The following is a 40,860-nucleotide window of genomic DNA, read 5'->3' on the forward strand; positions in this document are numbered from 1 at the left end:
GTATAGCTCACAGCCTGACCGGGAGCTTTGTCATAATGAAACACAGCTAACAAAGAATCGACACCAGCCGATACAAAGTCAAGTGAAACAACAACTGTTAATGAGGCTTCTTCTAACGCGGCAGAGACAGAAACTGATACCGCTGCTACAATGTCATGACATGCTGTATCGTAAGCAAGTAAGGCATACCCGTGACCATTTTTAATTGATCATTTTGTAATAAAAGTGCACTCTATCTGTTACAGTTTTCACTCGATACGCACCCCCAAAAAATGTGAAAGGTGCACAAAATGTTGCGGAGGTCAGATTCTTCTGCACCCAAATGTGCCTTTGTAAAGTGTTACTTATGAGACCGCCAAAAACACATATCATGATCGGAGGAAGCACATATGCCAGACACAAAGATTTTTAAGAATTTTGAAAAGAATAATGACTACAACGGGATGATAGATCATATGATCACCCAGAGCGTCAAATTTGGTATCATAGAGTCAGACCCAACTCATACCAGCCTTGACGCTGACAAGGTCAAAGATGAGCTCCTTGCTTTTCAGGAATATATCCGTGAGCTTTCCACTATGCCGGTGTCTGATGAGCACAAGCAGGTGCTCGATCGGATCTGCAGCGCCTATGTGGAGCGTAACACCCGGACTGTTGTAGCAGTCGAGAAGAAGAGCAGAGAGGTGACTGAGAAGATCCTGAACGGTGAGATCCCTGAGCTGTCCCACCTGAGGGGAAATAAGAAGGAGAGCGTGAAGTATGCCAGGCATCTTGTTGCTGAGCAGGAGACCGCCGGTATAGAGCTTAGCGCTCTGGATGTTATCTCTGAGAATATCTTCACCGCGGTCACAAGTCACGGATGTGATTCCAGCTATCTCAATAGGATAAGAACGGACAGGGATAATAGCGTTCACCAGGCCTTCCAGACCGAGTTTCCCGACATTGCTCTGGAAAAGCGCAATGACAAGGAGTACTGGGCAGATCTGTCAAGAGGCAGCGGCAGACCGGAAGGCGAGATCAAGGTCTCATCCATCGTTGTATTCGACAGCAGGAAGCTGATGGCACAAACGGATCCCTTCTGCACCCAGATACACAACTGCTCTGATGAGGAGCTGGATGCAGTCGCCAGGGCGACTGAGCAGAAGAAGAGCCTTCTGAACGAGGGCAAGGAGAAGCTCCTTACTCTCAGGGATGATTCAAAGCAGCTTAAAGAGGCGCTGCTGAGTATTGAGGGCATCGACCTCGAAAACGAGTCGGTCAAGGAAGTTACAGATGAGCTGGATAACCTGCAAAAGTTCGGCACGCCCACCTTTATGCTTGCCGGCCCTAATGGAAAACGCCAGCCTGTTGAAAAATTCAATGCCGTGGCCTATCATTATGCCATTAGGGGCCTTGAAAAGTGTGCAGATACGCTGGATAAGGCGTACGGCGACGGCGCAGGAGCCAAGGCCGGTAAGCAGGCCGTTGGCATGATCAGGGACTTTATCAAGGCCAAAAAGGGATTTCTCGCAGAAGTCAAGAAGGATCATTTCAAATACGACGAAAAGGATGTCGACAGGGAGATCAGTCTCATCGGGAACGAAAGGCTTCTGCGTGCCGAAAGCAACGACAAGACACGCCAGCTTGAGTCTGAGATCGGCCAGCGTGACCAGGAAGTACGGTATATGGCTAATTTTGCCGAGAGCGCCCAGCGCGGCATCAACGCGCTCAAAGGCATATCCGCCTTCCTGAATAATGATAAAGAAGGACGCACCAAGACCTCAGATAGCTATGACAATCTCGCAAGGGAGCTCGATAAGCTCACAAAGATGCGTGCAGAGAATGTCACTCCCGCTCAGCTCATTGGCCAGATGGAGTTCACGCTGGGCGCTGCCATGACCTATTCCAAAGCCCATACAGGCTGGAGACACCCTTTCTCTGCCCAGAAGGATGCCGGCATTGCAAGACTGGAGAGCGCACAGCTTGTCGAGAAGGTCATTGAGGATAAGCTCGCAGAGCTTCGCCCCCTCTTCAAAAGCCTTAAGGGAAAAAGAATAAACGGCATGGTCGCACAGGAAACCAAACCGTCAGATTGCCGAAGGATGAACGAGGAGAAGAATGCTGCTGCCAGAACAAAGCTGGCCCAGGAGCGTATTGCCCATACCACTTTTGAAAAGAAAAAGGAAGACTTCAAAGACCTTGCGGCTGAGGCTTGCCTGAAGGCAAAGTATGATGCCTCTCTCGAGGAGCATTTTTCACAGCACCCCGAATATACCGAAGAGCAGCGCGAGAAGGTAAGAAGGTCCACGATCAGCTTAGAGGATTATGTCAGGAACGAAAAGCCTGCCCTTATGCGGAACAGCTACTTCAATCAGTTCATTTCTGACATAAAGGACGCAGAGACACTGGAACAGATGAGGACTATGGCAAGCACCGACCCTTCAGGCTTTTATAGCAGGGTCAACGCTGCAGCTGGAATGAGCAGACAGGATGCCCGGCAGCAGGCAATGAAGGCCGAGGCAGAGGAAAAGCGTTCTGCATATGACGATAAGATTAGGGAGATACAGAAAAAGCTCAAGGACAGCTTTGAAAAAAAAGGGAGGCACCCCGACAAGTCAGGCGCAAAGCTGGACTACGCAACTATCGTGGCAGCGACCATTCTGAAGGTCGGTCAGAAAAAACAGGATGGCTCCGGTGCGGTCGGGGTCGATGATAAGGCTCTTCATGATCTTTCCGTGGAGATCGCCGGCAGCAAGGCCTTTGATGCAGTTGTCAAAAAGTTCAACGACAAGCAGATGTATGAAAAGGCCTACACTGATAAGGGTACAGGTCTTTTTACAACATATCAGAGAGCTGATGCTCAGTTCCAAAAATATGAGCAGATCAAGAAGGATGAGCAGAGCAAGAAGCTAAAGACTACTCCGATCCAGTCGCTTGACAGGACGTCCAAGCTCAATTGAGCTCCATAAGGCTCAAATGCAAACGGCGGCAAAGCTCCGGTAACGACAGCAGAAGCGCTCGCAGCGAAAGGGTGCGCTAATATAGAAGTTTTCAAAAACTACTATACGCAAAGACTTTTACTGCAGGCTATGATACCGAACAGGCAGATACTTCGTAACGAGGTATCTGCCTGTTTTATAGCGTTGTAGTTCTTCATTTTCAAACATATAGGCAACACCGCACAACCAACGGCTTACGCCTTTGTATGCCATATGCTTGATAATTTTCCGTCATATCGCCCAAATCCACCTTGTCTTACGCCAGTAAAACTGCGGTGGATATAGGCAATCTGACGAAAAATTTGTCAGCGCATCTGACATACAATGGTCGTGCGGTATTGCCTATATTGTAGCTGTTCAGTCCTCCTGAGGTATCCAAAAAGTTGAGATCAAACAGTTCATACTATTTCCGTAACTATTCAGTCCCACAATGCCCTCTCGGTGAAAAATCCCGATATAAAGGTGAAAAATGACCGTGTGGCGCTTGTCGCACCGCTGTATTTTGTGGCTTCCACAAAGACGGTGCTGAACCTGCTATACGGCACGCACAGGCTGTATATCCTGCCCTATTCGACAGCGAAAAACCCCGTGAAGCTGAAAAAATACTACCGTGACAACAGGATAACAGGAACGTTTTTCTCCCCCTCGATGATAAGGGCGTTGGGCGGTGACATAAGCCCCTATCTGAATGTAATTCACACAGGCAGTGAGCCTGCAAACGGCATATCCGTCCCGGGCGTTTAACGATGTGCTGAGAGCGCACCCTGTCTATGCAACGGTTTTCGAGATAGATGACAATGAGGGCATGATAGAAAGATATGTCCCCGAAAAGCTCCCTGTTATCGGTATAACGGATATGTCCGAAACGGAGTTTAATGCTGAAAAGGACGGGCTTGTGACCTATTTCAAGATACTTGGGTCACCGCTTGTAAGGGGCGGCATCTATCAGACAGAATCGGCTGTGCATTTGTTTGTGGATATGCACCATGCGATAACTGATGGCTCATCATTGCAGATGTTCTTCGGCGAGATCGTGAAGGCATATAACGGCGAACAGCTCCCCCTCGACACCTATTATACCTATCTTGCACGGGACGAGCGTATCCGAAGCTCGGAAAAATATACCGAAGCAAAGAAATACTATCACGATACCTACGGCTCGGAAAAGTTGTGCAGCAATTTCAGCTCCGATACAGGCGCAAAGGCTGACAAATACACTCCCGTCATGCTCTCGGCGATCGTTACGCAGGAGCAGATGACGGACTTTGAAAAGAGGACGGGCATTTCAAGAAACAATTTCTTTGCGGCAGTATGCCTGATGACCATTGCAAAGGTCGAGGGGCAGGAGAATGTCATGCTCAACTGGGTGTTCCATGACCGCACCGATAAGGTAAAGCAGGGCGCTCACGGCTGCCTGTTCCGCAATATCCCCATAGGGGTAAAGATAAGGGAAAACGAAAGCACGAAAGAACTTATGGACGAGATCGTGACACGTTCCAATGAGAGCATAGCTAACAGCTGCTATGAGTGGAGCATACTTAGCGACAGAGTTTTCAAGAACGATATGCTGCTGATGATCTATGAGACTGCCGACATTATGAGCAGCGGAAAGCTGACCGCTCTCGGTGCAGTAAATGAACAGGTGAACGACCACAGAGATGCTCCTATGCGAAGCGTAGCGGTACAGATACTCGACCTGCCGCAGGGCATCATGGTGAATTTGGAATTAGCTTCAAGCCTGTTCTCGGCGGAGAAAGCCAAACATATCAAGCAGACAATGGAAGGCATCATACAGAATATGATTGATACAGACCTTACATCATAATCAAACATTTTTATTTGTTCCTATTGAAATAATTGCTCTGATATGATATAATTGAGTCAATGCCGCACGGTCATTGTGCGGTGTTGCCTTAATAAATATGCGCAGGACATTCCGGAGGTTACACACAGTTCACTGCAAGAGGAGGCTGGACAAATGATGACGGCACATTGGGTCATGAAAATACACTTGTCTATATGATCTACGATATTTCTGAATCTGATCTCCAGGCAATGCTCGATGAGTTTCTCAAGGAGTTCAACCAAAGCTCCGTACTGGTCGAAAAGAACGAATCGTCGCATATTTATATTCGGGAAAGTAACCTTCGGAGTAAAAACAGGAGAGAATATGGCTGAATTTTATGTACTGATAGCAGGGATGTTGGTAGCTTTTGCTGCCTGCGCAATAGTGATGCGCTGCCGTATTTCTGAAACACAGAAATGGTTCATGGGCTCTGTCATCGGAGCGCTCGGATATATGGTCTCTGAAATATTCATGTGTCATGCCGATACCGCAAGGATATATATGTAAACGAAGGAATTCAAATACGTTTCCCTTATGTGGATGAATATCTCACTGCTGTTGGGTCTGTATGGGATATACGGTGTAATGATAGGCAATAAAATGCGCAATGTGATATACGCGCTTGGGCATATTTACTGTCTTGCCTGTCTGACTATCAGCTCGCATGATTGGTTTTATTCCTCCGTTGAGGTCATACCAATAAATGTGAAAAAAGGGCTGTACTCCCATGAAACAGAAAAAGGGTGGATGTACTATGCTCTTAGCGTATATCAAACATTGCTGATCGCGCTTATCATTCTTCACCTGCTTTTTAAGATCGTGCATAAAAAGGGTCGGAAAATAGAGATAATACGACTGATAATCTTTATCCCTGCAATACATCTGACTACGCAGATACTGCATATACTTGACCTGTTCGACGGTTCGATACTCAATCATTCGGCATACATATTACAGTGCATACTCGTCATTGTGCTTATGATACGATACGATGTGACTGTAACAACACCGCAGATCAAGGAGCAGGCAGTGGAATACGCTGAAAACGGGATCATCATTCTTGACAGAGGCTATCACTTCACTTATGCAAATGACAGTGCCAAGAAGCTGCTGCCGGAGCTTTGCGATGATAATCCTGATAATGTCACAGAGTATGTAAAGAATAACCTTTTTGAGTCCGGTGAGGGGTATATGACTATCGGAGAAGAAAGGTATGCAGTACATATCGAAGAAGAAAAGGACAGATCGGGTCACAGGAGAGGCTATCTGATAACTCTCGGCAATATTACCCTTATTGCAAAGGCAAAGGAACGCATTGATTCGGAGCTGGAGCTTGCACGCAGGATACAAGCCGATTCTCTGCCTGCGATCTTCCCACCCTTCCCCGACAGGACTGAATTTGAGATATATGCCACTATGGAGCCTGCAAAGAAGGTCGGCGGAGATTTCTATGATTTCTTCTTGATCGACAACGATCATTTAGGTATTGTCATGGCGGATGTCAGCGGCAAGGGTGTGCCTGCGGCATTGTTTATGATGATGTCTAAAAATCTGATAAATAACTACGCCATGCAGGGCGGCTCACCCGCATGGGTACTGGAGCAGGCAAACGAAGCTATTTGCCGGCATAACGAGGTCGAGATGTTCGTAACTGTGTGGTTAGGGGTGCTGGAGATTTCTACAGGAAGGATCACAGCCGCCAACGCAGGGCATGAATACCCGGTCATCAAAAAGGCAAACGGAGAGTTTGAACTGTTAAAGGGCAAGCACGGCTTTGTGATAGGAGGCATGGAGGGCATGAAGTATAAGGATCACGAGTTTTACCTTGAAAAAGGCGGAGCGATCTTCCTCTACACCGACGGTATTCCCGAAGCGACAAATCCGGACAATGTGCTTTTTGGTACAGACAGGCTTCTATCTGAACTGAACAAAGACAAAAATGCCGAACCGAAAGCTATGCTTCAAAATGTCAAAGGTGCTGACGATAAGTTTGTGGGCAATGCGGAGCAATTCGATGATATGACTATGCTCGGACTGCTCTACAAGGGCTGACCCCCCATTGCTGCTGCATAATAGAAAGAAAAAGGAAAGAGATCTGTTATGGAAGAAAAAAGTGCATTAAGGAGATTTACGGATAAACTGTACGGCGGCATTGACCTTACATGGTTAAAGGTCATCCTGTTTGCAGTGGGAACTGCGGTCATAACTGCCGTTTTCCTAATTGTCCCGATCTTTAAGGACACATCGTTCATGAGGATCGGTGAGACCTTAGAGGCTTGGGTGCTTTTTGCTGTCATTATTATCGCAAACTGCAAGAAGCCCCTTGAATCGGCACTAAAGACCTTTGTGTTCTTTTTGATAAGCCAACCGATGATCTATCTGCTGCAAGTGCCGTTTTCATGGCAGGGCTGGGGACTGTTTCAATACTACAAGTATTGGTTTATCCTGACTCTATGCACGTTCCCCGCCGCATTTATAGGCTGGTACATAAAGAAAAAGAACTGGTTAAGTCTGCTCATACTGTCACCGATGCTTGTTCTGCTGGCGCTGATATGTGAGGACGCGTCAAGGCATCTGATACATGAATTCCCGCATCTGCTGATAACGGTCATCTTCTGTATAGCACAGGTGCTTATATACCTTTATACATTTACGGATAAGCTGTCACAGAAGCTGATCGGAGTCCTTGTGCCGGTCATAACTGCTGCTGTTGTGCTGCTGTTCCCAAAGACCGTAGATTTTACGGTCAGCGAGTTCCTTCCCGACGAGGCAGTATTGACAGAAAATGCAGTTGTTTCGGTAGAGGATACCGATATAGCCGAGATAACCATATCAAACACAGGAGAGGACAGCTCGGTACTGATACACGCTCATGCATACGGCACTACCTCATTCACCATAAAAGACGGTGATGATGAATTCAAGTACAGTATCCATATTTACGAGGACGATTTGGGGAGCAGCAAGGTGGATATTACTGCCGGGTAGCTGCTCTGAATAAAACGAGGAGAATGTAAAATGATCTCATTTATATCGGCGCTTGCCGTGCTGGTGCTGGGGTATACTCTTTACGGCAGACTGGCGGAAAAGGTATTTGCCCCCGATGACCGTCAGACCCCTGCGATCACAGATAACGACGGCGTGGACTTTATGCCGGTGAAAACACACAAAGCTGTCTTGATACAGCTTCTGAACATTGCAGGAACAGGACCTATCTTCGGTGCGCTTATGGGCGCCTGCTTCGGACCTGTGGTATTTCTGTGGATCGTGTTCGGCTCGATACTCGGCGGTGCGGTACACGATTATATGAGCGGTATGATCTCGGAAAGAAACAAGGGCGCATCTATAGCGGAGCTTTCGGGCAAATATCTCGGCAAGCCCGCACTGTATATCATGCGCATCTTTTCGGTATTGCTTCTGCTGCTGACAGGCACGGTATTTGTTACAAGTCCTGCGGAGCTTATCGCCGGTCTTACACCCGATGTGCTTTCAAAGGGCTTCTGGATAATCGTTATACTGATCTACTATCTGCTTGCCACACTTATGCCGATAGATAAGATAATCGGCAGACTCTACCCGGTGTTTGGCATTGTGCTGATCGTAATGGCGGTCAGCATTGCAGGCGGGCTGTTCTTCCTGCCCGATTACACGATACCCGAGATAACCTTTGCCGACCTGCACCCCGATGATCTCCCGATATGGCCTTTTATGTTTGTGACTGTTGCCTGCGGAGCTATTTCGGGCTTTCACGCAACACAGTCTCCCATGATGGCAAAATGCATCACATCGGAAAAGGAAGGCAGAAAGGTCTTTTACGGCGCTATGATAATCGAATCTGTCATAGCTCTGGTATGGGCAGCGGCAGGCGTTGCTTTCTACGGCGGCACTGAGCTTCTGAACGAGGCTCTGAGTACCAACGGTCAGTCATCTACAGTCTATGAGATATGCAAGACCATGCTGGGCAGTGTCGGCGGCATACTTGCCATCATCGGCGTGGTGATCTGCCCGATCACATCAGGCGACACCGCATTCAGAAGCGCAAGGCTGATATTAGCCGAATGGACAGGCTTGGAGCAGAAGAAATTCAAAGGCAGACTGCTGCTTACTATTCCCCTGCTCGGTGCGGGAGCTATCCTCACACAGCTTGATTTCAATGTTCTGTGGAGATATTTCTCGTGGAGCAATCAGACCCTTGCAATGATCTCCCTTTGGGTAGCGACCTCATATCTCCTTAAACACGCAAAGAAGAATTATTACTCCCTGATAACTGCACTGCCTGCCACATTTATGTCTGCGGTCAGCCTGACATATATACTTATGGCAAAGGAAGGCTTTTCCCTTCCGGCAAGCGTCTCCTACGTTGCCGGGGCTTTATTTGCTGGTCTGCTATTCTGTTTGTATATCTATTTTGAAATCAGGAACACGAAATCGAAAGGCGAGCAGTAATGATAGATTCTTTAAGAGAACACCAGCTTGATCTTATGCTTGTGCTTGCAGGAATCTGCTTTGCAGTCACTATCTGCGGACTTGTATCGAAAACAACGAGGATCAAAAAAGTGTCGCTGCTTATTATGGGCATATTTGCTACTCTGCTAATGATAGCAGAACCGATATGCCTACATATACAGGGGCGATGAAAGCGACCTCGGATATCATATGGTCAGGATATGCAATTTTGTGACCTTCCTCTGTCCGCTGATGATAATCCTCTCGTTCAACTGGTATCTTACCGACTTTGTCAAAACCAAGACAGACAGCGAGTGCCGTGACATTTACCTTGCAGGGCTTCTGCACGATGTCGGCAAAATAGGCATTCCGGACAATATAATAAATAAGGACGGCGGGCTAACCGATGAGGAGTTTGCGGTAATAAAAACTCACCCTGCTATCGGTGCGGGTATACTTAAAAAGATAAATATTGCACCTTTTATAGAGGTATCGTCGATATAGGGTGGAAGATTTTGTTTTCAAAACCTCGAAGGATAATAAAGAATAATTTATAGCTTTCTTTTTTTCTTCGTATCCTTCTCCCTCCGCCGCTTTTCTTCTTCCACCAAATTAGAGATATAGTCACCTCTGGATATCTCCCCATAAGTCTTAAAAATATCCGAGTAAACATCATACCTTTTCCTACAGCCTTCAAGGTTTTCCTTGAGGGCTGATATTTTTATGCCCAAATGCCGAGCCTTTTCACGCATACTGTCCACATCAGCAGGGGAGTGAATATCATTCTGATTCAAAGTCTGCCTGCAAACTGTGTGCTGTAGCTGCTCAGCGTCCGATAGCTTGCCCTTAGCTGATAAATCCTTAAAAAGCTGTGCCTGTTCAAGCAGGCTCACCATTCGGTTGTATTCCTCAATATGCTCATTTATGTCCTGTCGCTGCTTTTCGTATTCGATTCGCAACTTTGTGATCCTGCCCTCCAAGTCACCGATAGAACGGATATTATCTTTGTTGATAACAGATAGCTGTGCAGACAGCCTGTAAACATCAAGATCATTTTCGACGGAGTATTCCGCTGTGATAATTTGCTTGCGAGGCACTTTCTTCTGCTGGACGGCAAGTATTCGGACATCAGAGAGTATCGCAGCATAGTCAGCCCTTAGCTGTGATTTGTTGTCAATCTCGGGCGTAGTTCCGGCACCCACTTCCCGATAGATAATACGAGTTTTAAGACTATCCTCGGTGTATTCCTCACCGAGAGTTTTAGTTCTGACAAATCTCTGTTGTCCAGGGGCTTTCACGGATATGTACTTCCCACGCTTGACCTCATATCCACGTTCTTCAAGCACCTGCAATAACTCATCAAGCGAGTTGACCGAGGGTATCAGCTTGTCGATCTCCTGCCTAATTTGTTCTTTCCACGAAGTGCCTTTCTTGTTCTGATTCCATTCATAGTAGCTGACCGAGCGCCCTTTATTTTCAAAATTGAGTGCGGGAGTAACTCCAAAAGCTCGGCATACTCCGTTGGTGGTTTCCCTCGCTTGGCGTAAAGAGCTGCGGTTGGCATAATACTTTTGTCCCGAAAGCGAGTAAGAATTTATTATCATATGATTATGGACGTGCGAAGCGTCAACGTGCGTAGCTATGACCGCTTGAACTTCATCACCAAAGTTTTTTCTCACAAAAGCTTTTGCTATCTTATGAGAGAGATCGATCTTCCGATAAAAAATATCGCCACATTTTTTTCGGTACGCCATTAAGATCACTCTGTCAAATCAAATTATAGTCAGGAGGCTGATATGACATCAAATATTTTTCAGGACATTAAGGATAGGGTGAATCTAAAAGAGCTTGTAAGGTATTATGGCTTGGAGATGGATAGGGGCGGTTTCGCCTGCTGCCCGTTCCACAATGAGAGGCACCCTTCTTTCAAAGTCTATGAAGATCATTACCACTGCTTCGGCTGTGGTGAGCACGGAGATCACGTTGACTTCGTTCAGAAGCTTTACGGGCTTTCAAACATTGAAGCTGCCAAGCAGATAAACAAGGATTTCGGACTTGGACTTGAAACAGGGGAAATCGCCAAACCCGTTATGCCAAGACCAAGAAAGAATGATGAGTTCAAGCAGTGGATTAATGAATCAGTGCATACGCTTATTGAATACAAAAAGCTTTTAGCGTATTGGGAGAGAATATACGATCCACGCAGCCCGATAGATAAGGTCAATGACCGCTATCTTGAAAGCATACACAATAAGGCATATGTCGAGCATTGTGTTGAAACTTTGCTCTTTGGCTCTGAACAAGATAAACGGAATTTCTATGAAACAGACAGGGAGTATCCCAAAAGAATAAAAAAGAGGCTGGACGAGCTTGATGCCGTCAGCCGGAAAGCACCTAAACGTGCTGTATAATAATGGAGGACTAATAAAAATGATAAAGTTTATGATTGGAATAATGGTCGGTGGGACAATCGGTTTCTTTACCGCAGCGATACTTGCTGTCGGCAAGTGGGGTGACGAGTATGAGGTTTGAGAACAGAGATACTGAGGTTTTTATGTATCTGCTCAAGGACTTTGTTGCTGACAAGAATACCTATCTGCTGCCGGTAGGTGAGTTCTACAAGAATGATCCGACAAAAACGCTGCTCGGCTATTATGATGATAATTACATCTACATCATACCGTCGGTGATAGTCGGTTTGTTTGATGACTTCCTCACAAGGCTCGAAAAGCCCCGCATCAATATCCGTACTGTGCTGAATACTCTGTTCAGAGCTAACCTCATCAAGGTCGGCTGGGTAATGAGAAAGGATGTTAGATACCGTCCCGAGAAACGGATAGGCGGTAAGCGGAGAAGATACATAACCTTCATCAGAAGGGAACTGACAAGGGAAAGGGGAGAATGATAATGGATACAAAAGAATTTACAAGAGAACTGGCAGAACGCAAGGGTATCTCCGAGCAGACAGCTTATCGCTACATAAATACGGTTATGGACACCATAAGGCAGCTCCTTGCCGAAGGCGTAGAAGTAAAGATAGGTAGCTTCGGGAAGTTTACGGTCGTCACCGATCTGGAGGGCAACAAGACTGCTATGCTTTGCTCCGCCAAGTCGCTGAAGCAGGCTATAACTGCGGGGGAGGGGATAGTCTGAGTATAATGATGAAGGGAGAACACTTAATGGCAGACAGAAGAAAAAGAGAAATAGTTGATGCTATTACAGAACTGCTCAAGGAGCTTATTGAGCAGGACGAGAATACAGCAGGGGCTGCGGAAGAAAAGAAAGAAACCGAGCCCCTTGAAATGCTGACCGTCAAGGAATGTGCCGAGCAGATCAAGGGGCTGACCGAGAACACCGTTAGACAGCTTGTTAAACAGGATAAGCTACCGCACATAAGAAGCGGCAGGGGAGAACGAGGCAAGATTCTTATCAAAAAGTCCGATCTCTATGAGTGTATCAATAAAATGACTGAGTAAAAAGTCACCAATTATCAAACCGCACCTTTGTTCGATTCGTAGAAATTGAGTGACTTTCAAAAAGACCTCTTGACTTGCGGTCCGATATAATATATAATGAATATAGTGAATTTAGCACGTTAAATCGTGAAAGTAAATTTGCTAAAATAAAGCTGCTCCGAGTGCAGAGTGCTGCGAACACTCTGAACACCCGGAGCAGATAGCCCGAACCTTTCCCGAATGGAGAAAGTGATACGAACTGTAGCAAGATAATTGTATCATATTTCTTCATTCGGGTCAAGAGGTATTTGACAATTTCATTAGAATGGAGGAATTTTGATGGCTAACGTCAGAAAAAGAGGCAACAGTTATCAGATAACTGTCAGCAGCGGTTATGACGCAAACGGTAAGAAAATTGCACATACTATGACTTGGAAGCCCGACCCCGATATGGGAGTAAGAGCGATAAACAAGGAACTGAGCATAGTCGCTGCGGATTTTGAAAAGAAATTCAAGAACGGGCAGAGCCTTGACAGCAAGATGAGGCTTTCCGAATACGTTGAGAACTATTGGTTAAAGCGTAAGGAGAAGGAGGTCGAGCCTACCACATACACACGGTATAAGGGTATGCTAAAAAGGATACTGCCTGCTCTTGGACACTACCGGCTGGAGAATATTCAGCCCGGTGCTATCTATGCTTTCTATGATGATCTCTATGAGGAAAAGAGGGAGGATATAAAGTATAAGCCAACTGAACTGTGCAGAGAGATTTGCAGAAAAGACTATACCCGACCGGAATTTGCAGAGAAATGCGGCATAGGAGTGACAGCTACGGATTCGATCAGAGCAGGCAGAAATCTCAATGAGAAAAACGCTAAGGCTGTTTCAAAGGCACTAAGGTTTCCTTTGGAAGATCTGTTCATACCGCTTGAAAAGCAGCTTTCGGCAAGGACAATACTTCATCATCATAGAGTGCTTTCGGATATATTACATAACGCAGTCTATGACGGGCTGATAATAGTAAACCCTTGTTCAAGGGTGAGAGCACCGAGAGTTCAGCAGAAGGAAGCAAGATACCTTGATGAAGAACAGGCTATGCAGCTTCTTGTCAAGGTCAACCAAAAGGCAGACAAGCCCTTTGATGTGCTTATACCTTTATTATTGCTGACCGGTATGCGCCGTGGAGAGGCTTGCGGTCTTGAATGGCAGGACATAGATTTTGACAAGAACCTGATACACATTATGCGGAGCAGCCTTTATCTTCCCGAAAAGGGAGTGTTCGAGAGCACACCCAAGACAATATCATCAAAGCGAGTTATTCACATTGACAGCGACTTGGCTATGCTGCTTCAGTACCATAAGCGGTGGCAGGAGGAAAAGGCGGCAGAGCTGGGCTCACAGTGGCATAACAGCGGCAGAGTGATAACAACAGACTGCGGCAAGCCGATCAATCCGGGGACTGTTACCAAGTGGTTTTATAAGTTTGTGGCGGAGAACGATCTGCCGGACATTTGCCTGCATTCCCTGCGTCACACCTGTGCGACACTTTTGCTTGCGGCACATACACCGATCTCGGCGGTCGCACAGCGGTTAGGACATTCAACGTCGGCAACAACGAGCAGGATATACATTCATGCGATACAAAGTGCCGAGGCTCAGGCTGCGGAAACTTTGCACAATATTCTGCCCCTGCCGAGTGCGGACAGCTTGAAAAAGGAAGCATAAAAATAACAGCCTGCAAGCAAAGGAGAAATGCTTGCAGGCTGTTCATTATCAGTTGAAAAACTTTGAGGAGTGTGGTATAATATATGCGTAAATAATACGAAATGATTAGAACAGGAGATCACTTATGGCAGCAGAAAAAGGCTTTGAACTATCCAGAAATCTCTACAAAGAGTTCAAGAATATGAATCGTGAGAAAATGCAGACTGTTCTCACCAATATATACAAGCAAGGTGCTGAGAGTGTAGAAACTGCAAGTGTTGACCTTGATGAACTGCGTAAGGCTATCGGTAGTATAAATGGTATAGGTGAGAAGCGGCTTGATGAGATAATGCAGGTCATAGAAAGATTCGTGAACAATGCAGAATAAGAAAGACTTAATCAGAGGCTATGCTCTGTTTCTGATAGGGTTGTTCATAGCTTCTATGGGCGTTGCGTTTTCAACAAAAGCAGGGCTTGGTACATCACCTGTTGCATCAGTACCGTATTCGGTCTCGCTGGTTAGCAAGCTGCTGACCTTCGGGGGCTGGCTCAACCTGTTAAGCGTTATACAGATAATAACACAAGTCGCTGTGCTCAAAGGCAAGTGCAATTATGCGGAGATCGCTGTGCAAACAGTTCTTGCGTTTGTGTATGGTTATCTGACAAACCTTTCCGTCTGGCTGATAAGAGGAATAACTGTCAGCGGCTATCCTATGCAGTTTGTTTTTATGCTGCTGGGCTGTGTGATACTTGCCCTCGGTATATGGGTACAGTTCAAAGGCGGTGTGGCTATGCTGCCGGGCGAGGCTATGAACAGAGCGATAAGCAAGGTGACAGGCAGGCGGTATGAGAATATAAAGATACTTTTTGACATTTTGTATATTGCTCTTTCTGCTGTCATTTGCCTTGTATTTCTCGGAAAGCTGCAAGGCGTTCGTGAGGGCAGTATTATTGCAGCTTTTGCAGTGGGGAGCATTATAAAGGTATATAACAAGCTGTTTGACAAGTTGACTGAGAGAAAAGGTGAGCGTTAAATGGATTGGATAAAAATAAACGATACAACATACAGATACGAGGACAAGGGCGTGCGGTTCTTCCTGCTGATCGGGGCGGACTACGCACTCATGCTTGACAGCGGTATGCAGGTACGAAATGCAAAGGAACTTGCAGCACAGGTGACAACGCTGCCCGTAAAGCTTTTTAACACCCACACCGACCCTGACCATATCGGCAGCAATGAGGAATTCATTGAAGTGATGATGAACCCCGCCGAGCTTGTCAACTACCGTAAGTCCCATACCTCGCAAAGCATTATCCCGGTGTACGACGGTGACATTATCGACATAGGCGGCAGACCTCTCAAAGCGATACATCTGCCCGGTCATACTCCCGGTAGTACTGCTCTGCTTGATATGAACAGCGGTATGCTTTTCAGCGGTGATCCCGTGCAGGACGGAAAAATCTTTATGTTCGGACCTATGCGTGAGCTTTCGGCATATATTCTCAGTCTGAAACGGCTGATGACGTTCAATAATGAGATCACCGAGATATACCCATGTCACGGCACCTGCCCCGTCAGCAAAGAAATAATCCCCAAGCTGATAGAGGGTGCCGAGCGTGTCGAGAGGGGAGAGGTGACAGCGGAACCTCTTGAGATGTTCGGTCACAAAGTGGCAGCTTACAATATCGGTGAAGCGGTGCTGTTGTGCGATGAATAGAATATGCAAAAATATGAATTTGCGTTTTGACAACCGGACAACTGCTTGATCTAATAATTGTAGAGGTAAATCATCTTTGGACTGTATATGAGGACCGGTTTAAGATTTTATATACTATAAGTTGTTATAACTTGGGCTGCGGTTGGATTTTTGACAACTATTTGACAACCAAAATCGCAAAAAGAGACAAAAACATACATCAAGCTATAACAAGTTGGTTCGCAAAACCCCCGTAAAATCGGCATTTTCAAGAGGCTAAGAAAAGATAATCGAACAGATGTTCTCAACACCAAAACCGCGTGCCGAGGGTTCGATCCCTTCTGCCCCTGCCAGATCATGATCTCGCAAATCACGTAAATACGTGGTTTGCGAGATTTTGCTTTTACGCATTTTCTGTGTTGTCCTTTACTTGTCCTTTATTTGTTGTGACTTTGATCTGAAAACGTTGTTTTACGCAGTTTGCGTCGCTCTGTTCTGACTGAATATTTGTCGGATTGATTTTCCCGTAGATGCTGTTCGCAACACTGTCCATAGCATGAGCCTGAGCTTCCTGGAATGAATGAGCATATATAGAAAGCGTTGTGTTCGCATCATTGTGGCCCAAACACGTTTGCACGGTCTTGACATCTATGCCGTTTAGGATCATAGCCGTAGCATTGAAATGCCGGAAAGAATGAATGTTAACGAACCGCATCCCTGTGCGCTTGCAGAACTTTTCATAGTATTTGTATGGCGAGCGCATACCCATAGGCTCACCATTCCACTTGGTGAATAGTCTGTCATTTTCTACCCACTTATTCCCTATGCTTGCTTTGTAGTTGTCCTGCCATTGCTTGTATTCTTTCAGCTTTGTACAGAGATCAGACGGCAGTTTCAGGACTCTTCGACTTGATTTTGTTTTAGGGGTATCTGTATAAATGCCCTTTTCCTTTGTCCATTCCGATGTCCTGACTACTTTCATAAGGCGGGTGTCCCAGTCAAAATCTTTCCATTCAAGTCCGAGAAGCTCGCCTCGCCTGAGTCCGGTGAATGCTGCAAGAGTAAAGAATATAGTGTATTTATAATTCGCCTCGCTCTCCTTTTCAAAAAGGGAGAGCATTTTTTGCACCTCTTCGAGAGTATAAATGTCACGTTCTTTGTCCTCCTGCGTCGGGAGCGTTATGTTCCGGCAGGGGTTGTCTTTTACAAGCTGCATTCTGACGGCATAATCGAAAACGCTTGAAACGAAGTAAATATAATGCTTGACTGTTTTGGGTGACAGCGTTCCGGTTTCTTCTCCTTTGGAATTGTATTTCTTGGTTCTGCAAAGGTCGCTGACAAACTTCTGTATCGTCCGGGGCGTGATCTTGTCCATGCGCAGGTGGCCTATTGCCTCATAAGTACGCTTTTCAAGATTATGATAATTGCGCAGCGTCTGAGTTTTCAGTTTGATCTCCGCATACTCCTTGAACCATTCCTCGGCAAAGGTCTGAAACTTTTTGGTCATGGTCACCTGTCCGCCCATGACATCTTCCTCAAACATCACCGCTTGACGGTTCAGTTCTTTTTCGATCTGCTTTTTTGACATCCCCTCATCGGGCTTCCATGTCATAGTCTCAATGACCTGATCTCCGTTAACATCATAGCCGCAGGAAACGCGGATCTGGTATGTATTACCCCTTTTTCTTATGGTAGCCATTTTATCTCCTCCTTTGAGATGTGTATTTGGCATACCCTTGTACACTTAAATCATAACAGATAGCACACTTTAAAGCAAGCGAAAGTTGCGTTAAATCTGTTAGGATTTTATGTACAAGGGTTGCCGACACAAATTGTTCTACGATTTATCTTTTTAGTTTCTTCTTTGTCTGTTCTCTGCGCTTGCATTCTTCCTCCACAAGGTTGCTAAGGTAATCACCCTTTGAGATTTTATAATATGTATCTCTTATGTCGGAGTACACCTCATACTGTTGACGACATTTTCCAAGACTCTCCTTCATACCGCTTATTCTCTTGGATAAACTGTTCAAGTTCCTGCGCAGGGTGTCAACATCTGCTGAGTTCAGAATATCATTTCTTTCCATTGCCTGTTTGCAAACAGCCTTTCGCAGCTTATCGGTATCGGACAACTCATCCTTCTTTGACAGCTCATAAAACTCCTGAACCTGTTCCCATAGGGACACAAGGCGGTTGTGTTCTTCGATAAGGTCGTTTATTTCGCCCCTTTGCTTATCATAGAAATCTTTACGGCGAGAGACTTGTCCCTCCAGCTCACCGATAGAACTGATATTGTTTTTGTTGATAACTGATAGCTGCGCCGAGAGCTTATACACATCAAGATCATTATCGGCGGAGTATTCCGCAGTAATGATCCGCTTGCGAGGCACCTTTTTTCGCTGCTCTGCAAGTATGCGAATATCACCGATAACAGCAACATAAGCAGCCCTTAACTGCGACGGCTCGTCCTGCATAGGTGTTGACCCAGCCCCTATATCTTTATATAATATGCGAGTATTAAGGCTTTCTTCGGTGTACTCCTCTCCGAGCGTTTTAGTGCGGACGAACCGTTCCTGTCCCGGTGCTTTTATCGAGATGTACTTCCCACGCTTGACTTCATAGTCACGTTCTTCAAGAGCCTGCAATAGTTCATCAAGTGAATTCACTGACCCTATCAGCTCCTTGATTATCTGCCTAATCTGCTCTTTCCACGAGGTGCCTTTCTTGCGCTGTTCCCATTCATAATGATCAACAGACCTCCCCTTGCCTTCGAGGTTCGGGTGAATTTCAATACCAAACGCCTTGCACACTCCGTCCGAGTTTTGTCGGAACTGTCGCAGGGATTCCTTATTAGCATAATATTTCTGACCTGACAGCGAATAGGAACAGATTATAATATGCGAATGCAAGTGATCTTTATCAACGTGAGTTGCGATGACCGCCTGAGCATCATCACCAAAGTTTTTGCGGACCATCGTCATTGCGATCTTATGGGCAAGCTCCGGCGTGACGTTGTCATCCGGCGAAAATGACTGTATGTAATGTATCGCCTTCACCGAGCCCTTACCCTCCAAAGGCGGAGGGCTATCGAAGTGGTCACGAGCGGATTGGTTGTAAACGAGCCCCATCTGATCGCAGGCCGATTCAGCATCCGTTATACAGTTTATGGAGGTCGTGTAGAGCAGCGATTCGGTTTTGTCGGGGTCAAGTATGTACCTCAGACTTTTCTCGACAGTAGTGTGGATAGCGATACATTTACAGTACGGGATAGCTCGCTCACCTCCTTTCGTAAGATCTCAACATCCTCTGCGTAGATGTTATTCGTTTCATTCGCTTTCTTTGCAAGCTGATTGATATTACGGGAGATAATGCGCATTCCGTTTATAAGAGGTGCGATCTCTTTCATATCGTAAAAGACTGGCTGCTTTTCCAATATCATCGTGCGGAGATACTTCGTCGTATCGGTATGGCACGCCTCAGCCCTGAGTTCGATTTTCTTCCAATCCGGCAGGTCGAATGTCAGCTCCTTGCGCTTTACTCGTTTGTATTTTCTTGCTATAATTATCCATCCTTTCTTTTTGTTGCTTCATTAGTTATCCCTTGAATAAGGGGCTTTCGGTTTAGGGTGACGGGTTCCCTAAACAGCGATTTTGCGGGGGTGTCGCAAAATCGGAATACGGATTTTTTCGGTGTACGGAAAAATCTATGCTTGCTAAATGCGAGTTAAAAATTCGGTGATAAAAATGATATTTTGATCGTTTTCACCGTTGCCCGATAGGGCTGCAAAATGATTATTGCATTTAGACATTTCTTTTAAGCGACCATTGGAAACACCTCCTGAATTATTGATAAGCCCGTATGGGCTGTTGTCTGATCTGACTTTTTCGCTGCGTATGCAGCTGACATTAAACTGCCTTTCAAAAGTACCGACACTATGAGCCGATTTTATAAGCGGTCTCGGAGTAATTGTAATAATTATCTCTGTATTAAACAAATCTGCCCTGCGAAAAATGTATGGTTTGCATATAGCTGCGGTGACATACTCCCTTTGATTAAATGCACTTGTCCTGTATCGTGACATAGTGAAACTACCCTTCATAAGACACTACATAATGCAGCATATTTTTAAGTAATATTTCGCTATCACCATACAAATTCTCTGTATTCAACAAAACAGCATAGCAGAAAATGTGTGACTTGTACAGCATTTTGATTAAAGAGGGCTCTGGCGGTTTGATAAAGATATATTTTCATTGAGAATAATAGCCTTTCACTTATACCTAGGATTTTGGGCAAAAAGTTAAGGCAAAACATGGCGTGTTCACAGAATATTTAGAATTGCAATAAATAACACCTTGATAAAACAGAAACAGGACGCTGGAACCTTCCAATGCTTCAGCGTCCTGTTTTCATGGTATTTATTGTTCGTCAGATATGTTAATTATCTTCTTGCCCTGTTTCTCGGCATACTTTAGAGTAAGATATGCCCCTCCGCTATTATGCTGCACGCAGCACACAACAAGGTCTGAACGGTCTATCATATAGCGGTTTCGGATCTGTATAGCCGCCTTTGGGTGTGCTTGTGAAGATCTATAGTATACCTCAACTTCATCATAATAATTAAGGTACTCCTTTTCGTTGTCACGGTATTCCGCTTTCATATATGGAAAGACAAGAGTAAAATGCGTATTGCCGTAAGCATAATTATTGATAGCTCTCTTAATTGCTGCGGAAGCAAGAATGTCAAATTCTCCGTCCCGTCCGATCAGGAAGTCAACATACTCTTTCTGCGTTATCAAGTTATGCAGGAGCTTGTCAAGGCGGTTTTCTATCTCAATTCCACGCTCTATGTATCTATGGCCGAAAAAACTGACGGTGTAAATATTCATAGCAGCCCTCCTATTCACCTTTGTTACCATATATTATATACCTAAATGTCCATATATTCAAGCCCAAACGGATATTATTTTATTGTCCGATAAGGTATATAATAATAGTAACCAAAACGAAAGGGGCGGTTTTATGGAAGTCGGCAAGAAACTACGAGGGCTCAGGGAAGATAAGAAAATGTCTATGTACCGCCTTACACAGCTTACGGGAGTGTCGGGACACCATATCAAAGGCATTGAAGAAGGTACAAGGCAGCCTACAATTGAAACGCTAAGCCGTCTGGCAGTCGCACTTGGTTCTTCACTTGCCGAGTTGTTTAATGATAATATGGAATGTACTTATCTTTCGCATAACGAAAGGCTTTTGATCGAGAATTTCCGCAGGCTGTCTGATGAAAAAGCAGATGCTCTGCTGAAAATGAGCGATGTTTTGAATAAATGATAAAAGGCTATTGCATTTAATATGCAGTAGCCTTATTTTTATGTACTTATTAGACCTATAGGTTTTCGGTGAAATATAAATAAATAGTCAACTGCGAGCAATTGACTATTTGTGCAAAATGTGGTAAAATATATAGGGGTTAATGCCTTATCAACAGGGGGAATATCTTAATGATAAATATACGCAAACTTGAAACTGAACTATGGGAATCTGCCGATCTTCTTCGATCCGGATCTAAACTTACATCGAATCAATACTGTATGCCTGTGCTGGGACTGATTTTTCTTCGCTATGCCTACAGCCGTTTTAAGATGGTTGAAGCCGAGATACTGAAAAATCGCCCCTCTCGCGGCGGGCGGGTCATGCCTGTTGAGGCCAGCGACTTTGCTGCCAAAAGTGCCTTGTTCTTGCCGAGAGAGGCACAATATGAGTATCTTGTAAATCTGCCTGAAAATATAGCCTCTGCAGGTCTATTGAACAAGGACGGACACACGATGAACAGCCTCGGCGAGGTTGTCAATAATGCTATGCAGCTTATCGAGGAACAGAGCGAACAGCTTACAGGTGTTTTGCCAAAGAGCTATACCGACTTTTCAGATGAACTGCTGGCGGAGCTTCTGCGCATATTCAACAACAGCGCACTCGATGAGGTCGGCGGGGATATTATCGGACGTATATACGAATACTTCCTCAACAAGTTTGCTAAGAATATAGCATCTGATGACGGTGTGTTCTTTACACCAAAGTCGCTTGTAAAAATGATAGTCAATATTCTTGAACCCAAAAGCGGAATACTGCTTGACCCCGCCTGCGGTTCGGGCGGTATGTTTGTGCAGACGGGTGATTTTGTTGCAAATCCAAACAGCAGCATGACGTTTTACGGTCAGGAAAAGGTTGAATACAATGCTCAGCTCTGCCTTATGAATATCGCCGTTCACGGGCTGACAGGTGTTATCAAATCGGGTGATGAGGCTAATACCTTTTATCATGATGCTCACAACCTCAACGACTGCTGCGACTATATAATGGCAAATCCGCCCTTTAATGTAGATAAGGTCAAAGCTGAATCCTGCGAGAGTGCGGGAAGGCTTCCGTTTGGTATGCCTGCGATCAATAAGAATAAAGAGGTCGGCAATGCTAATTATCTATGGATATCATATTTTTATTCCTACCTGAATGAAAAAGGAAGGGCGGGCTTTGTTATGGCTTCTTCTGCTACGGACAGTCAGGGCAAGGACAAGGATATCCGTGAACAGCTCGTCAAGACAGGCGATGTTGATGTTATGATCTCAGTCGGGAATAATTTCTTCTACACCAAATCTCTTCCCTGCTCACTGTGGTTTTTTGATAAGGCGAAAAGTGAAAAGATCAAGGACAAGCAGATGACGAACCTCGTCGTTTTGATATTAGCGCAATAGATTTTGATATACTCCGCCGTGAGTTTGCCAAGGTGAAGAAAAAGAATCTTGTAATGAAAGATCTGGAAGAATTGATACAACTAAAACTCGACAAAATGGTTTTAGCTAATCCGAACCGCATCAATTTTTATGAGCGATATCAACAAATAATAACTGATTATAATAGTGAACAGGACAGAGCCACCATTGAAAAGACTTTTATGAATCTGATGGATCTTGCGAACAGTCTTGATCAGGAGGAGCAGCGATATGTCCGAGAAGGTTTCTCCAGCGATGAAGAGCTGTCTCTTTATGATATGCTGTTCAGAGAAGATCTTTCAAAATCAGATATCAGAAAAATCAAAGAAGTTGCTGCAAATCTACTCCAAAAGATTAAATCTAAGATAGCGGAACTTGATCACTGGACTGATAAACAGGAAACAAAAGCTGTTGTGGATACTCTAATTCGTGACACATTATGGGCTGAACTGCCGGAGAGCTATGATGAGATAAGCATTTCCGAATATCGTCGTCGAATTTACGAATATATTTATGTGCGGTACAAAGAAGTTGCATAACTAATGACTAAGCTTTGCTTTAGGAATATACATATTGCTTACAAGGACAACTGGCGTTACAACACATACAGGTGCAGCAAAATATTATGCCCGTTGCTTCCGTTAACCAGATAACCGATGATACCTTTGTTTGAAAAGGGATTTGCTGAATGGATATAATCGGTAGTTGTCAATGATTTAGTAACAATATTTAATAATGATATCTCGCCGATTCCTGATATAGAGTATTAATTAAAAGGAGGCTGAACATGAACACAAATGAACTTGCAAAAAGCATATCACAATCAAGTATTGTTCCTGCTGTTAAATATGATGTCAACCTTAAAGAGTATAGATCGCTCCCATTAGCAGAAATATCATCCTTAGGAATGGGATTTGAACCGGTTGTTGGTCACATTTCAGCAGTAGTCGGAAATGGTGGCTCGGGCTTATATCATGTTGAAGTTCCAAAGGGATTTCATTTGGCATCATTTAAAGACGGGACAGGCTATTTAGGCACTGCACTAAATAATACAACTAACCAAGTAGGTGCCCAAGCCACACTAACTCCTGTTATGGATCCTACGATGCTAATTGTTTCACTTGCGATATCAGCTATTACCGATAAGCTCAATGACTGTATTCAAATCGGCGAGGCTGTACTAAAAAGATTGGATGCTGCCGAAAAAGCCAAGATAACAGGCAGCATAAACTTTATGAATGATGTATACCGTGAATACAAATACAAATGGAATAACACACGATATATCGAAAGCAGCCTAACTACTTGTAAGGGTATACGCAGCCAAGCCGAGATAAGCATTGAACTTCAAAGATCACTTATCAAAGACGAACTGAAAGAATCAGGATTCTTAAAAAAGGGAAAGACTGTTATTAAAAAGTACAATTCAATCATTTCAGCACTAAAGAATTATCAGTTAGCACTGTATATGCGTGCTTTTGCATATTTTCTCGAAGTGTTGTTTGAAGAGAATTTTGACCTCAATTACTTAAAAGCTGTTTCGGATAATATATATAAGTATTCGCTTGAATATAAGGAGATATATACAGATTGCTTTAATTATATAGAGGATTATAACAAATCGTCATTCAAGAGCAATCTGATCGGTAAGAGTTCTTCTGTGAGCAAGCATATTGGAAAAGCGGTCAATAAAGTGCCGTTAGTAAGCAAGACTCAGATAGATGAAAATTTGATCGAGCTTGGAGAAAAACTCAGCACATTAAATGACACTCGAAATGAATCGTTGATGCAAGATTTTTCAGAACTCAGGAATGAATATTCAAAAGAGATAAGACAGTCTGTTGAATACATATCTGATGTTTTTAATAAAGAAACACAGCTTCTGTTTGATGATAAAAATGTATACTATAAAATAGAGGGATAATATGACCATACAAGCCACAATAAAGCAAAAGCTTAACGAAATTGAACAAAAAGAAAACGTAAAGATACTGCACTGCATAGAATCAGGCAGCAGGGCGTGGGGATTTGCATCGCCGGACAGCGATTACGATGTCAGGTTTATATATGTCAGATCAAAAGAATACTATCTGCGTCTTGATAAAACGAGAGATGTCATCGAGTGGCAGCTTGATGATACACTTGATATAAATGGCTGGGATATTCAGAAAACGCTGCGGCTTTTGCATAAGTCAAATCCTACTGTATTTGAATGGGACAACTCGCCGATAGTTTATAAGTCTTCTGATGAGTGGGAAAAGGTCAGAGCTTTGATAAACGAATATTTCAGCCCAAAAGCAGGACTGTACCATTATCTCAGTACAGCAAAGACAAACTATCGTGATTATTTAAAGGGCGACAAAGTCAGGTTGAAAAAGTATTTCTATGTGCTAAGACCTCTGCTTGCGTGCAGATATATCCTTGATAAGGGTCAGCCGCCGCCCATGCTGTTTTCAGAGCTTGTGGAATGTGAACTTGAAGAACAGATGCGTCCTGTTGTAAGCAGGCTAATTGATTTGAAAATGAACACCCCTGAGCTTGGCACGGGTGACAGGATAAGCGAGATAAACGACTACATCGACAAAAGTATTCCCGAGATCGAGGAGGTTCTTTTGAATATGTCAAAGCAAAAAGACACCGACTGGGGAAAGCTAAATGATTGTTTTTTGGAGTTGACAGGGATATTATAATCATCAATGCCATGTCATTCATTCCTAATCAACGCCAATTAGTTTTTGGGTTGCTTCATAGTTTAGTCTGTTTTGAGTTTATTGATAAGGGTGTAGTGTTATTGGGCTGATACAGTACATATCGCTATATCTCCGGTTTCTTTAGGTCATTAATGATTTGATTATAACGGGTGTGATTAGCACTTAATATCGGACAAATAAATAGTTTCATATTTCAGCATCCAATTGATATTGAAATATGAAACTAAGCCCGAAAAGAGATATGCCGTAATTCTTGTTCTTTATTTGTTCATTGTTGTCATAAAAACTTAACGAAAGATGCGAGAATTGATTTCTCTGAAATGCCCGAAATTCCGATGTTTTAAAAAGTTTCAAAAACACCAAAAAAGCGTGGGGGAATTTTCAAATTTATACTAAGGGGTGCAGATATACGAGGGATATTTAGCTGAATATACTCTGCAAAAAGCATTATTCAGAACGGAGGTAATGATGATCAATGTCTAACAGATCTATCCTGCTGCTTGTTTTACTTGTCTTGGTCTTAGGGCTGTATGCACAAGTTACTCTATCTGACGAGAGCTTTCTTGATTACCTGCCTGAAACAGAATTCTTTTCTGATAATAAACAGACAAAGATTACTCAACCGGTTCAGCCGGAACAGCCTGTGCAAACAACTGCACCACAAGTAACTACACGCAAAAAGAAAACGACAACCAAAAAGACTGCCAAAAGAAAAACTGTCGAGATTCCCGAGCAGGAAGATGTACAGATTTACAAGGACGACCGCATTCCGGATTATAAGCAGACACATACGCCCGAATATAAAGATGTAAAGATTGAATGGACATCACACGATCAGATGCATATCTTTTCCATTACCATGCACCTGGATAAATATATGTATGAGTATTATCACTCGCTTGCAAGGTATTACGACGAAAAAGACTATCAGAAATACATAGATGACAGCAACAACCGGGAGATACTCAAATCAATTGCCGACAGCCTTAAAAATCTTGCTGACGGTGCCGGATATGATGGGAGCCAGACGGCATTGGAAGCTATCAACTTTGTGCAGGCTATAAAATATGTATATGACATAGATTCGACTGGAAAAGAAGAGTTCCCCAAATATCCTCTTGAAACGCTGTATGATTTCGGAGGTGACTGCGAAGACACGAGCATTCTGCTTGTCGGAATACTCAGAGAGCTTAATTTCGGCACTTGTCTGCTTGATTATGATGACCATGTGGCTATCGGCATTATGGGAGAAGACTCAATAACCGGATCGTATTTTGAGATCGACGGCAAAAAGTATTTCTATGTTGAAAGCACAGGCGAAGGCTGGACTGTCGGAGATATGCCTGATGATGTCAAAAACAGATCCGCAAAGGTCATAAAGATAACAGGATAGTTTTAGCTTTTCCTTTCTCCACTGACTTTCTCCAGCGCATCAAACACCTTATGATATACCACCTGATTGGGGTAGTAATCATAATTTGCAAACACAGATATGCCCGTGTGATAAAAATGTTCAAGTATCGCAGCGGCGCAGGCGGCACTTCTGCTTTGTCCGTATTCGCACTGGCAGATGATGTCCATGCCCTTATCAAAAGCATCGTAGATAAACCTTGCCATAGCATCAGCCTCAGGGAAAAACGTTTCATAGGTCAGTCCCTTATCGGCAAGGTAGTAAAGGTCGAGATCATCAAGCTCGCTGTAAAAAACGCTCTCGCACACGCCGCTGTAATCAATGTGAGTGTAGCTTTTGTCAAGGTGCTTGAGTGCAGGGTCATAAAAGCTGATGACAGCCGTTTTTTCGGGAAAATCCCCCTGTGCTATCACCGCCTCGATCGCCTCTCTTGAATAGATACTAACGTTCATAAGACACCTCCGGAGTTTTCGATTATTTTCTTGCTTATGAGCATATTATAGCACATCGTGTGGGGAGAAAACCTCACATAACAAAGAATAACAGCAGGCCGCTCGTTTAGGGCGGCTTGCTGTTTTAATGAATGACTATTCAGAGATAATATCCAAAAGTTTATCTTCAGAGATCTCATTATTACTGTTATCATCAAGATAAAAATGACCATTGGTGCAAAACAGATATAAAACTCTATCAAGTTTATATGCAGAACAATCTTTATCAAAACCCTTTTCTCTGATTTCCTTTGCCCATTCCCACATATATAAGGCTACATATTCATCACAAGTCAGTCTGGAATTCTTTTTAATGCCTTTTAGCTCTGGGAATCTCATTTCTTCTCTATGATTATTGATATATTTTTGAATAACCTTATCAGCCATAGATTTATCATGATCATTTGAAGTATTATTAGTTTTCAGCAGTTCGGCAACAACTCGTTTGATATGCAGATCGGGTTTTGCAAGCCAGATGGCACCGCACTCTTTCAGCCAGTTATAGCATACAGCCGGACCGACACCGGCAATGTTATTCTTGATGTATCGAAGATCGTAGAGATATTTCTTAAACTCTTCTATGTTTTCAGGCTCTTTTAAAAGATGATCATGATCAAATGTCAGTTCTTTTCCGCCTATCTTGCCATTAGAAAGAAATACGGCGCACTGATATATACCTGTCAGATATTCATTCCATTTTTTCTCATTTTCTATCTTGTTGGGGTATTCTTCTTTAAGCTTATCTATCAAATTATCAACATTCGTATAGTTTTTTGTCGTTTTTTTAGGGTCAAATCCATAAAGAATATCACTTAATATTTCCTGTGTATCGGAAGAGTCATTATAAAACTTTACGATATTACCCATATATTGCCTGTCTGAATCATGCCCGCAGAATAGATAGAAATAATGGTTGATGCCGTCACCATATATCTTTTCAAATCCCGGTTTATAATACTTTGAAATATCTACGTCTTGCTTATTGGCAAGTTTTTCAAGATCGTCCTTTGCTTTCAAATAAACATTTATTCTGTTCATAAATAGACCTCCTAAAAAATGACTGCTATTTCTTTGTTATAATTGTATCATAACGGCCGAGTGATGTCAATGAAATATGTCCCATACTATCGTATTCTACAAATGACGAGGCCTGCATTTGTGCAAAAGGTAGAACTTGGTAAAAACACACTCACATCTTCGGACAATAAGCCCTATGTGTGGTATAATGTCATTAGTTGATATGATGAGGAGTTTTTTACCCATAGTATATGTTATGATATAAGCACAGTAAGAAAAACGACCGGTGAAACAGGGGGAATAGCTATGGAACTAAAGCCTTTGACAAAAGCACAGATCAACTGCGGCAAGGTGCTGCTCAAATGTATCGCAAGAGGGCAGTACACGATAACTTACGGCGAGATAGCCGGGCTTACAGGAATACCCGCCCGTGCGCCGGGGCATGATGTGGGCGCACATATCGGTGAGCTTTCAAAGCACTGCTATGAGCTTGGGCTGCCGCTGATATCGGTAATGGTGGTTCAGAAGTCAACCAATATATGCGGCGAAGGCTTTTTCGACCTTTGCAATGAGCTTAATGTCCACCCCGAGTACAGCAGAAAAATGGGGGCGATGTTCGATGTTTGTATGAAAGAGGTCAGTGAGTGTACCGAGTGGGGCAGGCTGGCCGATTATCTTAAACTTTATATTGACGGCCTTAATTAAACATAAGAAAGGAGCCACTATGAACTTCTACTGCACCCTCTCAACCCTTACAGATACTCTTGATCATATGGAAAAGCTCTTTGGCGGCAATATCGGCAGCTATAAATGCAATCTCAAAGGGTATAATGACAATTACCGTTATATGTTCTGTAAGTATTCAGTGCGTGTGCCTTCGCTCGGCATAATCCTGCGTGAGATACAAGAAGAAAAATATGACGAGGAGGAGCAGGAATTCCTGTTTCTTGATGACGGCATAGTTCATGTTGACGAGAATGATGATTTTGAGGGTATTATGTACATCAACTTTGATGACTATATAAGGTCATATATGAATGAGCATAACATAAGCCCCGGCACAGACCCCGATATAATAGTCGAGGTCGAGGACGAGCCCGAGCTCAGTGATTACCCGTAAACTTAAACGGAGGTGCATTTTATGAAATATGGTCTTACACAGAATGAACGTATGAAAGCCCGTGAGCTTGAACGTGAAAAGGAAAAGGTGCGTCAGCGTATGAGGGGTGAGAAGCCGCTCTCAGCCGCTGCGAGGATAGCAAAAGAAATGGACGAGATACGAGCAAAATATGAGCATGACAAGATGCTGTCGGAATTTTACAAAATGCAGAGAAAATCACGATAGGGGGAATTTGTATGAGCGTAAGCCAGCCTAAAAAGCTCGCAATAATCTATATCCTGCTGGTGCTTGAAAGGTTCACAAGTGCATCTGAGCGGATAACCCAGCAGCGCATAGTCGAGCTTGTCGAGCAGGAATACGGTATGGTGCTTGACCGAAAGACGATACGCCATAACCTGTCAAAGCTGCTTGAAGCAGGTTTCCCACTTGAATATGATGAGCTTGAAAGAGCAGGCAAAAACGGCACGACAGAGCTTATCCACACAAACTGGTACTATTCCCCCGAGGTCAGATTTGACGAGAGCGAGCTGCAGGTGATGATAGACAGCCTGCTCTTTTCAAACTATCTTCCCGCAAAGCAGTGCAAAGACCTTATCAAAAAGGTAGTATCTTTCGGCAGTCCCGAGTTTGTCAAAAAGCATTCGTCTGCATATTCCGCCGTTGTCGAGCGCCCTGCAAACAAGTCGCTGTTTTATGTTATATCGGTGCTTTGCGAGTCGATATCGGCAGGCGTTCAGGTGAGCTTTGATTACTTCGATTACGATACCGATATGAAACCACACCCACGCCTTGATGACAACGGCAAGGTCAAGCTGTATGTCATAAGTCCCTACAAGCTCGTGTCGCTAAACGGGCGGTATTATCTGCTTTGCAGCTCTGCTGACCACGACAAGCTGCTCTCATTCAGAGTTGACAGGATAAAGAACATCAGCCTGCTTGATAGCAAAGCAAAGAGCGTGCGCTCGCTTAAAGGCTATAAAAACGGCATAAACCTATCCGACTACATAAGCGAGCACCCGAATATGTGGGGCGGCGAGGTGAGTGTGTGCGTTTTCCGCTGCCCGAGATACATAATGAATGACATCGTTGACTGGTTCGGCAGCAAGGCAGGTATAACAAAGGTCGATGATGATACGATAGAGATCAGGGTGCGCATAAGTGAAAAGGCAATGCTACACTGGGCTTTGCAGTACAGCGACTGCGTTGAGGTGCTTTTCCCGGAAAGTCTGAGGAATGATATAGCAAAGACGCTGCGTGAGGCAGCCAAAAGATACGGTAAGGATACAGTATGACGATCAATGATATTCAAAGAAATAGCCTTATAGCCGGCTGGCGGGAGCTGTCGGATATGATAACACAAAAGCCCCTGTCTCTCGACTGCTTCAAAGACCTGTACAAAAGAACATGGGGCTATTTTTCGGCTATTGCAGCAAACGGCACGCTTGCTCTGAAGGACATAAGGCTTATAAACGAGCTGCACAGCGTTAGCTTCGTGCTTTGCGGATCAGAGGGAGAAGTATTTGAGATAGCCAAAAGCAATAAGCTATGGGGCGAATACTTTACCTGCAGCGTGTTTATTAATGCTCTGCTTAAAAGTATTCCCGACAAAGAGTTTGCGTCAGGCGAGCTTGTTATCAGATCGGGCGGAGAAACAAGTGTTATTTATCCGGAGGGATTTGATATGGTATTTGATGAGAGGGTGAAGAAGGAGATAATGATATGATATGTTACAGAATCACACTTGATATTTCCAAAACTATCACCCCTAATGAGAATGGACTTACAGAATACAGCAGAGAGTTTATTGATCAAATAAATACCGGGTTTAACAGATTCAATGAAAAGAATTATGGTAGTAGTTTTGCTTTTATCAGCGATTACAATGGGGCTTGGATCGTTATCAATATGATCATAAATAATGGGAGCAGCGTTGATGATGCAGTATCTGCGCTTATTAAAAACTGTGGATTTGTTGGTAAGTACACTATTGGTGAGACTACGGTAGAATTTGTGAGAAGATATGCGGAAAACCATTATATCAGGGATTTTGTGTTTGATGATAATATGCTCGAACCATTCGGAATGTATAGGTTCAGTAGCAATCCGAAATTGACGGAAAGAGTTGTAGATCTGATACCTTATAAAGAAATAAAGAACCAATCTATCTTTGGTCTGTATGATCATGATCTTCTGCCGGAGATAGAACGTATAAAACAGCCGGCGAAGTGTGTGGGAGCAAAAGGTCATCCTGTTCACTACATTATAAGATGCAGTAATGCAAACAAGGCTTGCGATGACCTTGTTTCCGTGTTGTATGAAAATAGCAGACTGATATCGAAACGCTGTACAGTCATAAAGCCTATGACAATACGGGTAGCAAATTCGCTGGATATATATTTTGAAGCAGCAAGATACGGAACTGTTGTTATGGATATAAACAGTTTCTCATGGGAAACTGAAGATCGAGCCATATATAATTTTCTAACTGAACAGCTTACAAAGTTAATTATGGAATACTGTCAGGATACACTTATGATCTTCTTAATGCCCAATCATTTTGATAGTGTTTCGGGAACTATAAAAAACTCACTCCCCGAATTGACCTTTATCGAGATAAATGAGCGTCTTGCAATGAACAATGACGCAAAGAAAATACTCCGAGCCTACTGTCGTAAGGACAATGTAAAAGCTGATAAGGAGCTTTTATCTTTTGTGGCAAAGGACACAGGATACAATTCCGATGACCTTCGTGTGGCATACAGAAAGTGGTATGCCAATGCACTGAAAACACAGGTCTATCCGCAGTACTCCGAATTCAAAAAGAGTTTAGACCGTAAAACTGTGCTCACACAGGAAGGCAGGGCATCACGCCAACTTGCAGAGATGATAGGTCTTAGAGAAGTAAAGGAACTCATCGAGCAGGCAGTTATATATTCCAAAATGCAGAAGGCTTTTGCGGACAGAGGTATGCCTAACGCAAAACGCTCTATGCATATGGTATTCACCGGTAATCCTGGCACAGCAAAAACCACAGTTGCAAGGCTATTTGCGCAGATATTGAAGGATAACAAGATCCTCTCTGTTGGTAATATTATTGAATGTGGGAGAAGTAATCTTGTCGGAAAATATGTTGGATGGACAGCGGTACAGGTCAAGCAGTTGTTTCAGAAAGCGCAGGGTTCGGTGCTATTTATTGATGAGGCATATTCACTCTGCGATGACCGCAATGGTTTGTTCGGAGATGAGGCTATCAATACTATCGTGCAGGAAATGGAGAATCAGCGAGAGGATATGGTTGTTATCTTTGCCGGATATCCAAAAGAAATGAAAGATTTTATTGACCGCAATCCGGGACTGAGATCTCGCATATCATTCTATGTCGATTTCAAGGATTATTCACCGTCGGAGCTTTATGATATAACAAAGCATATCGCTGGGAACAACGGATATAAGATGGCAGATGATACATATGAGAAACTTATCCCGATATTTGAAGCCTCCGTAGGTACAACAAATCACGGTAACGGACGATATGCAAGAAATCTTGTTGAGAAAGCGCAGCTTGCTCAGGCGTTAAGGCTTTCAAAATGCGACCTTTCAGCGCTGACAGGTGACGAGCTCTTGACACTTAAAGCAGAGGACTTTTCAAACTTCAATATCGGAATATCAGATAATGAAAACCAGCCGGCTTGCAGGATAGGCTTCAAGGTAGGATGAGAAGATTTTTATTATTCTTTTATATAAAATGATAATAGAGAGCATTAATTGACAGAAAGGCGGTACCTATGAAATGTATCTGCACACTTGCTACTCTTCCGGAAAATCTTGACAGTATCACAGATGAATACGCAGCAATGCTAAATGATTACTTCAAGCTCGAGCAGCCTCTCTCCGCCGGGCGGTTTGGTGAGATACTTGATGTTTTTCCCGAACACAACCGCAGCGTACTATTGCTCCATATTTGCGAGGGTATGAGCCTCACGGAGATATCCGCAATAAGTAATTCCAACGTAATGCGTATAAAACAGGTTTTCGACAAAGCCGAGCGTATGATGAATTACAAAATACAAAACGTCAGCAAGAAGCAAATAAGAGACTATCTTGACAAAACGGAGGACAACGTATGAAGATACTGAACATTCACGGCTATCACGGAAGCCCGAGGAACAGTGCATACAAGGCGCTTGATCCTTTCGGGTGCGAGATCATAGCACCCGAGCTGGACTATGACAGCGTATCGCCCGAGAACATTCTCGGCGGTTTGAAATACATTCTTACTGACAAACGCCCTGACATTGTTGTCGGGACGAGCCTCGGTGGATTTTATGCGGCGGTGCTGAGTGCTCAGCATAATTGTCCCGTGATACTTATCAATCCCTTTCTGATGTCATTTCTGACATTCGACGGTGATGTTCGCCCACGCAAGGATACAAAGGCTCTGATCGGGCTGTTCGGCTCGCTCTCAAAAATCGACATCAGCAATGTGAGCTGTATCGTTGGAGATAACGATGAGCTGCTCGGTGACCACAGGTTTACGGAAAAACTACTCGGCAACGCACGCTTTCGCCGTATTTCCGGAGGAGGACATTCGGGGCACACGCTGCCGCTGAAAGACTTTTTTGCTAAGATACTGCCTTACTATACGGATACTCTGCCACGGAAGGAGTGGTTTCCGGGAATTGATGAGTATTAGTTAGTGCTGACGGATAGATTTTTAAATGTGATATATATTCTTTATTAAAAGATAATACCGAAGCTTACAAAAGTGAACTGACCCCAAAAAGTTAGACAAACTTTTCAAAGAAAACTTGTGCAAAGCGACTAAGAGAGATCTTGGTCGCTTTTGTCATGCAGCGTTGAGCCTGTATTCAACAGGTGACATTCCATCAAGCTTAAGCTTGATGCGCTTTGTGTTGTACCAAACGATGTATGAATGTAGTTCTGAAATGAAGTGCTCAACAGATGAGAATTCCTGTAAGTAGAGAAGTTCTGTTTTCAGCAATCCAAAGAAGTTTTCTGCGCAGGCGTTATCAAGACAGTTTCCCTTTCGTGACATACTTTGTCTTATGCCTTTATCTTTGAGCATTTTCTGGTACTGCTTGTGCTGATACTGCCAGCCCTGATCTGAATGCAAAATGAGTCCGGTGTTTTCCGGTATCTTTGCAAATGCTTTATTCAACATATCGGTCACTTGATTCAAATTAGGGTGGTAACTCAGGTTGTAGGACACAACCTCTCCGTTGAAAAGATCGATGATGGGCGACAGATACAGCTTGACACCAAACAGAGCAAACTCTGTCACATCTGTGACCCACTTCTGATTTGGCTTATCCGCTTTGAAATCACGTTCCAAAAGATTTGGTGCTATTCTGCCGACTTCACCCCTGAATGAGTTGTATTTCTTCATGCGAACGCGGCAGAATATACCCATTTTACGCATTAATCGCTGAATTGTCTTGTGGTTTATCCTATGCGTTTTTCTCAGTTCTTTCGTTATCCTGCGATAGCCATAGCGTCCTTTGCTTTCATCATATATCCTGCGGATATCCTCCTTGATTACTGCATACTTATCCGGTTTCGGATCATTGAATCGTTTGCTGTAATAGTAATAGGTGCTGCGAGGGATACCGGCAACATCAATGAGCAGACCTATCTTGTGTTCATGCCTCAGTTCCCAGATCACTTGTGCTTTTTCTCTTGCCGTACCCTTTCGGAAACCAAGGCATTCAATTTTTTTAAGTATGCATTCTCCGCACGAAGACGCTGAACCTCGGCTATGAGGTCTTCTTCGACTTCTTTTTTCAGTTTTGGAGGACGACCTGTTGATTTGCGCCCACGACGTTCAACATAAAATCCTTCTTTGCCTTCTTCAAGATAGATGCGCTCCCACTTCGCAACTGTCTTATCTCCTTGTGGAATGTCAAATTGTCTTGCAGTTTCCATATAACTTAATTTCTCGTTCTGCATTGTTTCAACCACTTTGATCTTAAATTCGGGTGTGTATCTCTTATTGGGTATTCCTTTAGGCATAAAAATGCCCCCCTTTCGTTAGATTCCTAATTGGTATGTTTCTATTATACCACATTGTCTAACAAAAGGGGAGCATTTCAAAGCCGGCTTCAGTATTTTTATGATCAAAAGAAAGACCATTTTATGATTTTTAATGCTTTTAGAAAACCAAGATGATATGGAATAACGGGCAGTCTTGTGTACAAGAGTATGCCGTGAGTTTTGTCCTTTACTTGTCCTTAAAACACCCGCATTTCGCATCCTAAACAAACGTTTAGTAATTTCGCTCAAACGTCGCAAAATAGGCGTTTATGAAAAGATAGTCAAAAGTATATTTGTTTGATTTTGGGCAACTTCATATAACTTTGTTGACCAAAAGTTGTCCAAGACAGGATAAGGCAGTGGAATATATCGTAAACACATTTTCAATAAAAAGCCGACCATTTATTACCGGGTGAGAAAAATGGTCGGCTTGAATTATGTTGATTATATCAGAATCAGTTTTTGGGGCAGGAGAATTGCTATGATGTATTATAATTGCTAAACATGTTAAGTATATTACTTGATCGTACCAAACTTACTTACGCACATAACCCCATACCCTGCACACTTTACAATACATATCAGACAGAATACCCATACGCTCATTCCGGACAGATACATTCCGTTATGCGCCGAAGATGAAAAAGCATAGCTCATAACCTTTCCCTCAGCTATAAGCGCAGGGAAAACACAGGCTGCAAAGCTCAAAAAGAATGTAAACAGCATATTTTTTGTATAAACGGAAATAAGGCAGATAAATGCAGCACATACTGCAAATGAAAACGCTCGCATCAGGCTGCTGCGTACAAACAGACCGATAACTGTCATTTCCCCATATTCCTCACAGCCCAATATGCTTTGAAGAGGAGCAAAGGCGCTGTCAAGCCCGTATCGGGCTGCAAATGTGCATAACTCTGCTGTACTTATTATCAGAGAGAGCAAAAACATTACAACCATGCTGACCGATAGCTTTATTACGGCAAGACGTGTTTTTCCGCATTTCGTAGTACGGAGGATATCAGCCATTTTGCTGCTGTATTCATTGCAGAAAACAGGAGGGATAAGCAGCATCATAATCAGCACCGACAATAAATCATAGCGGCGATAGGAGTAAAGATCATACCAATCCGTATCATAGAAAAACTCTCCAGTACCGAGGCTGTCAAAGCTCTCACATTTCATTGCAAGATATTCAAGTGTCTGCTGCTCGGCGATTGCCTTGTTGTATTGCTTGTTGTGAGTTGCAAATTCATCAAGGTCTATCAGATTGGCATTGTACTGCTCCAAAAGCTGTTCATGCTCTGCAATTACATTGTTGACCTCATCAAGCCGAGTGAAGATCAATTCACGCTTTTGGGGGGTGTATTCTCCTGCAAGCTGCTCTGTATACTGCCTGTATACCAGCGTTGAATATGGGTGCTCATGATCTGCAGGCAGCAGCCCAAGAACTATTTCCAAAGCAATGGCTATAACGATAATTATAAGGCGTTTATGCAGCAGCTTTTTTGTTTCAAAATATATAAGCGTCACTGCCCACTCACCTGCCCGAACCTGAGCATATATACATCTTCAAGTGTCGGAGAAACGGAGACAGCGTTTTCAAACGGTTTGCTGCTCTGAACGATATGCAGCCTTGTTCCGCCCCCTGTCTTTATGATTGCAGAATTGGTATGTAACAGCGCATACTCATCAGCAAAGCCGTCCTCACATTCAAGCTCCCAGACACAGCCCTCGGCAGAGGAAATGACCTCTGCAAGTGTGCCGCTTTTAACAACTTTTCCTCCGTCAAGAAGTATCACATTATCCGATATACTCTCTATATCTGATACGATATGCGTAGCGATCAGCAACAGCTTTCCCCGACCGATACGGCTCAGGATATTGCGAAATCTCATTCTTTCCTTCGGGTCAAGCCCTGCGGTAGGCTCGTCAAAAACAAGAATATCGGGGCCGCCAAGAAGTGCCGCAGCTATACCGAGCCTGCGTTTCATCCCGCCCGAATACTCACCGCATTTTCGCTTTTTGTCATCAGTAAGGTTTACAAATTCAAGCAGCCTATCTATTTCATTATGGGCATTTTTTATGCCCTTTACAGCCGCAAAATATCTCATCATCTCCTCTCCCGTAAAAGAGGGGTAAAAGCCCATATCCTGCGGCATAAAGCCAAGCCTTGTGCGGTAATCGGCACCGAGAGAGAGTATCTCTCTGCCGTCAAGAGTGACACTTCCGCTTGTTTGCCAAAGCAGCCCGACTATTATATTCATAAGCGTACTTTTGCCTGCACCGTTTGGCCCGAGCAGGGCATATACACCGTTCCCGAGAGTTAGGTCTATCCCGTCAAGGGCAGTCTTGTTTTTATAGCGTTTTGTAAGCCTGTCTATTTTAAGCTCCATTTTCTCACCTCGCAGGTCTTGCATATTTTTTGAAAGCTGTAATAATACATACAAAGGTTATCAGACAAGTGAGCGCTGCGGCGCATACCAGTCTTGATACCGCAAAGCCGACGACCGTGATATAGTCGAACCTGAAAAAATAGGTTTTCAGGTTAAGAAAGCTCTGCGGCAAGACCGTGCGCAGACGGTCAAAAGCAATGTATCGGGTGTCAAGCGCAGAGGAGTTTTCACCCGACACATAAATAAACAGCATCGTCATTATTATCTGCGGCATTATCGTCACAAGTGCCGAGACAGGCACGGCAGCGCCTGCTTTTTTGGTCAGCACCGATGCTAAGACCGAAACCGCTGTAACAAAGAGATAAAACAACAGCTTAAGGCAAAGCTTAATGGCCAAAAAGCCGCCTAAGGTGATGATGTAGGGGCAGTATTCAAAGCCCTCGAACTGCTGCAAGGGAAGTGAAAGGTCAGTAATGCCAAAGCACAATACCCCCACGATAAGCTGGCTAACAGCGCTAAGTATTACTACCGCTGCCGTTACCGAATACGCTGCTGCAAGCTGACTCCAAAAAAGCCGCCCCTTGCTTTTTATCTCCGAGTTTATGACACGGTATGCCCCCGATGAATAGTCAAGGGTGAACATTCTGACAGCGATGATCACAGCTAAAAGCATCATTGCATAGTCCCAATATATATTGTCAAGATAAACAAGCAGCTCACTTAGCTTGCCGCTTTCGGTGAGTTTCATATCTATAACAGTATTGTATTTTTCTGCCGCAAGCTCATTGAGGGTGATTACACTTTGATCGGGATCAGTCTTTGCACGTTCACGCTCGGCGGCGGAAATCGCATCTGTTATAAGCGCCCTGCGGTGAGAGGGAAAGTCCTTTTCTATAAAGTCAAGTCTTTGCCTGATCGTTTGGCAGATAAACAGCTCATTTATAAGCTTTGCAGGATACTCCTCATCGGATGCGGCTATCTGCTCGTTAAGCTCGCTCTCTCTTGCTAAGATATATGAGCGTATCTCCGCACTGCTTTTTTCCCGATGAAATGCTCTCGATGTATTCTTGCCGCTGTGATAAGCTCTTTCCAACGTCTATATTATATTTTACCGTTCTGAACACGAAAATTCCAAGCAGAGCTGCGCACATCAGCAGCGATATCAGCATAAGCCTTGACGAGAACAGCTTTTTAAGTTCAAAACACATATCATACACCGTCCGTTATTATACTGTGATCTTTGCTGCCGTTTTTGAAAACAAAGCCTATCCTGCCGTTCGTAAGCTGCCCGTCGCCGTCTGTAATAGTATCAAGCACAAACACCTTGTCGGTCTGAGCGTTCCATATTATTCTCGGCATAAAGCCGCCTTGCGGATAGCAGATCTCTTCGTCTATATCCTCCGTATCGGCATTATCCTCACGCACCTTGCAGGAAATGTCACATTCCGCCGTCTTCCCCGTTTTCAGATCATACACATATACCTTCCCCTCATCAGCATGAAAATGCGTATAATATATCGCCTTATCTGTGATACAGCAGCCCACATAGCAGTTCTCTATAAGCCTTTGAGGTGAGCTGCCGTCACGCTCTGCGCTCATCAGGATCGGGGTCTGCCCCTCCCATTTTATGTAATAGAGCCTTCCTCCGCTTACCGATACCTGCCCTGCCTTATCGTCAAGCTTTTTAAGCTTATTGTCCGCAAAGGTGCATGAAAACAATTCGTTATTCTCTGTGCAAAAGAAATAAATAGTCCTCATTTGCCGCATAAGAGATAATACTGCTGTCCTCGGATAGTATCACGGGTTCGCTTGCAGTATTTGTTGTTACATCAAATGTTTGAAACCAACTCGCCCCCAGAATATACAGCCTGCCGCCCTGCGACATTATCCCGCCTAAAGAATTTGGCGAATCCGGGAAAAATTCCTTTTCGTAGCTTGTTGAAAAGGTGTTTTCATAAAATGGGTTCCTGCTCTTTGCCGTCAAAAAGCATAGTGCATTGCCGCTTGTAAAGTAAAGCCCGTTTGATGCTGCAACGGGGGCGTTCATCTGTAATTGGTCAAGGACACCCGGGCTGTTCTCAGAATGTGCGCAGCCTGCGATATTGCAAAGGTGCGAAAACCTCTCGCTTTCTGTATCAAGCACGCAGCTGCTCACACCCACGCCGCCTATACAAAAGGTCTTAGTTCCAATTGACGTGATCCCGAGAGAGCTTATATTAAACGGCTTTTCATCAAGCTCTGTCGGTTTGCCCGAAGTAAAACTCGTATGTGTCAAGCTCACTTATAAGCTCAGCCTGCTGTGCTTTCTCGCTTTCTATGTCAACATAGCTGCCGTGCTGTTTGCACAGCCCGAAAGCAGCAATATAGAGAGCAATATAAATGCTGATCTTTTTCATCACTTAACACCCCCAAACGGTATATCTATGCTCATTTCCTCAAATACTCCCGCCGTCATTTCCTCGGGAGATCTGTTTTGTCTGAGGTCAAGAAACTCCACCCTTATGCTGTCTGTGTTATCAGTTATATCAAAAGCTCCCTGTATTATACACGGGTCATTTTCCGACAAAGGCTCGCCCTTAAATGTCGCATCCTTTATATCCGCCGAGTGATACCAATGCTTTTCGCCGCTTTTAGCCGTATAATACATCTGCGGAAAAAGTGACATAAATCTGTCATTTTTATGCAGTTTATCATATTCCTCCACTTTGCCGTTATACTCGTCCTCGGTCATAGTAAACGGGTCAAGCGTTTTTGAAAACTCCGCCCATTGCATTTC

At 43.9% G+C, this 40,860-nt stretch carries 49 protein-coding genes; 32 read left to right on the forward strand and 17 right to left on the reverse strand.

Features of this window, described 5'->3' with window-relative positions; all coding sequences use genetic code 11:
• Positions 1–389 precede the first annotated feature (389 nt).
• From CD05_RS0116470 to CD05_RS0116515, 9 genes are all read left to right on the forward strand, one after another.
• Positions 390–2,939 (forward strand): hypothetical protein, encoded by a 2,550-nt coding sequence (locus CD05_RS0116470; RefSeq protein ID WP_028511398.1) that lies wholly within the window; start codon positions 390–392, stop codon positions 2,937–2,939.
• Between the two features lie 516 nt (positions 2,940–3,455).
• Positions 3,456–3,722 carry a hypothetical protein gene (locus CD05_RS0116475; protein ID WP_028511399.1) on the forward strand — a complete coding sequence of 89 codons (267 nt, stop codon included), beginning with the start codon at positions 3,456–3,458 and terminating at the stop codon, positions 3,720–3,722.
• A 4-nt stretch (positions 3,723–3,726) separates the two neighbouring features.
• Positions 3,727–4,803: a condensation domain-containing protein gene (locus CD05_RS0116480; protein ID WP_028511400.1), complete on the forward strand. Its 1,077-nt coding sequence runs from the start codon at positions 3,727–3,729 to the stop codon at positions 4,801–4,803.
• 345 nt (positions 4,804–5,148) lie between these two features.
• Entirely contained in the window at positions 5,149–5,331 is a 183-nt protein-coding gene (locus CD05_RS0116490) for a hypothetical protein (RefSeq protein ID WP_028511402.1), read from the forward strand.
• Between the two features lie 78 nt (positions 5,332–5,409).
• On the forward strand, positions 5,410–6,876 hold the full coding sequence (locus CD05_RS20170) for a SpoIIE family protein phosphatase (RefSeq protein WP_198021606.1): 1,467 nt from the start codon (positions 5,410–5,412) through the stop codon (positions 6,874–6,876).
• A 48-nt stretch (positions 6,877–6,924) separates the two neighbouring features.
• A complete protein-coding gene (locus CD05_RS0116500) occupies positions 6,925–7,812 on the forward strand; it encodes a hypothetical protein (RefSeq protein WP_028511403.1) in 888 nt (295 codons plus the stop codon).
• Positions 7,813–7,842: 30 nt separating this feature from the next.
• Positions 7,843–9,270, forward strand: a complete 1,428-nt coding sequence (locus CD05_RS0116505) for a carbon starvation protein A (RefSeq protein ID WP_028511404.1) — start codon at positions 7,843–7,845, stop codon at positions 9,268–9,270.
• Positions 9,270–9,461: a hypothetical protein gene (locus CD05_RS0116510; protein ID WP_028511405.1), complete on the forward strand. Its 192-nt coding sequence runs from the start codon at positions 9,270–9,272 to the stop codon at positions 9,459–9,461. The genes CD05_RS0116505 and CD05_RS0116510 overlap by 1 nt, the downstream gene beginning before the upstream one ends.
• A 19-nt stretch (positions 9,462–9,480) precedes the next feature.
• The gene (locus CD05_RS0116515) at positions 9,481–9,774 is read left to right on the forward strand and encodes an HD domain-containing phosphohydrolase (RefSeq protein ID WP_028511406.1); all 294 of its coding nucleotides are present in this window, start codon (positions 9,481–9,483) and stop codon (positions 9,772–9,774) included.
• A 47-nt stretch (positions 9,775–9,821) separates the two neighbouring features.
• Here the strand turns inward: CD05_RS0116515 and CD05_RS20175 are convergent, their stop codons facing one another.
• Positions 9,822–11,024, reverse strand: coding sequence for a relaxase/mobilization nuclease domain-containing protein (locus CD05_RS20175; RefSeq protein ID WP_084262237.1), 1,203 nt, complete (start codon positions 11,022–11,024; stop codon positions 9,822–9,824).
• A 42-nt stretch (positions 11,025–11,066) separates the two neighbouring features.
• Here CD05_RS20175 and CD05_RS19210 point away from each other — a divergent pair, with 42 nt between their 5' ends.
• The 9 genes from CD05_RS19210 to CD05_RS19220 all read left to right on the forward strand — a co-directional run bounded on the left by CD05_RS19210 (position 11,067) and on the right by CD05_RS19220 (position 16,147).
• Positions 11,067–11,681 (forward strand): CHC2 zinc finger domain-containing protein, encoded by a 615-nt coding sequence (locus tag CD05_RS19210; protein ID WP_051589094.1) that lies wholly within the window; start codon positions 11,067–11,069, stop codon positions 11,679–11,681.
• Between the two features lie 19 nt (positions 11,682–11,700).
• Positions 11,701–11,802: a DUF3789 domain-containing protein gene (locus tag CD05_RS20775; RefSeq protein WP_156947537.1), complete on the forward strand. Its 102-nt coding sequence runs from the start codon at positions 11,701–11,703 to the stop codon at positions 11,800–11,802.
• Complete coding sequence (locus CD05_RS0116535) at positions 11,792–12,175, forward strand: hypothetical protein (protein ID WP_028511407.1); 384 nt, start codon at positions 11,792–11,794, stop codon at positions 12,173–12,175. The genes CD05_RS20775 and CD05_RS0116535 overlap by 11 nt, the downstream gene beginning before the upstream one ends.
• Positions 12,176–12,177: 2 nt before the next feature.
• Positions 12,178–12,423 (forward strand): HU family DNA-binding protein, encoded by a 246-nt coding sequence (locus CD05_RS0116540; RefSeq protein ID WP_028511408.1) that lies wholly within the window; start codon positions 12,178–12,180, stop codon positions 12,421–12,423.
• A gap of 26 nt (positions 12,424–12,449) precedes the next feature.
• Entirely contained in the window at positions 12,450–12,746 is a 297-nt protein-coding gene (locus CD05_RS0116545; RefSeq protein ID WP_028511409.1) for a helix-turn-helix domain-containing protein, read from the forward strand.
• Positions 12,747–13,064: 318 nt separating this feature from the next.
• Positions 13,065–14,450 (forward strand): site-specific integrase, encoded by a 1,386-nt coding sequence (locus CD05_RS0116550; RefSeq protein ID WP_028511410.1) that lies wholly within the window; start codon positions 13,065–13,067, stop codon positions 14,448–14,450.
• Between the two features lie 124 nt (positions 14,451–14,574).
• Complete coding sequence (locus CD05_RS0116555; protein WP_028511411.1) at positions 14,575–14,817, forward strand: hypothetical protein; 243 nt, start codon at positions 14,575–14,577, stop codon at positions 14,815–14,817.
• Positions 14,807–15,463 carry a DUF6198 family protein gene (locus CD05_RS19215; protein WP_051589095.1) on the forward strand — a complete coding sequence of 219 codons (657 nt, stop codon included), beginning with the start codon at positions 14,807–14,809 and terminating at the stop codon, positions 15,461–15,463. Before CD05_RS0116555 ends, CD05_RS19215 begins: the two co-directional genes overlap by 11 nt.
• On the forward strand, positions 15,464–16,147 hold the full coding sequence (locus CD05_RS19220; protein ID WP_051589096.1) for an MBL fold metallo-hydrolase: 684 nt from the start codon (positions 15,464–15,466) through the stop codon (positions 16,145–16,147).
• A gap of 382 nt (positions 16,148–16,529) precedes the next feature.
• Here CD05_RS19220 and CD05_RS19225 read toward each other — a convergent pair whose 3' ends face one another.
• The 4 genes from CD05_RS19225 to CD05_RS20995 all read right to left on the reverse strand — a co-directional run bounded on the left by CD05_RS19225 (position 16,530) and on the right by CD05_RS20995 (position 21,012).
• A complete protein-coding gene (locus CD05_RS19225) occupies positions 16,530–17,825 on the reverse strand; it encodes a tyrosine-type recombinase/integrase (protein WP_084262238.1) in 1,296 nt (431 codons plus the stop codon).
• A 145-nt stretch (positions 17,826–17,970) separates the two neighbouring features.
• Positions 17,971–19,392 (reverse strand): relaxase/mobilization nuclease domain-containing protein, encoded by a 1,422-nt coding sequence (locus CD05_RS0116575; protein WP_347495386.1) that lies wholly within the window; start codon positions 19,390–19,392, stop codon positions 17,971–17,973.
• Complete coding sequence (gene mobC / locus CD05_RS21230; protein WP_242841286.1) at positions 19,341–19,556, reverse strand: plasmid mobilization relaxosome protein MobC; 216 nt, start codon at positions 19,554–19,556, stop codon at positions 19,341–19,343. The genes CD05_RS0116575 and mobC overlap by 52 nt, the downstream gene beginning before the upstream one ends.
• A 985-nt stretch (positions 19,557–20,541) precedes the next feature.
• Complete coding sequence (locus CD05_RS20995; protein WP_028511414.1) at positions 20,542–21,012, reverse strand: hypothetical protein; 471 nt, start codon at positions 21,010–21,012, stop codon at positions 20,542–20,544.
• An 82-nt stretch (positions 21,013–21,094) separates the two neighbouring features.
• Here CD05_RS20995 and CD05_RS0116595 point away from each other — a divergent pair, with 82 nt between their 5' ends.
• The 6 genes from CD05_RS0116595 to CD05_RS20180 all read left to right on the forward strand — a co-directional run bounded on the left by CD05_RS0116595 (position 21,095) and on the right by CD05_RS20180 (position 26,994).
• On the forward strand, positions 21,095–21,454 hold the full coding sequence (locus CD05_RS0116595) for a helix-turn-helix transcriptional regulator (protein ID WP_198021607.1): 360 nt from the start codon (positions 21,095–21,097) through the stop codon (positions 21,452–21,454).
• A gap of 170 nt (positions 21,455–21,624) precedes the next feature.
• Entirely contained in the window at positions 21,625–22,872 is a 1,248-nt protein-coding gene (locus CD05_RS19230; RefSeq protein ID WP_347495380.1) for a class I SAM-dependent DNA methyltransferase, read from the forward strand.
• 32 nt (positions 22,873–22,904) lie between these two features.
• Positions 22,905–23,429 (forward strand): DUF3387 domain-containing protein, encoded by a 525-nt coding sequence (locus CD05_RS21235; protein ID WP_242841306.1) that lies wholly within the window; start codon positions 22,905–22,907, stop codon positions 23,427–23,429.
• Between the two features lie 248 nt (positions 23,430–23,677).
• On the forward strand, positions 23,678–24,814 hold the full coding sequence (locus CD05_RS0116605) for a hypothetical protein (RefSeq protein WP_028511416.1): 1,137 nt from the start codon (positions 23,678–23,680) through the stop codon (positions 24,812–24,814).
• 1 nt (position 24,815) lies between these two features.
• The gene (locus CD05_RS0116610) at positions 24,816–25,580 is read left to right on the forward strand and encodes a nucleotidyltransferase domain-containing protein (RefSeq protein WP_037323110.1); all 765 of its coding nucleotides are present in this window, start codon (positions 24,816–24,818) and stop codon (positions 25,578–25,580) included.
• Between the two features lie 496 nt (positions 25,581–26,076).
• Entirely contained in the window at positions 26,077–26,994 is a 918-nt protein-coding gene (locus tag CD05_RS20180; protein WP_051589097.1) for a hypothetical protein, read from the forward strand.
• Between the two features lie 2 nt (positions 26,995–26,996).
• Here CD05_RS20180 and CD05_RS0116620 read toward each other — a convergent pair whose 3' ends face one another.
• Both CD05_RS0116620 and CD05_RS0116625 read right to left on the reverse strand, forming a co-directional pair.
• The gene (locus CD05_RS0116620; protein WP_028511418.1) at positions 26,997–27,464 is read right to left on the reverse strand and encodes a hypothetical protein; all 468 of its coding nucleotides are present in this window, start codon (positions 27,462–27,464) and stop codon (positions 26,997–26,999) included.
• Positions 27,465–27,599: 135 nt separating this feature from the next.
• The gene (locus tag CD05_RS0116625; RefSeq protein ID WP_028511419.1) at positions 27,600–28,541 is read right to left on the reverse strand and encodes a hypothetical protein; all 942 of its coding nucleotides are present in this window, start codon (positions 28,539–28,541) and stop codon (positions 27,600–27,602) included.
• A gap of 285 nt (positions 28,542–28,826) precedes the next feature.
• Here CD05_RS0116625 and CD05_RS0116630 point away from each other — a divergent pair, with 285 nt between their 5' ends.
• The 8 genes from CD05_RS0116630 (at position 28,827) to CD05_RS19245 (ending at position 34,333) form a co-directional block, all read left to right on the forward strand.
• Entirely contained in the window at positions 28,827–29,225 is a 399-nt protein-coding gene (locus CD05_RS0116630; protein ID WP_028511420.1) for a hypothetical protein, read from the forward strand.
• Between the two features lie 19 nt (positions 29,226–29,244).
• On the forward strand, positions 29,245–29,640 hold the full coding sequence (locus tag CD05_RS0116635; RefSeq protein ID WP_028511421.1) for a hypothetical protein: 396 nt from the start codon (positions 29,245–29,247) through the stop codon (positions 29,638–29,640).
• 21 nt (positions 29,641–29,661) lie between these two features.
• On the forward strand, positions 29,662–29,865 hold the full coding sequence (locus CD05_RS0116640; protein ID WP_028511422.1) for a hypothetical protein: 204 nt from the start codon (positions 29,662–29,664) through the stop codon (positions 29,863–29,865).
• Between the two features lie 11 nt (positions 29,866–29,876).
• Positions 29,877–30,932, forward strand: coding sequence for a WYL domain-containing protein (locus tag CD05_RS0116645; protein WP_028511423.1), 1,056 nt, complete (start codon positions 29,877–29,879; stop codon positions 30,930–30,932).
• A gap of 56 nt (positions 30,933–30,988) precedes the next feature.
• Complete coding sequence (locus CD05_RS0116650) at positions 30,989–31,363, forward strand: hypothetical protein (RefSeq protein ID WP_156947539.1); 375 nt, start codon at positions 30,989–30,991, stop codon at positions 31,361–31,363.
• Positions 31,360–33,357 (forward strand): AAA family ATPase, encoded by a 1,998-nt coding sequence (locus tag CD05_RS20185; RefSeq protein ID WP_051589098.1) that lies wholly within the window; start codon positions 31,360–31,362, stop codon positions 33,355–33,357. The genes CD05_RS0116650 and CD05_RS20185 overlap by 4 nt, the downstream gene beginning before the upstream one ends.
• Positions 33,358–33,425: 68 nt before the next feature.
• Positions 33,426–33,767 (forward strand): sigma-70 family RNA polymerase sigma factor, encoded by a 342-nt coding sequence (locus CD05_RS0116660; RefSeq protein ID WP_028511425.1) that lies wholly within the window; start codon positions 33,426–33,428, stop codon positions 33,765–33,767.
• A complete protein-coding gene (locus CD05_RS19245; RefSeq protein WP_051589099.1) occupies positions 33,764–34,333 on the forward strand; it encodes a YqiA/YcfP family alpha/beta fold hydrolase in 570 nt (189 codons plus the stop codon). The genes CD05_RS0116660 and CD05_RS19245 overlap by 4 nt, the downstream gene beginning before the upstream one ends.
• Before the next feature lie 153 nt (positions 34,334–34,486).
• Here CD05_RS19245 and CD05_RS0116670 read toward each other — a convergent pair whose 3' ends face one another.
• The 10 genes from CD05_RS0116670 to CD05_RS21005 all read right to left on the reverse strand — a co-directional run.
• The gene (locus CD05_RS0116670) at positions 34,487–35,323 is read right to left on the reverse strand and encodes an IS3 family transposase (RefSeq protein ID WP_028511212.1); all 837 of its coding nucleotides are present in this window, start codon (positions 35,321–35,323) and stop codon (positions 34,487–34,489) included.
• Positions 35,320–35,670 (reverse strand): helix-turn-helix domain-containing protein, encoded by a 351-nt coding sequence (locus tag CD05_RS0116675; RefSeq protein ID WP_028510136.1) that lies wholly within the window; start codon positions 35,668–35,670, stop codon positions 35,320–35,322. The genes CD05_RS0116670 and CD05_RS0116675 overlap by 4 nt, the downstream gene beginning before the upstream one ends.
• A 537-nt stretch (positions 35,671–36,207) precedes the next feature.
• A complete protein-coding gene (locus tag CD05_RS0116680; protein ID WP_028511286.1) occupies positions 36,208–37,221 on the reverse strand; it encodes an ABC transporter permease in 1,014 nt (337 codons plus the stop codon).
• Positions 37,218–38,084 carry an ABC transporter ATP-binding protein gene (locus tag CD05_RS0116685; protein ID WP_028511287.1) on the reverse strand — a complete coding sequence of 289 codons (867 nt, stop codon included), beginning with the start codon at positions 38,082–38,084 and terminating at the stop codon, positions 37,218–37,220. The genes CD05_RS0116680 and CD05_RS0116685 overlap by 4 nt, the downstream gene beginning before the upstream one ends.
• 4 nt (positions 38,085–38,088) lie before the next feature.
• Complete coding sequence (locus tag CD05_RS0116690) at positions 38,089–39,177, reverse strand: ABC transporter permease (protein WP_028511426.1); 1,089 nt, start codon at positions 39,175–39,177, stop codon at positions 38,089–38,091.
• Entirely contained in the window at positions 39,071–39,292 is a 222-nt protein-coding gene (locus CD05_RS21000) for a hypothetical protein (RefSeq protein WP_198021608.1), read from the reverse strand. The genes CD05_RS0116690 and CD05_RS21000 overlap by 107 nt, the downstream gene beginning before the upstream one ends.
• A gap of 1 nt (position 39,293) precedes the next feature.
• A complete protein-coding gene (locus CD05_RS0116695; RefSeq protein ID WP_028511427.1) occupies positions 39,294–39,803 on the reverse strand; it encodes a DUF5050 domain-containing protein in 510 nt (169 codons plus the stop codon).
• A 4-nt stretch (positions 39,804–39,807) separates the two neighbouring features.
• On the reverse strand, positions 39,808–40,365 hold the full coding sequence (locus CD05_RS0116700) for a hypothetical protein (RefSeq protein WP_198021609.1): 558 nt from the start codon (positions 40,363–40,365) through the stop codon (positions 39,808–39,810).
• On the reverse strand, positions 40,316–40,480 hold the full coding sequence (locus CD05_RS20780; RefSeq protein WP_156947541.1) for a hypothetical protein: 165 nt from the start codon (positions 40,478–40,480) through the stop codon (positions 40,316–40,318). The genes CD05_RS0116700 and CD05_RS20780 overlap by 50 nt, the downstream gene beginning before the upstream one ends.
• Positions 40,480–40,860 (reverse strand): hypothetical protein (locus tag CD05_RS21005; RefSeq protein WP_028511429.1); only part of this gene is annotated, 381 nt, incomplete at its 5' end. The genes CD05_RS21005 and CD05_RS20780, both read right to left, overlap by 1 nt.

Source organism: Ruminococcus sp. NK3A76, assembly GCF_000686125.1.
Lineage (GTDB): Bacteria > Bacillota > Clostridia > Oscillospirales > Ruminococcaceae > NK3A76.

Bases quoted from the DNA above. Each gene is read 5' to 3' on its own strand.
- CD05_RS0116470 (WP_028511398.1), top strand. From the start codon at position 390: ATGCCAGACACAAAGATTTTTAAGAATTTTGAAAAGAATAATGACTAC.
- CD05_RS0116490 (WP_028511402.1), top strand. From the start codon at position 5,149: ATGGCTGAATTTTATGTACTGATAGCAGGGATGTTGGTAGCTTTTGCT.
- CD05_RS20170 (WP_198021606.1), top strand. From the start codon at position 5,410: ATGATAGGCAATAAAATGCGCAATGTGATATACGCGCTTGGGCATATT.
- CD05_RS0116500 (WP_028511403.1), top strand. From the start codon at position 6,925: ATGGAAGAAAAAAGTGCATTAAGGAGATTTACGGATAAACTGTACGGC.
- CD05_RS0116505 (WP_028511404.1), top strand. From the start codon at position 7,843: ATGATCTCATTTATATCGGCGCTTGCCGTGCTGGTGCTGGGGTATACT.
- CD05_RS0116510 (WP_028511405.1), top strand. From the start codon at position 9,270: ATGATAGATTCTTTAAGAGAACACCAGCTTGATCTTATGCTTGTGCTT.
- CD05_RS0116515 (WP_028511406.1), top strand. From the start codon at position 9,481: ATGGTCAGGATATGCAATTTTGTGACCTTCCTCTGTCCGCTGATGATA.
- CD05_RS20175 (WP_084262237.1), bottom strand. From the start codon at position 11,024: ATGGCGTACCGAAAAAAATGTGGCGATATTTTTTATCGGAAGATCGAT.
- CD05_RS19210 (WP_051589094.1), top strand. From the start codon at position 11,067: ATGACATCAAATATTTTTCAGGACATTAAGGATAGGGTGAATCTAAAA.
- CD05_RS20775 (WP_156947537.1), top strand. From the start codon at position 11,701: ATGATAAAGTTTATGATTGGAATAATGGTCGGTGGGACAATCGGTTTC.
- CD05_RS0116535 (WP_028511407.1), top strand. From the start codon at position 11,792: ATGAGGTTTGAGAACAGAGATACTGAGGTTTTTATGTATCTGCTCAAG.
- CD05_RS0116540 (WP_028511408.1), top strand. From the start codon at position 12,178: ATGGATACAAAAGAATTTACAAGAGAACTGGCAGAACGCAAGGGTATC.
- CD05_RS0116545 (WP_028511409.1), top strand. From the start codon at position 12,450: ATGGCAGACAGAAGAAAAAGAGAAATAGTTGATGCTATTACAGAACTG.
- CD05_RS0116550 (WP_028511410.1), top strand. From the start codon at position 13,065: ATGGCTAACGTCAGAAAAAGAGGCAACAGTTATCAGATAACTGTCAGC.
- CD05_RS0116555 (WP_028511411.1), top strand. From the start codon at position 14,575: ATGGCAGCAGAAAAAGGCTTTGAACTATCCAGAAATCTCTACAAAGAG.
- CD05_RS19215 (WP_051589095.1), top strand. From the start codon at position 14,807: ATGCAGAATAAGAAAGACTTAATCAGAGGCTATGCTCTGTTTCTGATA.
- CD05_RS19220 (WP_051589096.1), top strand. From the start codon at position 15,464: ATGGATTGGATAAAAATAAACGATACAACATACAGATACGAGGACAAG.
- CD05_RS19225 (WP_084262238.1), bottom strand. From the start codon at position 17,825: ATGGCTACCATAAGAAAAAGGGGTAATACATACCAGATCCGCGTTTCC.
- CD05_RS20995 (WP_028511414.1), bottom strand. From the start codon at position 21,012: ATGAATATTTACACCGTCAGTTTTTTCGGCCATAGATACATAGAGCGT.
- CD05_RS19230 (WP_347495380.1), top strand. From the start codon at position 21,625: ATGATAAATATACGCAAACTTGAAACTGAACTATGGGAATCTGCCGAT.
- CD05_RS0116605 (WP_028511416.1), top strand. From the start codon at position 23,678: ATGAACACAAATGAACTTGCAAAAAGCATATCACAATCAAGTATTGTT.
- CD05_RS0116610 (WP_037323110.1), top strand. From the start codon at position 24,816: ATGACCATACAAGCCACAATAAAGCAAAAGCTTAACGAAATTGAACAA.
- CD05_RS20180 (WP_051589097.1), top strand. From the start codon at position 26,077: ATGTCTAACAGATCTATCCTGCTGCTTGTTTTACTTGTCTTGGTCTTA.
- CD05_RS0116620 (WP_028511418.1), bottom strand. From the start codon at position 27,464: ATGAACGTTAGTATCTATTCAAGAGAGGCGATCGAGGCGGTGATAGCA.
- CD05_RS0116625 (WP_028511419.1), bottom strand. From the start codon at position 28,541: ATGAACAGAATAAATGTTTATTTGAAAGCAAAGGACGATCTTGAAAAA.
- CD05_RS0116630 (WP_028511420.1), top strand. From the start codon at position 28,827: ATGGAACTAAAGCCTTTGACAAAAGCACAGATCAACTGCGGCAAGGTG.
- CD05_RS0116635 (WP_028511421.1), top strand. From the start codon at position 29,245: ATGAACTTCTACTGCACCCTCTCAACCCTTACAGATACTCTTGATCAT.
- CD05_RS0116640 (WP_028511422.1), top strand. From the start codon at position 29,662: ATGAAATATGGTCTTACACAGAATGAACGTATGAAAGCCCGTGAGCTT.
- CD05_RS0116645 (WP_028511423.1), top strand. From the start codon at position 29,877: ATGAGCGTAAGCCAGCCTAAAAAGCTCGCAATAATCTATATCCTGCTG.
- CD05_RS0116650 (WP_156947539.1), top strand. From the start codon at position 30,989: ATGATAACACAAAAGCCCCTGTCTCTCGACTGCTTCAAAGACCTGTAC.
- CD05_RS20185 (WP_051589098.1), top strand. From the start codon at position 31,360: ATGATATGTTACAGAATCACACTTGATATTTCCAAAACTATCACCCCT.
- CD05_RS0116660 (WP_028511425.1), top strand. From the start codon at position 33,426: ATGAAATGTATCTGCACACTTGCTACTCTTCCGGAAAATCTTGACAGT.
- CD05_RS19245 (WP_051589099.1), top strand. From the start codon at position 33,764: ATGAAGATACTGAACATTCACGGCTATCACGGAAGCCCGAGGAACAGT.
- CD05_RS0116675 (WP_028510136.1), bottom strand. From the start codon at position 35,670: ATGCCTAAAGGAATACCCAATAAGAGATACACACCCGAATTTAAGATC.
- CD05_RS0116685 (WP_028511287.1), bottom strand. From the start codon at position 38,084: ATGGAGCTTAAAATAGACAGGCTTACAAAACGCTATAAAAACAAGACT.
- CD05_RS21000 (WP_198021608.1), bottom strand. From the start codon at position 39,292: ATGTGTTTTGAACTTAAAAAGCTGTTCTCGTCAAGGCTTATGCTGATA.
- CD05_RS20780 (WP_156947541.1), bottom strand. From the start codon at position 40,480: ATGAAAAAGATCAGCATTTATATTGCTCTCTATATTGCTGCTTTCGGG.